Origin of the sequence: Vibrio albus, from assembly GCF_003144035.1 — a bacterium.
Taxonomy (GTDB): domain Bacteria; phylum Pseudomonadota; class Gammaproteobacteria; order Enterobacterales; family Vibrionaceae; genus Vibrio; species Vibrio albus.
In genome coordinates this window covers 115,344-173,014 of record NZ_QFWT01000002.1, presented here as the reverse complement: position 1 = coordinate 173,014, position 57,671 = coordinate 115,344, and the positions used below count along the sequence as shown (strand labels likewise).

Here is a 57,671-nt window from a genome sequence, read left to right as displayed (position 1 = left end):
GCCAGGCCCATAAACTGGAAAAAAAGAATATAAATGAAACGGCGGATAGCCAACAGCGGATCAACAAAAGCAGTGATCACGCTTTTGCGTTAAAGGCCGATATCGAGTCACTGCGGGCCGAAGTTGAGAGTCTGACCATTTATCGGGATCATCTGGAGAGCCTGGTACTCAGTCAGGAACAGGAAATGAAAAGTCTGGATGAACAGTTAGCCCAGATTGATACCACTAAGCGCAGTGTTGTCCCTCTGATGTACCGTATGATGGATGGGCTGAAAGCTATCATCACAGAAGACAAACCAATTCGCCTTAAGGCTCGTCAACAGCGTCTGGAGAGCCTGCAGGTGATGATGACTCAGGCCAATATCAGTGATGCAGAAAAATACCGCCGCATTCTGGAAGCTTATCAGATTGAGCTGGAGTACGGGACAAAACTCGGTAACTTCACCGGCCGTATTGTGGCCGATGGCGTCGCCCGTGAAGCGGAACAGCTGTACATAGGGCGAGTCGTTCTGGTCGCACGCAGCCTGGATCAGCAACAGTTCTGGTCCTGGGATACGGTGCAACATCATTGGATAGAATTGTCTCCAGAATTAGGCTCTGAAGTGAACCAAGCCTTTGCTATCGCAGGCAGACAAGCTTCGCCGGATATCCTCACCTTACCGGTTTCTTTGAAGGAGGGAGAGTAATGAACAAGCTAACCTCTCTCCTTTGTTTAACGCTGGTGGCAGTGATGTGCGCTTCATCAGTATCCGCAGCCGATAAGCTACTGGATAGCACCAAAGCAGCTTATAAAGAACAACGACAGAAAGACAGGCTGCGTGAAGCCGACTTTCATCAGACAGAAGTAAAATTGCAAGCACAGAAAAAAGCACTACAGAAACAAATTGCCGCTCTGCAGGCTGAATCGGATCGGCTAAGTGACACCTTTAGTCAGAATGAGGAACGTCTGGCTGAAAAGGAAAAAGCTCTGTATCTTGCCACTGGTAGTCTTGGTGAATTGTTTGGTGTGGTACGTCAGGTAGCTAAAGAGCTGCAGGTTGAAATGAAACAGTCGGTGGCATCTATCGGGCAGGAACAGCAGATAGCGTTGATTGACGATATCGTGGCGGCAAAAACCTTGCCGTCAGCGTTGCAGCTACACGGATTATGGACAGTATTGTCTGAGCAAATTAAAGACAGTGGGCATGCAGAAACCGTGACGGTGAATTATGTCGGGGGCGATGGCGTTCATACTGACGTTACCGCAAAGCGTCTTGGTAGTCTAGGGCTGCTGGGAGACAACGGGTATCTGAAGTGGGATGGTGTCACACAGACAGCTTCCGATTATCGGCGTCAGCCGGAACAGGCTCCGACCCGTTCGTCTGTGCTGACAGAAAACCTACAGCCATTTGCTATTGATGCATCCCGTGGAACGCTACTGGAACAGTTGGGGAATAAGCCGGGACTGTCTGAACGTTTTGCTCAGGGGGGCGCTGTGGGTAAGGTGATCGCCGGATTGTTACTGCTTGGCCTTCTGATTGGTGCGGTGCGGGGAGTATCACTGTTGCGGACTCAGGCTCTGATACGCGTTCAACTGAAAAAGCCACAGCAGCCGGGCAATAACCCGCTGGGCCGTGTGCTTAAGGTCTACCAGGAAGATAAAGCACTGAATGTGGAAGCGCTGGAACTGAGGCTGCTGGAATCGGTCGTGGATGAGCAGCAATTGCTGGAAAAAGGCCTGTCCCTGATTAAATTATTTGCAGCACTGGCCCCAATGCTGGGTCTTTTGGGTACCGTTACGGGGATGATTGAGACATTCCAGACTATCACTCAGTTTGGTAACGCAGACCCACGCGTGATGGCGGGTGGTATATCCATGGCTCTGGTCACGACGGTTCTTGGTCTGATTGCTGCAATGCCGCTATTGTTGCTGCACAATATCCTGAGCTCTCAGGCCAGCAATATCAGTGTTGTGATAGAGAAACAGGGTATTGGCCTTGTTGCAGAGCGAGCAGAACAACAGGCTAAGGCAGCGGCCTGATGGAGTGGCTTCGTCCAATCACTCAGGCACTGGATACCCATACTATTTTGGGTGTTGGTTTCCATGCCTTTAGTGAGTTTATGAGCCGGGGAGGTCCGGTGCTCTGGTGGCTGGCTCTGGCGGTGGCGCTGTTCTGGCTTATCGCATTTGAGCGACTGCTTTACCTTTATGTCAGCTTTCCCAGACGTCGGCAGACTTGGATCTGCATGTGGCAGAAAAGAGCAGATCGACACTCCTGGTTTGCCAGACAGCAACGCGCGGCGTGGCTTTCACAGGCTCATATTGAGCTTACTCAGCACCTGAATCTGCTGAAAGTGCTGGTCACGCTATTTCCCATGATTGGTTTGTTAGGAACAGTCACCGGGATGATCTCCGTATTTGACGTGCTGGAAGCTCAGGGCACATCGCAGCCAAGACTGATGGCAGGGGGGATCTCTATGGCCACATTACCCACAATGGCCGGAATGGTGGCGGCGCTGGCCGGCATGTTCACGTATTCAAGGCTAAGTAAAATGAGTGAATCCAGAGAGTTACACCTTGAACGGTTAATGAGAGCGAAATAGGAAGAACCGATGAGATTAGGACAACGCAGAAAGAGTCAGGACGAAGCTCAGGTTGATATGACCTCAATGCTTGATATCGTCTTTATCATGCTGATCTTCTTTATTGTTACCAGCTCTTTTGTCAGAGAATCAGGTGTTGAGGTAAACCGTCCGCAGGCTGCACATTCTGCCAGCCAGAAAGATGCGGGTATTTTTATCGCAGTAACTGCAGACAATGAGGTGTATATCGACAAACGCCTGGTGGATGTGGAAAGAGTACAGGCCACACTTGAGCACATGCTGCTGGAGCAGCCAAATGCCTCTCTGGTCATACAGGCCGATAAATACGCGTTTAACGGTACCGTGGTAGAGGTTATGGATGGGGCAAAAGGGGCTGGTATTCAGAAAATAGCCCTGGCTACCGCTGCGAAGTAGGGGTTAACAATGAAACGTTTGTTGTTGAGTTTTCCCCTGGCGGTGACCACGACGGCTGTTCTGTTTAGCCTGATGGTCTGGATGGTAGGCATTGATGCCGGGCGTTCCCCTGAGCAGGAATCCGTCGCCCGTTTTGATCTGCTGATGGCAGAAAGTGAATCTGAGGCTAAGCAGCGAACCAGAAGGCTGCCCGATCCTCCGGAGAAACCAAAGGTCGCTCCGGAAGAAAAACCGACAGCGGTTTCTCCCTCTTCTCAACCTCTGGAATCCGCTCTGCCTGATTTGCCTGAGCTAAAGATGGACTTTGCCGTGGAAGGGCTGGCAGTGTCTGCTCCGGATGCTCCTGCTGAAGTTAACCCCATGGCTGAACAGGTGACTGATATTGGACAGAATCAGCAGGTGATGCCGCTACACCGTATGGAGCCCAGATATCCGCGAAGGGCACTCAGCCGGAAAATTGAAGGATATGTGGTGTTGTCTTTCTCCATTGATAAAACCGGTGTACCGACGGACATTGAAATCGTAGAGAGTGAACCCCGGCGAATATTCGACCGGGAAGCCCGCCGGGCTTTGAAACGGTGGAAATACCAGCCACAGATGGTCAACGGATCCCCGGTTAAGAGAGCCGGGCAGAAGGTCAGATTAGAGTTCAGGATTCAACAATAATGCGCTATCTACTGTTACTTATGACGGCTCTGAGTTTGCCGCTTAACGCTGCGGAACTGTCGCGCTATGTGGCGCTGAAAGTCCATAAAGCGTTTCAGGTTCAGCAGGAAGAGAGTACGGCTGAAGCAATAGGTATACTGGAAGGTATAGAGCCTGAGCGTGCCTACGATCAGGCTTATCTACAGAAACTGCTGGGCGTTTTCTACTGGCAGCTTGAGCAGGGAAGTCAGGCTGAAAAGGCCCTAAGCCGGGCGGTTACCCTTAATGCTCTGGATAAGGAGCAGCATCTCGACACTCAGCGTATGCTGGCAGATATTCAGCTATATCAACAGAACTTTATTGCAGCTATCGACAACTATCACGCAGTGATAGAGCAGACAAAGGAACCGACGAAGCTGGCCGGATACTGGCTGAGGGTCGCTCAGGCTTATTATTTTCTGGAACACTGGCACGATGTACTGGCGTCCGTTTCCGCTTATAAGCAAAACGTTCGGACTCCGGCGATCAGTGCACTGAAGCTGCAACTGGCTGCCGAACTTAGCCTTGAGCAGTGGGAAAGAGCCGTTAAAACCACACAGCAGTTACGCCGCCGTGAGCCGGAGCAGAAAGAGTGGTGGAGACAGCTGTACAGTCTGTTGCTGCGTACCGATCACAACAGAGAGGCTTTGGCGGTAGTACAGCAGATGGAACGAGCCGGGTTTGTGTTAACTCAGACGGAAATAAAAACTCTGGCCGGTCTGTACGCGGATCAGAAACTACCCGCTCAGGCAGCAGAATACTATACCCGTTTGAAAGGGCTGGAAACGGATGCCGAGATGCTGGCAACGCAGGCAAGGTACTGGCAGCAGGCCCGAGAATGGGATAAGTCCTTACTGATCTGGAAAAAAGCAACAGAAGTGGATTCGCAATACCGCTGGCCCTATGCCCGTCTGTTACTGCAGCAAAATCAGTATCAGCAGGCGATAACCCAACTGAATCTGATCGATAACCCTTCTGAACAGGTATTACTGACTAAAGTTCAGGCTTATTACCGCCTTAATCGGTTAGAGCTGGCGAAGAAAGCCGCCAACAGGGCGTATCGGGTAGCGCAGAATAAGGCCGCCAGGGAATGGCTGGATTATCTGGATAGCTTGTAGGTAAGTAGAGATAAAAAAGCGGGTAATCGCAGGGGGGAATGACAACACTATCCTACCGGCTAAAATATAAAAATGAGCTTGTACTATCTGGTACACTGCGCCTTTAAAAGGCCGCCACTGCAGGAACATAGGTTAATGAGTCAGGAACAACCAAATAACCCATTACACGGTTTAACTTTAGAAAAAATCCTCGTCCGTTTGCAAGAGCACTATGGATGGGAAGGATTAGATGCAGAAATTCAAATCAACTGTTTCTACAACAATCCGTCAATCAAGTCGTCATTGAAGTTTTTGCGTCGTACTCAATGGGCAAGAGATAAGGTTGAGGCTCTGTATATTGACACCTTTTGTAAATAAAGAATCCAGTTGTGCGCTGAAAGTCGTATGACAACAAAAAAGCTGGCAATCGCCAGCTTTTTCATCTCGGTAAGAAAACGCTTATCTTATGCAGACAGGTTTTCTTCAACAAATGCCCAGTTAACCAGCGCCCAGAAACCGTTCAGGTAGTCAGGACGAACGTTACGGTAATCGATGTAGTAAGCGTGTTCCCACAGGTCAGCTGTTAGCAGAGGAGTCACACCTTCGTCTGTCAAAGGAGTGCCTGCATTTGAGGTGTTAACGATATCCAGAGAGCCGTCTGCTTTTTTCACCAGCCATGTCCATGAAGAACCAAAGTTGTTCACAGCCATGTCGTTGAATTTTTCTTTGAAGGCATCAAAAGAGCCGAAAGAAGCATTGATAGCGTCAGCAACTGCACCTGTTGGTTCGCCGCCACCGTTTGGAGACAGGCAGTTCCAGTAGAAAGTATGGTTCCATACCTGAGCAGCGTTGTTGAAGATGCCGCCGGTAGAGGTTTTGATGATCTCTTCCAGTGTTTTGCCTTCAAACTCAGTACCTGGAACAAGGCCATTCAGTTTTACAACGTATGTGTTGTGGTGTTTACCGTAGTGGTATTCCAGTGTTTCAGCTGAGATATGTGGTTCCAGTGCATCTTTTGCATAAGGTAGTGCCGGTAGTTCGAATGCCATTGCGTAATTCTCCGTTGATTATAAGGGGATAACCCCTTTGCTTCCGATTGTATTTGTATTAATTAAGTCGTTACGACTGACTTAGTTTTATTTTAGCAAGTTTTTACTTTATTAAAACCCCAGTAACAAAAAAATATTGAATTTGTCACCTATGGAGGTCAATGACAGAGTGTTGTCATTGTTGTTTGATTTATCAGTATCTGTCTGATATCACAAGTTTAAGACGATGAGGTAAGTAAGAGTGTAGTCGGGTTGGTTCAATCCCACATACAGAATAGGCTTTTTATTCGTGCATAAACCAGTAGAATGTGACGGGTAGAGTCAGTAACGATAAGATGAGACCATCTATGGAAACGATTGATAAGATTAAAAAGCAGATTGAGGAAAACTCTGTTCTGCTGTATATGAAAGGTTCACCGAAGCTGCCTAGCTGTGGCTTTTCCTCTCAGGCTGCTCAGGCTCTGATGGCCTGTGGTGAGAAATTTGCCTATGTCGATATCCTGCAGAATCCGGATATTCGTGCAGAGCTGCCAAAATATGCACACTGGCCGACGTTCCCTCAGTTGTGGGTGGACGGTGAGCTGGTCGGCGGATGCGATATCATTCTGGAAATGTTCCAGAAAGGTGAGCTTCAGCCTCTGATTAAGCAGGCCGCTGAAAAGTCGGCTGAGTAATCATACTTGCCTGAAAGAAAAGAGGTCGCCATTGGATTGGCGACCTCTTTTTCGTTTAGCTGTCCTGACTACAGTGTCATGGCTGCAATCCAGCCAAAGATAATCAACGGGATATTGTAGTGAAGGAAGGTCGGAACTACAGTTTCCCAGATATGCTCATGCTGACCATCCGCATTCAGGCCGGAAGTGGGGCCAAGGGTGGAATCTGAAGCCGGGGAACCCGCGTCACCCAAAGCCGCAGCGGTACCAACCAGCGCAACCGTTGCGAGAGGTGAGAAACCGAAAGCCGCACACAACGGAACGTAGATGGTGGCGATAATCGGGATAGTCGAGAAAGAAGAGCCAATACCCATAGTGACCAGCAGGCCAACAACCAGCATCAGCATTGCTGCCAGTCCTTTGTTGTCACCGATACTGCTGGATACGGACTCTACCAGTGTTTCAACGCCACCGGTCTGCTTCATTACCGCCGCAAAACCTGCCGCGGCAATCATAATAAATCCGATCATGGCCATCATGTGCACACCCTTAGTGAACACATCGTGGGTCTCTTTCCATTTGATCATGCCGCTTACGGTAAACACCATAAAGCCGGCCAGCCCGCCGATGATCATCGAACCGGTCAGTAGCTGAGCGCCCAGAGCAACCACAATACCCGCAATAGAGATAACCACGTTTTTCTTATCAACTTCAACGTTAGTATGAATGTGAGTCATTTCTGTTTCAGGGTATTCACGCGGCTTACGGTAGGTAAACAGTACGGCCAGCAGGAGGCCGGCGACCATACCCAGCCCCGGAAGCATCATCGCAGTTGGTACCTGGCTGGCAACAACATCAGTCAGACCGTTATCATGCAGGTTTTTCAACAGGATGTTATTCAGGAAGATACCACCAAAACCGATAGGCAGAACCATATATGGTGTGATCAGACCGAAGGTCAGTACGCATGCAACCAGGCGACGGTCTATTTTCAGTTTTGCAAAAACGCCTAACAGAGGTGGAATCAAAATTGGAATGAAGGCGATATGGACAGGAATAACGTTCTGTGACGACATGGTGACCAGAATAAGGGCACCAATGATCGCGAATTTCAGACCGGTTTTCGCACCCTCATGGCCTTGGCCGTGGATACGCTTAATCACAGCCTGAGCCATTAGATCAGTAAGGCCTGATTTTGAAATAGCCACGGCAAAGGTACCTAACATGGCATAGCTTAAAGCGATGGTGGCACCACCACCCAAGCCACTTTCAAAAGCGGCTACCGCATCGTTGAGGCCCATACCAGAGACCAGACCACCAATGATGGCACTGAAGGTCAGGGCAACGACAACGTTGACCCGCATCAGCGCCAGTATCAGCATAATGCATACAGAAATGACGACAGGATTCATAATTTTCCCAAAAGATAAGTTGTGTTTCGTTTATTTTTCTTCAGCCTGTTCAGAGGAGCAGACAGGCCAGCCGCCCAGTTCTTTCCACTTATTGACGATACCGCAGAACAGCTCAGCGGTTTTTTGTGTGTCATACAGCGCAGAATGGGCTTCTTTGTTGTCGAAATCCATCCCTGCCGTTCGACATGCTTTGGCCAGAACCGTCTGACCATAGGCCAGACCGCTAAGTGCTGCGGTGTCAAACGTTGCAAAAGGATGGAAAGGGACTCTTTTCAGGCGGCTACGTTCATTGGCCGCCATGACAAAGCTAAGATCAAAAGTTGCATTGTGAGCAACCATAATGGCTCGGCTGCAACCGGCTGTTTTTTGCTCTTTTCGGATCTGCTTGTAGATTTCTTTTAACGCTTCCTGCTCGGCTACCGCACCACGTAATGGGCTGTAAGGATCCCGTATACCGTTAAATTCCAGCGCTTCTTTTTCGATATTGGCACCTTCAAATGGTTCCACATGGAAATGCATGGTGGTTGCCGGATGCAGATTTCCCTGTTCATCCATCTTCAGTGTAATGGCACAAATTTCCAGAAGTGCATCGGTTTTTGCATTAAAACCTGCTGTTTCAACGTCAACTACTACCGGGAAATAACCACGGAACCGGCTTTTTAGCGCTAATAGTTCTTTATCTACAGTCATATTTAGTTCATCAAAGAGAATGAGCGCCGCATTATTGCAGATATTTCTCCGGAGCTAAATGGGCAATCAGAGTTATTTCGTACGTTTTTCGGTTCACTGATCATTTGCCGGAGATATTGGCGGACTTTTTGCTATATCATTACCAAATGAGCAGAATGATGACGGAATAAGTCCATTTATGGGCAAAAAAGCGGCAAGGATTCGCCGTTATCCTATTGAAGAATGAGTGCCGAGTAGTTATGAAGAAGCAGATTGCCACCAGTGTCTTTTTATCAGCCGCCCTGATATCACCTGTATCGCAGGCGGTTGATTTACGTTATGCGGCAACGCCAGAGCAGTCTTCATGGGAGATGAGGGTAGATACCCCACTGGAATGCCGCTTAGTGCATCCGATCCCAAACTATGGTCAGGCTGAATTCTCTTCTCACGCCAGTAAAAAGGTTAACCTGGACTTTGAGCTGAAAATGCTCAGGCCAATGGGGGCTACCCGGGATGTCACCCTTGTTTCGATGCCACCGCAATGGCGTCCGGGAGAAAGTGCTGAACGGATATCCAGAATGAAGTTTTTCCAGCAGTTTAATGGCTATATCGGCGGGCAGACTGCATGGGGGATTTTGTCTGAACTGGAAAAAGGCCGCTTCCCTACCTTTAGCTACGCGGACTGGCAGAGCCGGGATCAGAGTATTGAAGTGTCGCTTTCATCAGTGATGTTTCAACAGAACTATAACGCATTCAGTCGGTGTATCAATCAGTTGTTGCCGTACAGTTTTGAAGATATTTCTTTCACTATTTTGCATTATGACCGTAATAGTGAGCAACTAAATAAAGCCTCGCAAAAGCGTCTGGCTCAGATTGCGGAATACATCCGGTACAATAAAGATATCGATCTGGTTTTGATCAACACCTATACCGATCGCAGCGGAGCCAAAGGGGTAAACCAGAACCTTTCAGAGCGCCGGGCGGTTGTTCTGCGCGATTATTTTCAGTCTCTGGGGTTAGACAGCAGCCGGATCCAGATACAGGGCTATGGAGAGCGTCGGCCGGTTGCCGATAACAGCTCGCCTATTGGTAAAGACAAAAACCGCAGGGTAGTGATTTCTCTGGGTCGGACTCAGGTGTAATTTTATTGTACCTGAAACACAAAAAGCAGCCGTTTGAAGGCTGCTTTTTGTGTTTCAGGGCACGGAAAATTATAGAATAACGGTTTTGTTGCCGTGCACAAAAACATGGTCGTTCACGACTTTATTCAGTGCCTTACTCAGGACATTTTTCTCTACGTCACGGCCTGCCTGAGCCATATCTGAGGCGTTGAAATTATGATCCACCGGGATCACATCCTGCTTAATGATTGGCCCTTCATCCAGGTCGTTGGTCACGAAGTGCGCCGTTGCACCAATGATTTTAACCCCGCGATCATAAGCCTGTTGGTATGGTTTGGCACCGATAAATGCCGGCAGGAAGCTGTGGTGAATGTTCAGAATGCGATGGTGGTAGCTCTCAACAAATGCCGGAGTCAGTACACGCATATATTTCGCCAGCACCAGGTAGTCGGCTTCGTATTGGTCGATTTTTTCCCGCATCTTTTCTTCGTGTTCTTCCCGGGTCAGACCTTCATGAGAAACGTAGTGGTAAGGAATACCGAATTTTTCAGTCAGTCCCTGTAGTTTGTCGTAGTTACCGACCACAGCAGCAATTTCTATGTCCAGGCTGCCATCATACGCTTTGATAAGAATGTCACCCAGGCAGTGGGCTTCTTTGGTCACCAGTATTACAACTTTCTTTCGTGAAGAGCTCACTAGTCTGCGTTTTGCTTTCTCAGGAAGCGCTTGATCCAGGTCCTGAAGGAAGGTTTCATCATTAAAAATTCCTTCTAATTCAGTACGCATGAAGAAGTGTCCGCTGGTGTTATCCACAAACTCGTTATTATGGATAATATTCAGTTGGTGCTTGTAACAGATGTTGGTTATTTTTGCTATGAGACCCGGGGCATCACTACAGTGGGTCAGCAAGGTTTTCTTTTCCATTCGGTCTACTTCCGTGAGTAATTATTTTATCTTATAAAAATATTTTCTGCGGCTCAGTTAATAGTGAAAGGGTGAGCTAAGCCTCAATATGACCCCTATAATTAATCTATTATCGAGTTGAGTTCAACAGATAAGCTTCAACCAGATTATTACACCGATGAGGCTCGAGTTGAATAGATACACAAAAGTTGTGAGGAAAAGTGTATGGACCGAGATTTATTAGCACGCAAATTATACGTGGAAAGGGTAAGTGAATTGGTTGGTCAGGACGTTGATGAGGCAACACTGACCGAATTATGGGAAAGCAAGGCGACACCTGCAGAGGCTGCGAAAACAATTTTAGAGGATGATGATAAGGGGTTTGAAGGCCCTGCATGGTTATCCAGATATCTGAACAGGAAATAACGGTATCATTTTCTGTTAACAAACTTAAGGAGTTCCCGGCGCGGGCTTATCTTTGATAAGCCCGCGCCGTTTTGTGTTACTTGGACACCGGCAGTTAAGGTATAATCCCCCTCATCGTTTTTCGTTTAAGCTTTACCTCACTCTATGATCTCTAAAACTTTTTCTGCAGATGGTGCCTTAGGTCAGGCCATTCCGGGCTTTCAGCCCCGTCAGGCACAGCTGGACATGGCCGTTGCAGTGGAAAAAGCCATTCGTGAACAGTCACAACTGGTGGTCGAAGCTGGTACCGGAACGGGTAAAACTTTCGCTTATCTGGTTCCGGCACTGCTTAGTGGTAAAAAGATCATTATCAGTACCGGTTCAAAAAACCTCCAGGAACAGCTGTTTCACCGTGATCTTCCCTTGATGGTGGGGGCATTGGGCTTTTATGGGCAAGTCGCTCTGCTGAAAGGGCGTTCAAACTATCTGTGTCTTGATCGTTTAAGCCGACAGATGGTGGAGAGCCATACTAATGAAGCCGATCCCACTCTGTTGTCTCAGCTTATTAAGGTCAGAAGCTGGTCGTCGGAAACCAAAACCGGTGATCTCGGTGAGTGTGATGAAATCGCCGAAGACAGTCCGGTGATCCCAACCATTACCTCAACCAATGATAACTGCCTGGGTAAAGACTGCCCGAGTTATCAGGACTGTTTTGTACTTAAGGCCCGTAGAAAGGCCATGGATGCCGATGTCGTGGTGGTGAACCACCACCTGTTTCTGGCGGATTTGGCGATCAAAGAAACTGGGTTTGGTGAGCTGATCCCTGAGGCTGATGTGTTCATTTTTGATGAAGCGCATCAGTTGCCGGATATTGCCAGTCAGTACTTCGGCCAGTCTGTGTCCAGCAGACAGGTTCAGGAACTGGCGAAAGACATCGAGATCGGTTATCGCACCGAAGCCAGGGATATGCGTCAGTTGCAAAAAGTGGCGGACAGGCTGGTTCAGTCCGCGATGGATCTGCGTATCGAGCTGGGAGATTCGGGCTTTCGGGGCAACTGGCGGGAAGCTCTGAAATCAGAGTCGATTACCCGTGCCGTGGTCAGGGTTCAGGATGGACTGGAGCTGGCTATTGATGTACTTAAATTAGCGCTGGGCCGCAGTGAATTGCTGGATGCCGCCTTTGAGCGGGCGAATACCATCAAGTCGCGGATAGAGCGGGTATGTGATGTATCGATAACCGGCTATTCCTACTGGTTTGATACTACACCGCGTCACTTCAGTCTGCATATCACCCCCCTGTCTGTCGCAGAGAAATTCCGGGAGCAGGTTCAGCTTAAACAGGGAGCATGGGTATTCACTTCGGCCACACTGGCGGTCTCCGGCAACTTCAGTCACTTCACTCACCGGCTGGGACTGGAGCCTAAGGCGCAGTTTTCCCTGCCAAGCCCGTTTGATTATGCCAGTCAGGCTCGTCTCTGTGTTCCGCGCTACCTGCCGGAGCCCAATAGCCCCGGAATGGCTGAAAAACTAGTCAAAATATTGTCGCCTGTGATCGTACAGAATCAGGGGCGTTGCTTTTTCCTCTGTACGTCACATTCAATGATGAAAGAGTTGACGGAGCGTTTTCGTGACAGTCTGGATTTGCCGGTTCTGATGCAGGGGGAAACGAGCAAGCAGAAACTGCTGGCGGAGTTTATGGCGCTGGGGGATGCCCTGCTGGTGGCAACCGGTGCTTTCTGGGAGGGGATTGATGTTAGAGGTGATGCTTTAAGCTGTGTTATCATCGACAAATTACCCTTTACCGCCCCGGACGATCCCTTACTCAAAGCGAGGATTGAAGATTGTCGCTTGAATGGCGGCGACCCGTTTTCTCAGGTACAGCTGCCTGAAGCGGTCATTACTCTGAAACAGGGCGTTGGGCGACTTATCCGGGATGAAGAAGATAAAGGCGTTCTGATTATCTGTGATAACCGACTGGTGACTCGGGAATATGGCGGTATATTTTTGCAGAGTCTGCCTCCGATCCCCCGAACACGGGACTTGACCAAGGTGTCGGCCTTTTTACATCAGATAGCTGGTGAGGCTGTGGTATAAACCCATTAATTTCGTGAAACAATCCATTAATTTTGTTAAATAATCAATTGAGGCGTTAATGAGCGCAAAGATACTTGCTCTGGATACAGCAACCGAAAACTGTTCTGTCGCATTACTTTATGACGGAACCATCACGACCCGTAGTGAAATTTCTCCACGGGGCCATGCCAGTAAAGTTTTGCCTATGGTGGATGAGGTCCTGAAAGAAGCAGGACTAACGCTGGCGGAGCTGGACGCACTGGCGTTTGGACAGGGGCCGGGCAGTTTTACCGGTGTTCGGATTGGCACTGGTATTGCACAAGGTTTAGCATTCGGTGCCGATATTCCGATGATAGGTATTTCGACACTGGAAGCCATGGCGCAGGCCATGTACAGAATACACGGCGTATCCAATGCAGTATGTGCGATTGATGCCCGTATGAGTGAAGTGTACTGGGCTCGTTACCAGCGTCAGGAAAATGGCGTCTGGCTGGCTGTGGATGATGAATGTGTTATCCCGCCACAGGCACTGTGTGAAACCGTGCAGGATGATGAACATACCTGGAGTCAGGCTGGTACTGGCTGGGATGCTTATCAGGAAGAGCTGGCAGGTCTGGCACTGAAGCGGGAGAAGTCGGACGTGTTATTTCCTGAGGCTCAGGATATCGTCGTGCTGGCTGAGCAGGCTTATGCGGAAGGAAAAGCAGTGGCTCCAGAAGAGGCTGGTCCGGTTTATTTGCGAGACAAAGTCGCATGGAAGAAGCTGCCCGGGCGAGAATAAAGCAGGATAAAGCTGCAAAGTGAAAGACAACAGTAGTGATAAATAATTATGGTAGTGATTAACGGCATTACCCCGGCAACCGTTCAGCAAACCAAAAAGCCGAACAAAAAGCGCGGGGTACAGCAGGATAAGAGTAAAGAGGAGGTTGCCCAGCCGACTCAGCTTGCTCATGCTGTTGCTCACTCCATTCGTCATGCTGATGAAGCCGACATTGAACGGGCAAGAGTTCAGTATGATTTGCCGGAGGGGCATTCCCGTAAGGCAATGGAGGAATATATGACCATCTTTAATCAGGCCAGGAGAGACGAATTGTCACAATTAATTGGGGTAGACTTATTTATTTGATACCTGGCTGTTTTTTCCGGCCACTCGCTGCATATCACCCCATTTTCCTGTGTTTTTACCCACTTTTCCTTTGTGAACCCATTGCAAATTGATATAGTTGCCCGCCCTAGTAAGTCCTTATAATCAAAGAGTCAATTTCAGGAGTTGTAGAGTGGATAAACCATGGCTTGCTTCTTATCCAGGTGATGTTCCCGAAACTATTGAACCCGATGCTTATCCGTCTCTGGTCGAGATGTTTGAAGAATCTGTTCGCAACTATGCCGATCAACCGGCATTTGTGAACATGGGAGCAGTGATGACCTTCCGCAAGCTGGAGGAACGCAGCCGGGCTTTCGCCGCTTATCTGCAAAATGACCTTAAGCTGAAAAAAGGTGATCGGGTAGCCTTGATGATGCCAAATTTGCTGCAATATCCGATTGCGCTGTTCGGGGTCCTGAGGGCAGGGATGGTCGTGGTGAATGTTAACCCGCTGTATACCCCGAGAGAGCTGGAGCATCAACTGATTGATGCTGATGTCAGTGCCATCGTTATCGTCTCTAATTTTGCCAGTACTCTGGAGAAAATTGTTGCGAATACCCCGGTTAAGCATGTAGTGCTGACCAGTCTGGGGCAGATGTTACCGCATCCCAAAGGCACTATTGTCGACTTCGCGGTAAAGTACATTAAACGTCTGGTACCTAAGTATCACCTGCCAGGGGCCATTTCGTTCCGTAAAGCTTTGCGTAAAGGTCGCCGCTTGCAATATGTAAAGCCATTTATTTCGGGCAAGGATATTGCCTTTCTTCAGTATACCGGGGGAACCACTGGTGTCGCGAAAGGCGCTGTGCTGACTCATCGTAATATGCTTGCCAACGTGATGCAGTCTAAAGGGGTATACGGACCGGTACTTAAAGCCGGACGTGAACTGATTGTCACCGCTTTGCCGATGTATCATATCTTTGCTTTGACGGTAAATTGTCTGCTTTTCATTGAAATGGGTGGTAAGAACCTGCTGATTACCAACCCGAGAGATATACCAGGATTTGTCAGAGAGCTGCGTCAGTATCCGTTCTCGGTATTTATCGGGGTCAATACGCTGTTTAATGCGCTGTTGAACAATAAAGATTTTCACGAGTTGGATTTTACGGGTTTTAACCTGACGATTGGTGGCGGTATGGCCGTGCATCAAGGCGTTGCGGAACGCTGGAAAAAAGTGACCGGAATTCCGATTTTAGAAGGCTATGGCCTGACCGAGTGCTCACCGTTGGTTGCCGTCAACCCGCATAACCTGCCTGAATATAACGGCTCAGTGGGGTTACCCGTGTGTTCAACTGAGGTGCGCATAGTCGATGAATCCGGACAGGTGCTGCCTTATGATCAGACCGGAGAGCTTCAGGTACGAGGACCGCAGGTGATGCAGGGCTACTGGCTGCGGGAGGCTGCGACTCGGGAGGTGCTGGATTCGGAAGGATGGCTGTCTACTGGTGATATTGTCCGCTTTGATCAGCAAGGATTTATCTATCTGGTGGATCGTAAAAAAGACATGATTCTTGTCTCAGGGTTTAATGTGTATCCGAATGAGATTGAAGATGTGGTCACTCTTCATGAAAAAGTGCTGGAGGCGGCAGCAATTGGCGAGCCACACGAGGTAACGGGAGAAGTGGTCAAGTTATTTGTCGTGGCCCGGGATCCCAGCCTGACTCGCCATGAGATAATTACTCACTGTCGCGAGTACCTGACAGGGTATAAGATTCCGAAAATCATTGAATTCAGGGATGAGCTACCCAAGAGTAATGTCGGAAAAATCATCCGCCGTGCGCTTCGTGAGGAATCGGAAGCGAAAAGAGGAAGAAAATCCTGATATACTCAAGCTTCAGTTCAGGGTAGCCAGACAATACTGTCGGCATTTTGTTTTCACCCACCGTTAGTTGAGAATACAGTGAAGTACCAGATAATTGATAACGTTTCCGATTTAGAAGAGGTTTGTCGTTTTGCCCGTGAGGCAGAGGCGGTCATGCTTGATACTGAGTTTGTACGCATACGAACCTACTATCCACAGTTGGGACTTATCCAGCTCTTTGACGGGGAGCGCTTGTCTTTAATTGATCCCACCGTTATTGATGATATGAGCGCCTTCGAATCGCTGCTGAATGATGGTGCGGTACTTAAAGTGCTGCATGCCTGCGGTGAAGATTTAGAAGTCTTCCGAAACGCCTTTGGCTGTGCTCCTTTTCCGATGGTTGACACGCAACTGATGGCCGCGTTTTTAGGCCATGGACTGTCCACAGGGTTTGCCGCTCTGGTGCAGGAATATCTGGATATTGAGCTGGACAAGAGTGAATCGCGCGCGGATTGGCTGGCCCGTCCTTTGTCTGATAAGCAGCTGGATTATGCGGCGGCAGATGTATTTTATCTGGCTCCTCTGTTTGAGCTTCTGGAGCAGAAGGTGTCTGAGGCCGGATGGTGGGATGCCGCCTTACAGGAGTCGGAGCTTCTCGTTGATAAACGAGGAGTGAAAACGGATCCGGACAATGCCTACCTGGACATTAAAGGTGCATGGCAGCTCCAGCCGGAACAGCTTGCTATCCTTAAGCCTCTCGCGACCTGGAGAATGAAAGAAGCATTGCGTCGGGATCTGGCACTAAACTTTGTATTTAAAGAGCAGGACCTCTGGGCGGTTGCCCGCTACGGAATGACCAGCCAGAAGCAGATGGAAAAAGAAGGCTTTGATATCAGAGCCATCCGACGTCATGGAGAGCGCATTATCGCTATTGTGAAAAAGGCACAAAAGCAGCCGAAAGACGAATGGCCGGCGAAAATCGATCGCCTGATGGACTACCCGGGCTATAAGCAGCAGTTTAAGGCGCTCAAAGACCAGGTGAAAAAGGCTTCACAGGCAAGCGGTTTAGCCACCGAGTTTCTCGCATCGAAAAAGCAGCTTAACCAGTTTTTAAGCTGGGTGTGGAAGAAAGATCGTGATGCTGAAAGGCTACCGGATGTGATGCAGGGCTGGCGCAAAGAGTTGCTGGGTGACAAGCTGAATGCGTTAATGAAATAAGCCGGTTGTACCAGACGGGAGCTAAGTGGATATATAAACTTAGATTCTTGCAGCATCAGATACAAAAAGAGCCGCAATCGCGGCTCTTTTCCGATCAACAGTCTATTAACTGACTTAGAAAGTCTGGCTGTATTGCAGGCCCATCAGAATAGCATTGGCATGGGTGGTAGCATTCAATGTACTTTTTACAGAACCGTCAGGCGTAAAGTACTGAGTTTCAGAAACCTCAACGTCTTTACCCAGTAGGTAAGTAAAGCCAAAATCGATATTGGATTTCGCAGTCAGGTTATAAGTAAAGCCAGCCGAGAACCAGTTACGGTTTGAGTCAGGTACAGAAATCGAAGTTATTTCGTCCTGTGCACTGGTGTCATACATATACCCGGCACGTAGTGTCCAGTCATTGTTCAGATAGTAGGTACCACCAATAGAGTAGTGCATACCATTTTGCCAGTTATACTTTTTTATATCTCCGGCATCTTTGGCTGTAAGCGTGTCAAAAGTATTCCAGCCAATCCACTCTACGCTGTAGTGCAATGCAAACTTGCTGTTTTCGATCCGATGATAACCAGACAATTCCCAGATATCAGGTAATGGCAGCATCAGAGTGTCATCTGTATAGGTAACGCCACCTTTATACACGTCACCATCAGCCTCTAATTCCGGGCTATTGTGGTACGCCAGGCCAAAGCGGTTATTTTCGTCCATCTCATAGACACTACCCAGATTAAAGCCCACAGCCCAGCCATCTGCATCGATATCCAGTAATTTAGTACCGCTAGCCGTCGCTCTCTTCATCTTACCCTGACCATAGATAATATCCAGGCCGGCTCCAATGCTCCATTGATCACCAATACGGTAAGAGCCAGCTAGCCCAAGGTTCATGCTTTTTATATCAGTACTACTGCCGAATTCGCTGGCAACATAGCTATCGCTAAATTCTGTTTTGGTACCAAAATTCGTATAAGCATTCACACCTACCGCGAATTTATCATTCACAGGGACTATTAAGTGTAGGTTTGGCGCATAAGAGGTACTGCCTGCATTATCGTAGTTGGCAGAATGTGTTGAGCCTGCTGCGCTGGTATACTCGGCATCCTTCACTTCAATCATGGTCTTAATAGAGACAACACCCAGAGACAGGGCCATTTCATCAAACAGAGCCATGGCTGCGGCGTTTTTTGCCATCACGGATGCGTTATCGGCGATAACGGCATCACCAGCAAACGCGCGGCCAAGGCCGGTTGCTGACTGAGAGTTTAGCTGAAAGCCCGCAGCCAGTGCTTGCTGGGAAGCCAGTGCCACCATTGCTGCCAGTGCTGACTTCTTGAACAGACACGATTTCTTCATTGATTTGTTCCTCTTTGAGAACCTGTTGTCTCTTTATTTAGGATATACATGATATTTGAGCTATTACTCAATTGGACGAGAATGGTAGTTCTTATCACTTGTGATGGAAATCCGACCAGCTTGGTGTTTTGAGGGAAAATCTTCAAAAGTGTGGAGATAGTACGGGAAATGGTGTTTAAAATGATAAAATTAGAGTTTTTGCTCTAATGTGGTTTTAGCCGGAGTTTATGTATCTGAGCAACAGCCCTTAACCAGCCCGGCTAAGAGCTGCTGTTACGGTTTAGCTGGCTGGTCGCAGTATTGCGGAAAGCTGGCTGGATAACGTTTCCAGATCTTCGCCCGCTTCTCCCACCAGAATAAGACTACTGTCTTTAATCGGCACTACAATACCCGACAAGCCACTTTGATTAAAGTTTATCTGCTCCTCTGAATAGATATTTGTGATAAACAGAGTAACTTTCCCCTTATTTCCCTGGAAGACCATATGCAGCGCATTGGATTCACCAAAACCACAGTGATTCAGGTAATACACATGGTAAGGAAAGTTCTCAGTAAAGGTGTAGGTAAATGGCTGTAACTTAGCATTTATCTGCTGCGAGTTAACCTGTTCATCCAGTGGGTTGATAAAAGGCATTTCATCGACAACATGCTTAACGGCGGTATCTGCCAGGTTTGCATAAGCGGGGGACACCAGTAGCGGAGACCAGTTTATCTGTCCCACCAGTATACCAGCGGCAAATGCAACAGAAGCGGCCATTGCCAGTAAAGACCGGCTAAAGCGTTTTTTCTCTGGCCGGACTGTTTGATTGAATAGAATGCGTTCCGCTAGCCCATCCGGTACATCAATATTTAATGCCTTCTCAATTTCAGCATCGAGCTGAAGTATTTCTTCGGCATATTTATGATTGGCAACGCTACTATTCAGCGCTTTGTTTATCTCTTGGTCGCGCAGTTTAGGCTCAGACAAAATGCGACGACGGAATTTTAAATCATCCATTTTGCAGACCTCTCTTCTCACTGTTTTCCATTACTTCTTTAAGTTGGTTTCTGGCCCTGAATAAACGTGTCATGACTGTGTTCTTATTCAGATCCAGAATATCACTGATTTCATCGCCACTGAATCCGCCGATGACCTGAAGAACCAGAGGTTCCCTGTACTCAGTATCCAGTTTCATTATTTGCTGTTGCAGCCATTCCCGTTCATGATAAGTGTCGTCTGAACTATGTGCATCAGCAGCATGATCGTCTATATCTACCAGCTCCAGCTGCTTTCGCTCAAAGCGCCGGGCATTTTCCCTTCTCAGGATGGTTATCAGCCAGGATTTGACCGCTTTATCATCATGCAGACTATCCAGTGCTTTCCATGCCCTTAGACACGTTTCCTGTACCAGATCTTCTGCAACACTTTTATCTTTGCATAACCAGTATGCATAACGATAAAGGTCTTTATGATAAGCGCGTACCAGGGCTTCATATTTTCTTTGTCTGTCCATATCCAAGCTGACCGGACTATTGGACAGTTTCTTTCCTTTTTTTGGTGAAAAAAGGCGAATTAAAGGCACTCTAACCTCCGATGGGTGATTTTGTACGCTTCATATGAGAGCAAACTAAAGATAAATTGATCTACTTCAAAATATTATACTGTTATATAGTTATAGTACACATTGTCATCTAGTTAGCCCTTGTGGCTAATTTTGTTGAGCAAGATGACACTTCCTTTTGAAGGCTGACTTTACTTTCTCCTAATCAGGAAACTGATTATTTTCAATTGGCGTAAGTTAATTGTTTTATTAAATTTCCAACCACACAGTTACTTGTGTGGTTTTTTTTTGCCTATAGTTGTCTGTATGTACTTTCAAATTCGGAAGTGGATATGACAACAAGGCAGGAAGTAAAGACCCGTCATGGGGAACGTATCGCCATCGTCAGTGGGTTAAGGACGCCATTTGCAAGGCAGGGAACCGAATTTAAACAGGTTCCGGCTGTTGACCTGGGAAAGGTGGTGGTCAATGAGCTGTTAATCAAGCAAGAGCTGAATCCAAGTCTGGTAGAGCAGGTCGTGTTTGGTCAGGTTATTCAGATGCCGTCTGCTCCCAATATTGCCCGGGAAATTGTTCTGGGAACCGGTATGCCGGTGACCACCGATGCCTACAGTGTTACCCGGGCCTGTGCCACCAGCTTTCAGGCTGTGGCCTGTATTACTGAAAGTATTATGGCCGGGAATATCGATGTCGGTATTGCCGGTGGTGCCGATTCAACATCGGTCCTTCCTATTGGGGTGTCCCGCAAGCTGGCCTCAGTTCTTTTAGCGTTTAATAAGGCGAAAACGGCCAGCCAGCGCTTTCGTCTTCTTCATTCTCTTTCCCTGAAAGATTTAGCGCCTGTACCTCCACCTATTGCTGAGTACTCAACTGGGCTGTCCATGGGGCAGACCGGGGAACAGATGGCTAAATCGTATGCTATATCCAGAGAAGATCAGGATATGTTTGCTCACCGTTCTCATACACTGGCGGCAAAGGCATGGCATGATGGCAGCATTCAGGATGAGGTGATGACGGCATTTCCTGAACCCTACACCCAATGGATTGAGCAGGACAACAATATTCGTCATGATTCAGAATTGGAAAACTACGCTCGTTTGAGACCTGTTTTTGATCGGAAATTTGGCAGTGTAACGGCTGGCAACAGTACCCCTTTAACCGATGGTGCCGCCGCTATTCTGCTGATGCGCGAAGGCCGGGCCAAAGAGTTAGGCCTTGATGTGCTTGGTTATATACGTGGTTATGCGTTTACATCCAATCAGGTGCAGGAGGATATGCTGCTGGGTCCTTCGTATGCAACACCGGTTGTGCTGGACAGAGCGGGTCTTACACTGTCTGATCTTGATTTGATTGATATGCACGAGGCTTTCGCTTCTCAGGTTCTGGTTAATATCCGCCAGTTTGACAGCGATAGTTTCGCCCGTGAACAGCTGGGGCGGAGCCGGGCTCTGGGTGAGATAGATATGGATAAGTTTAATGTGCAGGGGGGCTCCCTGGCTTATGGGCATCCGTTTGCCGCGACGGGGGCAAGAATGATCACTCAGACGTTAAGAGAGCTTAAACGTCGGGGAGGCGGGCTGGCGCTGACAACGGCCTGTGCGGCCGGTGGTATTGGGGTAGCCATGGTACTGGAGGGTGAGTCATGACGGATAAATCACTGACACAGCAGAAGCCACTGACACTGAGTATTGATAACGATCATATTGCCTGGCTCACTATTGATGTTCCCGACGAGAGCATGAATGTACTCAAGATGGAAAGTATTCATCAGTTGGGGGAGATTCTGACCGAACTGGAGAACCGGCAGGATGAGATAAAAGGCCTGATTATTCATTCCGGAAAACCGGACAGTTTTATTGCCGGTGCCGATGTCCGCATGATAGATCGCTGCCGGACAAAATCGGAGGCTAAAGCCCTGGTGGATGCCGGGCATGAGGTATTTAACCGGCTGAGCTGGTTACCGGTCACTACAGCGGTGGCTATTCACGGTGTTTGTCTGGGCGGCGGGCTGGAACTGTCTCTGGCGTGTGACTATCGGATCTGTACCGATGCAGACACAACCCGGTTGGGGCTGCCCGAAGTTCAACTGGGCATTCTTCCCGGAGCAGGAGGGACGCAGCGTTTGCCCAGGCTGATTGGTTTGATTCCGGCTTTGGATATTATTTTGACCGGAAAACAGGTCAGGGCCCGTAAGGCAAAAAAATTGGGGCTGGTAGATGACGCCGTTCCGCTTAGCATCTTAATGGACACTGCGAAGCTCTATGCCCAAAAAAGCAAACCTAAGCGCCGGTTAACCATAAAAGAGTTTGCGCTGTCCCGTACGAGCGTGATGCGCAGACTGATTATCTCTCAGGCCGAGAAAAAGGCCCAACAGAAGGCCAGGCATAACTATCCGGCCATTGGTCACATTCTGGATGTCATTAATTACGGGCTGGCGAACGGGCTGAAAAGAGGGCTGGATTATGAAATCCACCATTTTGCCGAGCTGGCGGTCACACCGGAATCACAGGCACTGCGTTCTATTTTCTTCGCAACAACCGAAATGAAGAAAGAGACCGGTTCGGATGCGCTGCCAATTCCCGTGAATGGGGTTGGTGTGCTCGGTGGCGGTTTGATGGGGGCTGGCATAGCCTACGTCAGTGGTATTAAAGCCGGTGCGGCAGTCCGGATAAAAGATGTCTCTAATGATGGTATTCTGCATGCATTGCGATATAGCCATCAGTTACTGGAAAAGCAGTGTAAACGCCGTATTCTTACCCCGGCTCAAAGGCAGAAAAAAATGATGCAACTGTCCGGGGGAACCGATTTTACCGGTTTTCATCATGCCGACGTGGTGGTGGAGGCCGTGTTTGAAGATCTGGCGCTCAAACAGCAAATGGTCGCGGACATTGAAATGCACGCGAATGAAAAGACGATTTTTGCTACCAATACCTCTTCACTGCCTATCCACCAGATTGCCGAAAAAGCAGCAAGACCGGAGAATATTGTCGGGCTGCATTATTTCAGTCCGGTAGAGAAAATGCCACTGGCCGAGATTATTCCTCACGCGGGAACATCCGATCAAACCATTGCCACCGTGGTTGATTTCTCCCGTAAACAGGGGAAAACCCCCATTGTTGTCCGAGACAGTGCGGGGTTTTACGTGAACCGTATTCTGGTGCCATATATCTATGAAGCAATAAGAATCTTGCTGGATGGTGAGCCGATGGAGGTGATTGATAACGCACTGATGAATGCCGGATTTCCCGTAGGGCCGGTATCTCTTCTGGATGAGGTCGGGATGGATGTCGGGGCGAAGATTATGCCGGTACTGGTGGCTGAGCACGGTGAGCGTTTTAAAGGTCCGGATATTGTCAATACTATGCTGAAGAATGATCGTAAAGGCCGGAAAAACGGACGTGGATTTTATTCCTATAAAGGGAAGAAGAAAACACCGGATAAGTCAGTCTATCGTCTTCTTAATGTGACTCCGGAAGCGAGCATGAAGGAGCAGGATATCTCTCTGAGGTGTCTGTTCCCTATGCTGAATGAGGCTGTACGCTGTCTGGATGAGGGCGTTATCCGTAATGCCCGGGATGGAGATATCGGTGCGATTTTCGGTATTGGTTTTCCGCCTTTTACCGGCGGGCCATTCCGGTATATGGAGCAATATGGTTTGGTTAGGCTGGTGGAAAAAATGAATGAATTTGCCAATCTGTATGGTGACCGTTTTGCTCCTTGTGACGGGCTGGTTTCCCGCGCACAAGAGGAACGCGGGTTTTATTAGGGGGCGTATCTGGTTCAACGTTGCTCAGTAATGCGCCATAACTATTTCTAGTGGCGCAATGTTCTCTAGTGGCGCAGTGTTGCCCTGAAATATTTCAGCGGTGGTTAGGGCGTGTTACTCATTCAGGTCAGTCCCGCAACATAACGTCAAGCTGATCCACCAACTCTGCCCAATCGGCATCTTGCTCGATAGCCTGTTTCAAAAAATCTGATTGTGAAGCGGTCCAAAAGCTCGCTTCATGTATCGGAGCAGAATCTCGTTTATTTCGATGGTTTTTCACGAAGTCTTTAATTTCTTCCGGCGAATTTCCCAGACCAAGCTGTTCAAATAGTTCCGCCATTCTGTGTTGACACATTTCCATCATCTGCCTCCTAAATTGCGTCCACTTACCAAAAGTATATACGCTGTTCAGAAAAGTATTGGAACTAATCCTGATACTACAGGTTCCCTTACCCCAATTGAGTTAATGTTCGATTTTGATTGCGGGGTGTCCCCGTTATAAGCCAGCAGGAAGGTAGGGCGGTAACCCCCGCTGATCTTGGGCTGTTCCTTACCGGTGTTTCGTATTCGTTACGCTCCTTCCGCTGCGTTTCTGATCGCCCCCATAACAGTCTCTGCAATGGCAATGGTAGGCACTTCAATATTGCTCGCTTCGATATAGTTGCCATTCTGCGTTAACGTTAATGTAATGCCGTCTGAGTTGTAAACGACATCCATATTGCTTGTTTCTTTTTGTTTGCCTGCTAGTTCCTTGTAGAGCCGCCCTAACTCTTGCCCCTGGAACGCCAGTGCCGATTCCACAGCTACCGGGATGATGGTTGGAGATGTGATCAGGTTGATGTTATCTGCTTTTGAAAGCACTGCTTTTAACCCGTCGTATAACTCTGAGTTAGTTTCCATTTCTGCTATTGAATCAACATCCTGAGAATCACTTAACGGAGTCGGTTGTATTAGTAGCGCCGGGAAGTAGGCCGTTCGAAGCGTCATCTCAAGATCAGGATGCTCTGCAAAGTCCTGGCCGGAGAGCAGTACACTCATGTCTGGGTTACGCCCCAAGTGCTGTTTAATCAAGGTTTCAAACAATCGTATTCTTAACTCAGTGTCGGTAGCGGTGGCTAATGGGAGAGCAAAGGGTGAGATCATCAGGCTTTGGATGTTATTAAGAACACCTAGCTTATGCGGCAATGTCGCTAAGTCTGTCAATAAGGAGGTGAGATCTAAATTTGAATATGTCCCTTGATAGGAAACGGGTAGATAGAGCAGGTTGAAAGAATACTGTAACTCCGTTCCATGTTTATCTTGAGCTTCCAGCTTTGCCACGGTGCCTAGTTCTGTCAGCGTTTCCCAGCAGAGCTGTTCCGTAATGACATTCATATCATCCGCTATTACTGGGATTCGGGATGCTACCTGGTTGATACGTGCTTGTATCTGCTCTGTGAGTGCCGGTTGGTTGTTATCGAGCGATAGTACCAGTGCATCATTGATTTCTAACTCCAGCGCCTCACAGTCATTCAGGAACTCATTCACACTATGCGGTAGGTTATCGAAAATTCCGTTTGCCTCTGTCATTCCCGACCTCGTTTCGTTTGTTGTTTAGTCATTCTAATGAGTTTTCGGTCTTCGGAGTGTCGTCTAACACTGCTTTATCTACAAAAGATAGCAGGCAAGTTCTTTGATTGAGTCTCTGTACATCACAGACACGCGATAACGTAATTAGCCTTCTGTAACTAAGGAGGTAACCCCGGCTGACTTTGGGTAGTCCCTGGTTCGGACTTAGCACAGCTATAGTTAAGTTGTCAGAATGGACAGAAGTTGCATAAAAGGTAAAAACCGACAAAACTTTGTGTGGGATCACTTCGTGGCTCCATAAATAAAAGTGGTGTCGAAACAGGTAGAGATATGTCAGTTCATCATCATTAGAGGAAAGTAAATGACTTCCACAAAGCATAAAGTGACCATACTAACTATGATCCCTGTGGTCATACTGTTCTTTGTCCATTCAGTGGCATTCGCACAAACCAAGCAAGAACAGGTTCATCATTTGTCTCATCAGGTAATGCCTTTCGGTATGTCTAAAACTATTCACGTGTTCAAGATGACAGATTCAGGCGGCGTTCAGAAGGTTTTGGCGAGGAACCCAAAAGAAACCGACCAGATCTTACTCATTCGGCAACACTTAGGTCATGAAGCGGAAATGTTTAAACACGGAAATTATTCAGACCCAACAAAATTACATGGCGTTAACATGCCTGGAATTGCGGAACTTAGTGCTGACCCTTCAAAAGTTAAAGTGTCATACTCAGAACTTCCTGAAGGAGCACAGATCATCTTTGAAACGAAAGAGTTAAGTATGGTTACCGCAATACATAGGTGGTTCGGTGCTCAGCTTTCAGAGCATGGCGCTGATGCAAAAGCGGAGTGATGAATTCAGGCATATAGACAGACTTAAAGAGGTAGTAAGCTTCGCTACGGTATGCATTCCCACTGACACAGTGAGAATGCATGCTCGCCGGTCTTATTAGCCTAAATCCACATCTTTCGGCCAGAGCTGGAACTCGTCTACCGAGCCAATTTCATGGCCAACTCTTAATGGCGTGTCATCTTCATGGGCATTGCCTTTAGAGTGTAAGATCAGACGGTTAGCGGTTCTTGGCTTCAATATGCTAACCACAAAACGAATCATATCGGCTCTGGACAAGGCTTTAAGTTCTTGCAGGACTTCTTCGCGCATGCTGAATTCGTAATCTTTATTACCGATAGCGACCCAAAGCCGCTGTGCCCGGCTGCGAAGGTTAGTATCAGGGGCTGAGAGTTGGTGCCACAGCCCTTTTTTACTGCTGTGCCACTGGTATTCATTCAGTTCCAGCAGCACCATATAAAAGGCATTCAGAAATTCATCAATGGCCGACAGAAGATCGGCCGGGCCCGCTTTGGGCGACTGAACATACAGTACCAGCCCGGGGTGCCGGTTTAGCGGCATATTGCCGGTACCGACCATATAACCCAACTGTTGTTTGGTCCGGATTTCATGGAAGAAAGTGGCAGACATCAGATGGTTTGCCAGCGTGTACAGAGCGGTATCACGAGGCGAAATATTCTGAGACTGATAATAAAGTACAATAGCAGAGTCATCCTGACTGCAGAATATTTCATGCTGGAAGGTGCCGCTTTCTCCCAACATGATCAACGGGCGCAGTGATTCCTCATACTGCTGGTTTTTTACCCTCACAGCATCTTTCAGCGTTTGTCCTACTTCATGGGCTTGCTCGCGTGTCCAGTCCCCATAGACAAACATCTCAACATGTAATTCAGCCAGCAAAGACTCCACGAAAAGGGACAACTCATCCAGTTCAATGGTTTCCAGTGCTTCCAGCAATGTCGGGTAAGGGGGGTTGTTAGGCTGTAAAATCCCGGTCATGGTATTAAACAGTTGCGAAATAGGACGGTCTTTTGCCGAATTTCGCCAATTTCTCAACATCTGCTGTTTGATGATATCAAACCGCTGTTCGCCGAATTCTCTAGCGGCAAAACGCTTCAGAATCATTTTAAGCAGCTCGGCCTGCTTCTGGCTGAACCCTGAAATACTTAAGGTTATGCCCCCCTGATGGGCATAGATGTTGTACCCCATACCGGCGATTTCTGCCGGGTAGGTGCGTTTTGCCAGTGAATCTAAAAACATTTCCACGCAAAGGCGCATTTTTACGATATTTCTCGGGGTGGAGACGGCATGAGGGCTGTCAATAGCGACATAAACCACGCCTTTTGGAATATGAAACTCTTTCTCCTGCAGATGCCATAGACGGAATCCGGGCAGCTCTTCAAGGAGCTCTGGTTTATCTGATTTTCCTTCCAGAGGCTGCGGATCCAGGTCGTAGCAGATAAACGGGTTTTTTTCCGGAAGTGCCAGTTCAGGCTCGTGATCAAGTTCGGTCCACAAGAGGTGCTGCTGCGGTGTAATAGGGGTGACTGAATATGGTGTGTGGTACCACTTGGCTTTACGGTCATAGGTTAGACCTTTTGCAACCAGAGTGATGCGGCTGTTTTCTGGTATAAAGCGGTCAATAATGGAACGAAGCAAAGGCTCATCGTAGCCAGACATTTTATAATCGCCGTAGATCACATCTTCTTCAGAATAATGCTGCAGATTGATCACCATGTGGCTGACCAGATCCAGTGCGCGGCCTTTTTCCTGAAAACGAAATGCAGATTCCAGAACCGCTTTCTTTTCCTTATAGCGCCATTCGTTCATTCCGTGCTGGCGGATAAGCGCAATATACTGAAATACCGTACGAATGATTTTATCGCTCACCTCCAAACCATCCTCGGTAAGGCCGACGCTAACGGTAAATTCCCGGAAATTGCTGCCGTTAATTCCTCCACCAGCGGCAAGCGAAGTAATCCAGCCTCTCTGCTTCAGGTAGAGCATCAGGCTGCCTTCGCCTTCATAGCCCAGCAAATGAGCAAAATAAGACAGGGGCTTGATGCTATAGAACTGTTCCATATCGGGTAAATCGAATGCCAGGATCAGTTTGCGGGAGTCTTTGACCGGTTCTACCTGAATGAGGATGCCGGATTCGTCTAAAGTACACAGCGGCACCGTAATCGATTTCCCCTTCAGGTTCTGGTTGACGATCTGACCAAACTTCTCTTTGACCAGAGCTTCCTGAGTATCCAAATCCTGAGCATCAAGCAGAGTAAGCGTCATTAAATCCGAGGAATAATTCTGTCGGTAAAACTCCAGAACCTCATCACGAATAGACTGATCGTTTCTGTCTTCTAATGTCTTCAGGTTACCGACGGAAAATTTAGAAAACGGATGCTCCTGATTGATGACTTCTTTGTGCACCTGATACAGGCGTCGCATATCATCCTGTAATTTTAGACGGTATTCCGAATCGACAGCCTGGCGTTCTTTGTCCAATGCCTCTTCGTTAAACAGGGGGGCAACAAAGAACTGGCTGAAGCGATCCAGCCCATCTTCAAAGTGTTTTGGGGAGATGTCAAAGAAGAAACAGGTGTGCTCTGTACCGGTCCAGGCGTTATTGTGGCCACCATGTTGACTGACAAAACTTTGAAATTCGCCAATTTTAGGGTATTTTTCCGTGCCAAGAAAAAGCATGTGCTCAAGATAGTGCGCCAGACCTTCGCGGTTTTCCGGATCGTCAAAGTGTCCGACATTGACGGCCAGAGCGGCTGCGGATTTTTGCGCAGAAGGATCCTGAATTAAGAGCACACGTAACCCATTGTTTAATTTGACATAGCGATATAGGTTTGTGTCATTTGGACTTAGGTGCACAGAGATTCTCCAGGTCAGAGCGTATAAAAAGTATGATGCTGCTAACATCATTTGGTGTAAATCTTGCGTAAAACAGACTTAGGCATTTGAATGATAGAGATGACCAATCTATCAGAAGAGCCTTTAAAAACAGGCAGATTGCTTATAACTGCGACTGCCCATGGTAACAAAAAAGCTAATTGATGTACTTAATTATATGAGAATTAGCGACATAGATTTAGCCTGTTTGGTATAAGTATAGTAGCGTTTACTTACTTTAGAGTTTCAGGTTGTACAACAAAGAGATAAGTAACGAAGGATTCAGAATGAAAGTATTCATTATGCGCCACGGTGAAGCCGGACACTTTGCTTCAAGCGATGCGGAGCGAGAACTGACACCACGAGGACGTTCAGAGTCTATGGCCGTGGCTCATGCTTGTGTCGAACAGGGATTCAGCGAGTTTGATGCCGTATTGGTCAGCCCTTATGTGAGGGCGCAGCAAACCTGGGAAGCGATTTCAGAAGAGTTTAGTGTCATAGATGGTGGCCTGGAAACGTGTGATGATATTACTCCGTACGGAACAGCAGAAGATGTATTTGAGTATGTCATTGCGCTCATTGATTCCCGACAGCTTGAATCGGTTCTTCTGGTATCTCACCTTCCTCTGGTGGGGTATCTTACCTCTCAGTTTGTTGCCGATATGATGCCACCGATGTTTCCGACGTCCGGACTGGCCTGCGTAGAGTTCGAACCGGAAACTCGTCAGGGTGAACTGATCTGGCACATGCACCCATAGGGTGCGTAAAGAGGGGCAGGGATGACGGGTATTCTTTTCTCACGTTTACCCATTAACCTTTACCCGCTGATCTTTATTTTTCAGGTACCGACAGCAATACCAATATGGCTCCATTTCCGCCGAACTCCAGTGGAGCCTGATGGTATGCCATTACCGCAGGATGCTGTGCCAGCCAAATCGGAACCTTTTGTTTCAGGATATGCTTGCCGATACCGTGCATAACGCAGGCACAGTGAACCCCTTCTTTGATACAGTAAGCTATCATGGCACCGAGCTCGGCTTTGGCTTCCTGTTGAGTCATCCCATGCATATCCAGAAACACATCCGGCACATAAACGCCGCGGCGTAGCCGTTTTACTTCATATTTAGAGACATCGCTTCTGGCATAACGCACCGGCCCGTCTTCTTCCAGGTGAGGAACAAACTCATCCGAAAAGAAAAATTCATTGTCCTTGGCTTCACGGAATGTGCGTCTGATATCTTTTTGTCTGCTCTCTCTGTTTGGCTTCTGGATTATGGTATCCTGTGGCAACTTTTTTACGCCCTTTACCGCATCCCGAAACAGAGAAAAGTCGTCATCAGTATGATTGTCTTTATCGTTCATTGATATTAATAAAAAGTGGATTTCGGTTAATCGGTGTATTGTAGCGCTTTTTGGAGGCAAATTTGGATAAGATTTTTGTAGATGAAGTGGTAGCAGAGCTGAGAACCCTTCAGGATATGGTTCGCTGGACAGTCAGTCGTTTTAATGCTGCCGGTCTGTTTTATGGTCATGGAACAGATAACGCGTGGGATGAAGCGATACAGTTAATCCTGCCAAGCCTTTATTTGCCTATTGATGTACCGCCCCATGTGCTGAATTCCCGGCTGATAGCCAGCGAGCGTCAGCGTATCGCTGAGCGGGTCGTAAAACGTATTAATGATCGTATCCCGACGGCCTATCTGACCAATAAAGCCTGGTTCTGCGGGCTGGAATTTTACGTTGATGAAAGGGTGTTGGTGCCACGTTCTCCAATTGGTGAGCTAATCGAAGCTCAGTTCCAGCCCTGGCTGACTCAGGAACCTCAGCGCATCATGGACTTGTGTACCGGCAGTGGCTGTATCGCGATAGCCTGTGCTCATGCTTTCCCGGAAGCGGAAGTGGATGCGGTGGATATCTCGGAAGAGGCACTGGAAGTCGCAGAACAGAATATCCAGGATCACGGTATGGAACAGCAGGTATTCCCTATCCGTTCCAACCTGTTTATGGATCTTCCCAAAGATCAGTATGACCTGATTGTCTCAAACCCTCCTTATGTGGATGAAGAAGACATGGGTAGCTTGCCGGATGAATTTACTCATGAGCCAGAGCTTGGTTTGGCTGCCGGTTCCGATGGCCTGAAACTGGTGCGCCGGATTCTGGCAAATGCCCCGGATTACCTGACTGACAACGGTATTCTTATTTGTGAAGTGGGTAATTCGATGGTGCATATGATGGATCAGTATCCACAGATACCATTCACATGGATCGAATTTGAAAACGGTGGCCACGGCGTGTTTATGCTGACGAAAGAGCAGCTGTTGGAACACGCGGATGAATTCTCCTTGTATAAGGATTAAGTCCCGGGAAATTCCCCCTTCTTAGGGCTTTACAAGTGTTCGTTATAAAGAGACTATGAGCGCACGAAAAATTACAGAAAAATGACTCTTAGAATAGAGTGACACTGAGGACAAAATGGCAGGAAATAGTATAGGTCAACACTTTCGGGTGACAACGTTTGGTGAAAGTCACGGTCTCGCACTGGGCTGCATCGTAGACGGTTGTCCTCCGGGTCTTGAAATTACTGAAGCTGATTTGCAAAAGGATTTGGATCGTCGTCGCCCGGGAACGTCCCGTTATACCACGGCGCGCCGGGAACCGGATGAAGTCAAAATTCTTTCTGGTGTATTTGAAGGTAAGACGACGGGTACGTCTATTGGTCTGTTGATTGAGAACACGGATCAGCGCTCCAAAGATTACTCGGAGATTAAAGATAAGTTCCGTCCGGGTCACGCGGATTACACTTACCATCAGAAGTATGGTAACCGCGATTATCGCGGAGGTGGACGTTCATCGGCACGTGAAACGGCTATGCGTGTTGCCGCTGGTGGTATCGCTAAGCAATACCTGAAACAAGAATTTGGTGTCGAAATTCGTGCCTATCTGTCTCAGATGGGGGATATCTCTATCGGTAAGGTGGACTGGGCTGAGATTGAAAATAATGCCTTTTTCTGTCCGGACGTGGATAAGGTAGAGGCATTTGATCAGCTTATCCGCGATCTGAAAAAAGAAGGCGATTCTATCGGTGCGAAGTTGCAAGTGGTTGCGACCAATGTGCCGGTTGGCCTTGGCGAACCTGTGTTTGACCGTCTGGATGCCGATATTGCACATGCACTGATGGGAATTAACGCAGTAAAAGGTGTGGAAATCGGTGACGGTTTTGATGTCGTAAGCCAGAAAGGCAGCCGGCATCGTGATCCGCTGACCCCGCAAGGGTTTACCAGTAACCATGCCGGTGGCATCTTGGGCGGTATCTCTTCCGGACAGGATATTGTGGCGAATATTGCTCTTAAGCCAACGTCCAGTATCACGGTTCCGGGAGAAACGATTACTAAGACCGGCGAGCCAACACAGCTGATCACAAAAGGGCGTCATGACCCATGTGTGGGTATCCGCGCAGTACCGATTGCAGAAGCAATGCTGGCGATTGTGTTGATGGACCATCTGCTGCGTCACCGTGGTCAGAATCAGGGTGTTCATACAGAAACCCCGGTTATTTAGTGAACAAAACCGCTTAATAAAAATAGTTTAATCAGAGAACAGTATGATTGTAGAGTTTGAAGAACAGCTTCTGGAAAAAATTGATAGCAGGGTAGAGAAGGCATCGGATGATGAACTTTTCGCCGGTGGATACCTTCGCGGACATATCTCGTTGTCTGCTGCCGCGTGTGAAGCAGAAGGCATTGATGATATAAACGAGCTGAAAAAGCGTATTGATCAGAGCCTGGATGAAACCCGGAATGAGCTTTCTCCGGCCGATCAGCAGGTGGTATCTGATCTCTGGAAGGATTTACAACAAAATCTGTAACCGTTCTGTTTAGCTGAGACGAATAAAAAGGTCGCTGGGTGATAATCACTAGCGACCTTTTTTAGTTAACTAGAAGGACTTATAGCTGTCTTTCTTTTCTTATTTTTTGTCAGAGTCTGACTCTTTGTCTGAGTCGTCATCAGACTTTTCTTCTTCTGTCTCCTCTTCTTTATCAGAGAAGATATCAGCGACCGCTTCTCGCTCCAGAGAACCTTTCAGGTTACCGTCTTCATCGACAACCGGAAGAGAGTAGTCTGACGCGATACTTTCTGTCAGTACTTCTTCAATCGCGGAGTCCGGAGAAATAACTGGCACGTCTTCATACAGATGGTCACCAATCTCTTGTGAGCTGTTTCCATTGACCGCTTCTTCGAGGCTATCCTGAGTAATGACACCCTGATACCCTTCATCCGTAATATGGTAACCGTAGTCATGTGCTGATTTTTTCATTTGTGCCAGAGCATCATTGATGGTTTCCGCCGTAATACGCATCGCCGGTGGCTGCATTACCGTTTCAACGTTCAGAGCCCGTGCCCGGTTTACGTCTTTAACAAAGGCTTCCACGTAGTCATCTGCCGGGTTAAGCAGAATATCATCAGGTGTGCCCTGCTGAACCAGAACACCGTCTTTCAGAATGGCAATCCGGTCACCCAGACGCAGTGCTTCGTCCAGATCGTGGGTGATAAAGATGATCGTCTTGTGCAGTTTCTCTTGCAGTTCTGCCAGTTGATCCTGCATTTCACTGCGGATAAGCGGATCAAGTGCCGAAAATGCTTCATCCATCAGCAGGATTTCGGCGTCAGTACAGAGTGCGCGAGCCAGCCCCACACGCTGCTGCTGACCACCGGAAAGTTGGGAAGGGTACTGATCTTCGTAACCTTTCAGCCCAACAGTGTCCAGCCATTCAGTTGCTTTTTCCAGGCGCGTGTTTTTGTCGACATTCTGAATTTCCAGCCCGTAAGCGACATTATCAATAACCTTTCGGTGTGGCAGTAACCCAAAGCGCTGAAAGACCATCGACATTTTATGGCGGCGGAATTCCTGCAGCTCTTTCGGGCTTAGCTTCATAACGTCAGTGCCCTCAACCAGTATCTGTCCCTCTGTCGGGTCGATAAGGCGGTTGAAGTGGCGGATCAACGTAGATTTGCCTGAGCCGGACAGGCCCATAATGACGAAAATCTCACCTCTGTTAATGTGCAGATTGATGTCTTTCAGGCCGACGGTATGCCCGGTTTGATCCAGGATTTCATTTTTGCTCAAACCTTCTTTAACTTTAGGCATCACTTTTTCCGGAGTATTGCCAAAGACTTTATACAGCCCTGAAACTTCAATAAGTGGCTTAGTCATGTTTCTGGTCTCCTAAGTGTGCCTGGATCCGTTTTCCGTAGGCCTGTGAGGCACGGTCGATAATAATAGCCAGCGCAACAATAGCCAGGCCATTAAGCAGACCCAGAGTGAAATACTGATTGCTGATCGCCTTCAGAACAGGTTGACCAAGCCCTTTAACACCGATCATCGAGGCGATAACCACCATAGACAGCGCCATCATAATGGTTTGGTTGATACCGGCCATAATGGTTGGGGTGGCTAAAGGCAGCTGAACTCCGACCAGGCGTTGCCACTTGCTGGCACCAAATGCCGTAGCCGCTTCCATCACCTCTTTGTCCACCAGACGGATCCCAAGGTTGGTCAGGCGGATGACGGGAGGGATAGCATAGATCACTACAGCAATCAGACCGGGTATTTTACCGATGCCCAGCAGCATAACGACGGGTATCAGGTAAACAAAAGCGGGCATGGTTTGCATGATATCCAGCAGTGGGGTAATGATTGCCTGAGTTCTGTTCGAGCGAGCCATGGCTATGCCTATCGGTATTCCGACAACGATCGCGATAAAGGTACAGACTGTGATGATACTGAGAGTCCGCATGGTATCTTCCCACATGCCAAAGTAGCCGATCACCAGTAGAGAAACCACGCACGCAGCGGCCATTTTTACAGAGCGGCTGGCGACATAAACAAGGCCGGTCAGGATAATGAGAATGATCCACCAAGGGGTATCCAGTAACAGCTTTTCAAACCAGATAAGAAAGGACTGGAGAGGATCGAAAAACGATTCAATCACGTTGCCATATTCTCGGGAAAAGCTTTTATAGGCACCGTCCAGAGTTTTGCGAATCATTCGTAAACCAGAACGATCCATTTCGGGAAAGCTGCTTAACCAACTATCAGCCATTTTTAATTCCTCGGGTAAGAAAGAGTAACCCGTAGCGGGCTACTCTTTTTAAAGATATTGATGAGAGAAGGGGGAGAAACGAGGCCTTACAGCTCTGCTTCTACTTTTTCTGCTACCGATGCCGGTACCCATGCTTTCCATACTTCAGGATAGGTTTCCAGGAAGTAGAACATCGCATCTTCGGAGTTCGCCTGTTCGTCTTCCATCCACGCCAGAAGCTGGTTCATATCGGCATTGGTGAAACCACGCTTATTCAGATAGCCCAGCATATCTGAGCCTTTGTTGGCAAACTCTTTGGTTACCACGGTATATACTGGGGATGGTGGATAGGCGTTTACTTTTGGGTCAGGGCAGCCGTCAACGCTGGTACAGCGTAAGTATTCTTCTTTGTCTGCTTTAACACCGAAATCTACTTTAACCATGTTGTACTTGCCAAGAATCGCCGTTGGGGCCCAGTAGTACCCGAACCAGCCTTCACCTCGTTCATAGGCTTTTGCCAGAGAACCGGAAAGTCCTGCTGCTGAACCAGGATCAACAAGCTTAAAACCTGCCTCATCCAGTTTCAGAGCATTGAATAGGTTACCGGCAGAAATTTGACAGCCCCAGCCGGCAGGACAGTTATAGAATCCACCTGCTTCAGGATCTTCTGGGTGTTCAAACAGTTCCGGATGTTGTTTCACACCCTCGATGGTTTTTAGCTCAGGGTATTTATCAACCAGATAAGCCGGAAGCCAGAAGCCTTCTTCACCCCCATCAACCAGAGAATGACCGACATAGTCAATACGTCCTTCATCGACGCCTTTTTTCACTGCTTCCTGGACAGCGTTTGTCCAAAGCTCTGGCGCAATATCCGGTTGACCTTTTTCGATCATCGATGTGGCCGTTGCCATGGTGTCGCCCGGAACAAGCTCAGCATCACAACCATACCCTGCTTCAAGAATGAAACGGTCAATATTGGCGATAAGGCTGGCAGAGTTCCAGTTCATATCGGCGATAGTGACAGTTCCACATTCACTGGCCTGAGCACCAAAGCCCGCAACCATCAAAAGTGAAGCTAATTTAAGTTTCATAAAGGTCCTTCCTTTAGGTTCTTTTTGTGTTATCACGCACAATAGATTAACTAATTATTTTTTAGAGTACAAATAATTAGAACTGTTAGTAATATTTCCTGTGATTAAAAAGAAGATAAGAACGGGGGGCTGAGATAGGGGTATTAATATGATTATCAATGATAATTTCATTATTAATCTATTGAATATTATATGTTTTTATGTAATTCCATGATCTGGAGATATGAATTGGCTCTATTGGATTGTATCAAAAGGTGAATCGTTGGTTGAAACACTGGGTAGTCAGTAAGAAAATTTTGTTTTTAGGTCTAATGAATTGGCTTGTTGGGCTGACATTGAACTTTCCAGGAGGAAATATCGACGAAGATGAACTATTTTAGTCAGGCATAAAATATCCCTTCCCTTGAAAAGGAAAGGGAGCTGAAAGTTAACTAGCAAGATAAAGTGAGTAAACTAGTGTTTTCCGGGATCTGCGATATTCCCCAGTTCAAGAACAGGCGCTACATCATACGATTCCGCATTCATCATGCTGGCGATTCTTTGCACAGAAGACAGTAACAGGCTTTGCTCCCACTCTTCCAGGTTCTGGAATTTGTTAATGAAGTTTTCTTGTAGCGGTAAAGGCGCTGTACGAAGCAAGTCTGCTCCCTGCTCTGTTAGATGAGCATGGACTTTACGCTTGTCTGTTTGGCTTCTGACCCTTTCAACGTGTCCGTTGCGCTCCAGTCTGTCCAGAATAGTGGTTGCAGTGGCAGGACTCATATTGGTGTGCTTAGAAAGCTCTTTAATTGTCACTTGTCCAAGCTCTCGAATTGAGCGCATCAAAAGCAGTTGCGGTCCCGTCAACCCTGACTCTTTACTTAGTTTTTTAGAGTGTAAATCAATAGCCCTTATTATCTGTCTGAGTGATATTAAGACTTCTTCATGTTTTTCCAATTAATGACTCCGTTTATTGGTTGAGGGGATTGAATACAAATTGACGTGACGGTAACTGACTTTTCTTTCATTTAAAAGAGGGAAATCCACAAAATTTAGATAATTTATCTGCAGAGGTGGAGTTATGCGTTCGAACTGGTTGGTTTCGCGAGATATATTGGGTTGAAATTATTTGATGACAAAGTAGCTGTGATTTGTTGTTTGCTTCTTTGTTGACTAGAATATATTCGCTTGCAAATGTTTTTACTGTGTTTTTGAGTGAAGTTTGAGCTTCGGGTTGAGCTTTTGATTGCGGCTGGTAGTATAAAAAAACGAGCACTTTATAAAAATGCCACGAGTACAAATGACTTGTGCAATTAAATAAAGTGAATTGTATTTGTGGTAAAGAACCATGAGAGGAAAAATGACTAAAGGTGTCGATAAATACAGTATAGACAGTACGGACTATACTGTCGGACAAGATAATATTCAGAAGTGGGGCTTTGATGTTCACAACCCGGTGTTTGGGATCAGTGCAGGGTTAATTCTGCTTTTCCTTGTTGCTACTCTGGTGAGTGATGCTGATTCAGCAAAGTCTGTTCTGGACGGAATTAAGTGGCAGATTATAGGTTCATTTGACTGGCTGTTTATCTGGTCAGGTAATATTTTTGTTCTTTTCTGCCTGATATTAGTGGTCTCGCCATTTGGTAAGATTCGCCTGGGGGGGGAAAGTGCAGTTGCTGATCATTCCTATGTATCTTGGCTGGCAATGCTATTTGCCGCTGGTATGGGAATCGGATTAATGTTCTGGAGCGTGGCAGAGCCCGTTGCCTATTATACTGGCTGGTATGAAACGCCTCTTGGTGTGGAAGCGAATACGCCCGAAGCTGCTAAGCTGGCTCTGGGGGCGACCATGTTCCATTGGGGGCTTCATCCATGGGCTATTTATGGCGTTGTAGCTCTGTCTCTGGCCTTCTTCGCTTACAATAAAGGATTACCACTATCTATCCGTTCCATTTTTTATCCTTTACTTGGTGACCGTGCCTGGGGATGGGCGGGGCATGTTGTTGATATTTTGGCGGTAGTTGCTACTCTGTTCGGCCTGGCCACATCACTTGGTCTTGGTGCTCAACAGGCGGCCAGTGGTATCCATCATGTATTTGGTATTGATGCGGGTATCGGTTTACAGATTATCGTTATTATTGGTGTGACGGCTCTGGCAACGTTATCGGTAGTACGTGGTATCGAAGGTGGTGTAAAACTGCTGAGTAACATCAACATGATTGTGGCTTTCTTGCTGCTTATTCTGGTTGCTCTGATCTGTTATGCCGTTGCTCTGGGGTCTATTCCTACAACGCTAATGGCGTATATTGAAAATATCATTCCTCTGAGTAACCCGCATGGCCGTACTGACGAAGCCTGGTTCCAGGGCTGGACGGTATTCTACTGGGCGTGGTGGATTTCATGGTCACCATTTGTAGGTATGTTCATCGCTCGTGTCTCTAAAGGCCGTACTGTACGTGAATTCATTACGGCGGTACTACTGGTACCAACAGCGGTAACTATCATCTGGATGTCTGTGTTCGGTGGTGTTGCTCTGGATCAGGTCATTAATGGTGTTGGTGAGCTTGGCCTGAACGGCCTGACTGATGTGCCGCTGGCGATGTTCCAGGCATTTGATGTCTTACCGTTTGGAACCGTGCTATCCATTGTTGCTGTTATTCTGGTTCTGGTGTTCTTTATTACATCATCGGACTCCGGTTCTCTGGTTATCGATAGTATCACCGCGGGTGGTAAAATTGATGCACCGGTACCTCAGCGAGTATTCTGGGCAGTAATGGAAGGCTCTATCGCAGCAGCTCTGCTCTGGATTGGTGGTACTGAAGCCATTCAGGCCTTGCAGGCCGGGGCGATTTCAACGGCTCTGCCGTTCACCGTGATCCTGCTGCTGATGTGTGTCAGCCTGATTAAGGGTATGAGTACAGAACGCTTTACCCGGTAATTTCTGATAGTAGCAGAATAGAAAAACCCCACTCAATTGAGTGGGGTTTTTATTTGTATACCAGTTATATGGTATGAATCCGTTTACTTCTCTTCGTCTGGCAGCTTTACATTTAGCTCCAGCACGGACAGGTCGTCATCGGTTTGCTCCAGAGCAACATTCACCATTGACGGATCAACTTCTACATATTTGGCCAGAACCTGAAGAATGTCTTCTTTCAGTTGAGGAAGATACGAAGGCGAGCTGGAAGACTGGCTTCGTCTTTCTGCAACAATGATCTGCAGGCGCTCTTTTGCCATTGAGGCCGATGCTTTTTTCTGAGGACGGAAAAATTCAAGTAATGACACATTATCCTCCGAATAGTCGTTTAAACAGGCCTTTTTTCTCTTCTGTCAGGAAGCGAAAATCAGCTTCTTCTCCTAAAAGACGCTCTACGGTATCGTCATAGGCTTGTCCGGCGTCAGAGTTATCATCAAAAATCACCGGGACACCTTTGTTTGAAGCATTCAGTACCGCCTGACTTTCAGGAATGACGCCCAGTAGTTTGATATGCAGAATTTCTTCAACGTCTTCCACACTTAGCATCTCACCCAGGTTTACCCGGCCAGGGTTATACCTTGTCAGCAGAAGGTGCTGTTTTACCGGTTCCAGGCCCAGTTCTGCCCGGCGTGATTTTGAGTCCAGAATGCCCAGTATGCGATCCGAATCCCTTACAGAGGACACTTCCGGGTTAGTGGTTACAATCGCTTCGTCCGCGAAGTACAGAGCCATCAGTGCGCCCAGCTCAATACCCGCCGGAGAGTCACAGATAACGAACTCAAATCCCATTTCGTCAAGCTCTTCCAGTACGCGCTGTACACCGTCTTTGGTCAGTGCGTCCTTATCCCGGGTTTGAGAAGCTGGAAGGATAAACAAGTTATCAGTACGTTTATCCTTAATTAAGGCCTGATTCAGTGTCGCCTCACCATTGATGACATTGACAAAGTCATATACAACGCGGCGTTCACAGCCCATGATAAGATCGAGGTTACGCAGTCCGATATCAAAGTCGATAACTGCGGTTTTTTTACCTTTTAGTGCAAGTCCTGAAGCAATAGCGGCACTGGATGTTGTCTTACCAACACCGCCTTTTCCTGACGTGACCACAATAATGCGTGCCATCTTTTTTATCCTTCTTATATGTTTAAAGCCTGGAAAGAAAGGACATCGTTTTGCTCTTCATCAGACGCCAAAGAGAGCATTACTTTCTTCTGCCAGAATTCATCTTTAATTTGATCACTGAGCCAGTAATTTCCCGCAATAGACACCAGCTCAGCCTGTAAATCATTGCAAATAATTTTTGCCGCTTTTTGTCCGCTCGCTCCCGCTATTGCCCGGCCTCTCAGGGTACCATGGATATGAATGCTGCCATCGGCAATCACCTCGGCTCCGGCACTGATGTGGTTAAGTATCACCAGATCGCCATTCTTGGCGTAAATTTGTTGCCCGGAGCGAACGGGAGTATGAATCACTTTAACCGGCTCCATGTCTGCGGGAGCCTGAGAGGGTGATTTGGCCGCTGACATAATGGCAAGCCCGGCTTCTTTTGCAAGGTTTTGTGTGCGTTTATCTTTACTGCCTGTGACGCCTACCGGAATCATCCCGATATTAAGGATACCTTGTTTCAGCTTTGTGAAATCAATGTCTCCCTCAACTTTTGTAATATTCAGTACGACAGGTGCTGACGTAAAAAAAGAAGGAGCCTTGGCCACTTTCTCATCAAGGTAGGCTAAGGTTTCTGATATATCGTTATTAAACAGGTGCAGCACAGATAAGGTAAAACTGCTACCTTTTAGATCTGGTGATTGACTCATGGTGGCCGTATCCCGATAGTCCAAACAGAGCAAATGGAATCCGTTACTCTGTAAAATGAATCGCTATAAAAAACGCTGGCGATCATGTTATCTCTCAGGATCTGACACAGCAAGTCATCTTATTGCAAAAAATAGGCTTTTAGGTATAAATGTCACTAAAGTGTCTAAAACTGAAACTTTTTTGTTTAAAAAATAACCGAAGGCTATAGCTGGCAAGGTCTAATATGTTGTGTTCTATTTATAAAAGTACCGTTAAAGATGGGGCGTACCTGTATGTTCCGAATCGGGATAACTTCACTGAGGTTCCGGAGGAACTGTTGAAAATGTTTGGGAAGCCGGTTTTTGTCATGATGATTAAACTCGACGGGCGTAAACTGGCTCAAGTTGATGTCAATAATGTACAGGCATCCATTCAGGAACAAGGTTTTTTTCTACAGCTACCGCCGCCGCCAGAAAATGTTCTGGAGCAGTTTAAAGATATGCAGGCGGCAAGGGATGATTAAAACCCCAAATATGATCCGGTAAACAAACAACTATAATTAAGTAGGCCGGATGTCTTAAGGAGAAAGTATTGAAAGCATTAATTACGTTGCTGTTGGGGGCGGGGATCTCTGTGAATGCACTGGCTGCGAAGCCCGAGTTCACGGATTATATCACCACCTTAAAACAGGAAGCTCGTCAGTTAGGCATCTCTGAGCAGACGTTGGAGAAAGCATTTGCCAACGTGAGTTACAAGCCGAGGGCTGTGAAAGCAGACCGAAATCAGCCAGAGAAAAAGCTAACTCTGGACGAATATCTGGTGAAAGCCTTGCCAGAGTGGAGAGTGAAACAGGCTAAAAACCTTTACACCAAGCATTACCGCGAGCTACAGCGTGTTGGTAAATTGTATGGTGTTCAGCCGAGATTTATTGTGGCTTTATGGGGGATTGAGAGCAGCTTTGGTAAGCTTACCGGGGGATATAACATTATCGATGCACTATCCACCTTGGCCTATGATGGACGTCGGGAAGCGTTTTTCCGCCAGGAAACCATGGCGGCGCTGACTATTCTGGAACAGGGGCATATTCAGGTCGAAGAGATGAAAGGATCCTGGGCCGGAGCCATGGGACAGTGTCAGTTTATGCCTAGTTCGTTCTTGAGCTTTGCCCAGGATGGGAATGGTGATGGCCGAAAAGATATCTGGGATACAGAGTCAGATGTTTTTGCATCGGCAGCTAATTACCTGAAGCAGTCGGGTTGGGATGATAATTATACCTGGGGCAGGGAAGTTCAGGTTCCGGATTCTATTTCGGATGCGATGGTTGGTCGACAGCAAGACAAAGCGAAGAAGCTTCAGGAGTGGAATCGCCTTGGTGTGCGTAAAACGAATGGTCGTCCGTTGCCAAAGCTGGACAAAGATATTGATGCGTGGCTGATTATGCCCGACGACAGAAATGGACGAGCTTATCTCATCTATAACAATTATCAGGTGCTGATGAAGTGGAATCGTTCTTATTACTTTGGTCTGGCTGTCAGCAGGTTGGCTGATCGGATCAAAGAAGACTAAGAAAAGAAAAAGCCACCGGTAAACTTATCACCAGTGGCTTTTGTTGATTTGCTTTATAAGTTATCTGCTTTTAGAGCAGGGATTAACTCATTTTGTCATATTGCTCGCAGGCAATCATGGTGTTCTCAATTAATGTGGCTACCGTCATAGGACCCACGCCTCCAGGAACTGGAGTGATAAAGCTGGCTTTCTCTTTTGCTACATCAAACTCTACGTCCCCAACCAGTTTACCGGTTTCCAGACGGTTGATGCCGACATCGATCACGACTGCATCTTCTTTAACCCAGTTACCCGGAATAAAGTTAGGTTTACCAACGGCGACAATCAGTACATCAGCCTGACGGACAAAAGCTTCAAGGTCATGAGTAAATCGGTGACAGGTTGTTGTCGTACAGCCGGCCAGTAGCAGTTCCATCGTCATAGGACGGCCCACAATATTAGAGGCTCCGACAACAACCGCATGTTTACCACGCAACTCTATATTATAACGCTCCATTAAGGTCATGATGCCTTTCGGTGTACATGAGCGAAGCTTTGGTATGCGCTGGCAAAGACGGCCAACATTATAGGGGTGGAAACCATCGACGTCTTTTTCCGGGTGAATTCTCTCCAGCACTTTTGTGCTGTCAATACCGGCTGGCAGAGGAAGCTGAACGAGAATGCCATCGATTCCCTTGTCATCATTCAATTGATCAACCAGGTCGAGCAGATCCTGTTCAGTTGCTGTTGCAGGAAGGTCATAAGATTTAGATACAAAACCGACTTCGTCACAGGCTTTACGTTTACTACCGACATAGACTTGAGATGCTGGGTCTTCACCCACCAGAATAACGGCTAACCCCGGAGCTCTCAGCCCCGCATCCGTACGGGATTTTACCCGTGCAGCAACTTCCGAACGAACAGTCTGTGAGATTAATTTTCCATCAATGTTTTGTGCAGTCATAGTATCCCTGAATGCCTGAGTAGCGAAGAGTGCGGGCATTGTCGCAAAAATCAGGGGGAATATCTATTGGCAAACGTTTGCATTGATTCTGAAATAGGCATTTATTTTAGCTGTGCTTTCTTTTTGTTCATTCAAATGGCGATGTTAGAGAAAGTCGTTGACCTGCCAGGCTTAACTCGTATAATTCAAACCCATCAGCGCGCCCTTAGCTCAGCTGGATAGAGCACCTGCCTTCTAAGCAGGTGGTCACAGGTTCGAATCCTGTAGGGCGTGCCATTATTTTTAAGGCCTTAGCATCGATGATGCTAAGGCCTTTTTCGTTTTATTTATAGTCAGTTTATTGATAGTTAGTTTATTTATAGATAAGCAGGCTGGCAGGTTAAGGGTAGTTGATCTCACCCTAACCTGAAACTCTTAAAATTGACGCGGAGCAAATCCGGTCATAACCTCAAGGCGAAGGGCTTTACCCAGTTTAGTCATCGGGTGAACCACGACCAATCCTCTAACTGATTTTTTCAGTTTTCCTAAATCTGCCTGTTCAGCTTTGGTTATTTCACGATTGAACGGCATGTCTGACAACTTCTTACGTTCTTTATTCAGCTCGTATTCTTGTTTCCCTTTAAGAGAGTTAACCTGTTTGGTCAGACTCTCAACTTCATCCGTAAACTTGCTGATCATCTCATTATCGCCACGAGATTTTGCTACTGCCAGTTTGTGTTTACATTTGTCTAATCGGTTGTTGAGTTGTTGGGACTGGGTTTTGTTACTCATGGATAATGACTCTCACTTATTTGCTAGGCGCGAAGTGTACCACAAATTTATGAACCATATAGGGTGATTCCTTTTTGTTGTATGTAGACAAAAATACGTGGTGAATACTCTGATTATTTCCTTAAATAAACTTTCGTAGCAATCAGTGTAATGAATAAGAGGCATGCATTATCTTTTGATTCTAAACGGAAAGTTAACCTGTAGTTGCTAATGTTGACCAGTCTCACTATCAAGACGATTTGTCTTTTCTTGTTGACCTATAAATGACTTAACCGTTGTACTCGACGGTTGTCGATAGGAAGCAAGTCAGACTTAACAAACCATATGCATCAAGGAATTTAATGATGGAAAAGTCAACTAATCACCGAGATAGCAGAAGACGCAGTATATACAAACCCTCTCTATTGGCTATCTCTCTCGGGTTGCTGATAAATTCAACCGCGTATGCCCTACCAATAACACATACCATTACCCACTCAGATGTTGACTGGACATCTGCCGGGGTTGCAGGGGTAGGTACCGTTGGTGTCGGCGACATTACGGTTTCCGGAGTTAGCGGGACTGTAGAGAAGGCTTACTTATACTGGCAGGGTATTTCTTCTACTGGCTACAATAATCCGGACGTGACGATTAATGGCAACCCGGTTACCGGGGTCAATATCGGGGACTCGTCAACTAACTGTTGGGGCGCTGGGTCCAGTTCAGCCTATAGGGCCGATGTAACGGATTTCGTTACTGGGGATGGCCTTTATGTTATCGAAGGGCTGGCTTCCGAAGTCGGGTATGACGCTAATGGGGCATCCATTATTGTTATTTTTGATGATGGCAACAGCGCGAACAATCGTGATGTCGTTATTTTTGAAGGGAATGACTCTAATCAACCGCAGGGATACCCAGGGGAAGACTTGGGGTGGCACGCGTCATTATCGCCAATCCAGTACGGTGGTGGAGATGCATTTGCTGAGATGCATCTAGGAGATGGCCAGTCTGCTTCAGATGGCTCTCTCGACTTTGTTACGGACAATGGTGCTTTAACGGTAAATGATACCGCAGCCTTATATGACGGTAACTCATTACCATCAATGGGACACAGCCGCTCAGGAGGCGGAGGGCTTTGGGATATCCATAATTTGAATATCACGGGTGCGTTTGGAGCCATTAGTGATACGGTAACTTTGGATATTGATGGTTTATACCCCTCCTCAGACTGTCTTGCTTTAGTCACTTTTGTGTTGGATCTTGAACCGGGCAGCGCTCCGCCTCCGGAGGGCAGTGAATGGCTCATGAAAGATATCATCAGTGGTCCGGATTTGGATGCCGATGAGAATATCGACCTGGCGGTAGAGGTCGGTCAGCTCTTTTCCAAAGAGTATGAATTTACCATCAGCTACTCAAATCCTGGTGGCCCGGCCGTGTTAATTGAAGATGCGGTTCCGGCTGAATGGGATGCGTCATTCTCTACTGATGGAGATGTCGTTCTAGATGATGATGGCAGAGCGGTTCTGGCATCGGCCAATAAAAAGCAAAATGGCAAGAGTGCAACGCTTCTCGACTGGATGCCTGATGAAACTCAGGATGAGTCTTCCGTAACCATTACTGCTCTGACCCGCCAGCATAAAAGCCGGAATAACAGGAAATATGCCCCAACGTCCTGTGGTGCTCTGATGCTTAATGACGGCGCAGCGGCGTTCGAGTTAGATCCTGCAACCGGTATGCCGATGACCGATGAGTTTGGAGAGAAATTGCCTCCAATTATGGAATCTAACCAGCTTTGTCTTGTTGCGGTGAAAGATCTGAATGGTGAGGGTATTGTCCGTGACGGTAGTGGTGATGAAGATGGCGATGGCCTGTCAGATATCGAAGAAGCCTGTGGTATCGTTCAGACCGATCCGTGTCTGTCGGATACTGATGGAGATGGCTTGTCAGATTCAGAAGAGTTAGCTATCGGTACCGATCCTCTCAATGCGGATACTGACGGAGATGGCGTGTCAGATGGTGATGATGTTGCCCCATTAGATCCATGTTCTCCAGATCCTCTTGCAGAGGCATGTGTGGCAGTACAACCAACCGTGTTGTCAGTGACAAGTGAGCTTGCTCCTGTTGCCGTGAGTAATGGACAAGGTGCTGTTGAATAGAAATCACACTGGAAATATGGATTAATATACTCAAAAGGAGAGCTTTATGTCGAAGCTCTCCTTTTTTATTATGCATATAGTGTTTATAGGCCGATGATTGTACTGTGACAAATCAAAAACAGTCACTTTCAAGCTTATCTAATAAATCCAGCCCCTGTTGATCATTATGGGCTTCGAGAAAATCCCGGATATAGTAGACATTGCTGTGCAGGAGATACTGCGCATCTGGGATATGGCCCTGGTTTGCCCTCATCTGTTCTGCTTTTTGCTTGAACTGTTCCCAGAAAGCATTAGCACCACCTTTATCAATATGAGAGATAATTCTGTCTAACATCTCCTCATTCTGTTCTTTATCGCGGTCCTGATACTCGTTTTTTTCAAATAAACTGGACGTCCGGTAATCTACACTGCCCATAACGCTGTCCTTGCTATTGTTGATGAATAGAAACAGTGTATGGGCTGCCGGGGACGATGTCTGTCAGGTACCTGACAGTTGGTGAATATTATAGGTTGGCTATCTGCTCAAGGTTGCGGGGTGAGTAAATCAGCAGCTTGCCCCGTCCTTCTCTTTTTATAATGTCTTCTTTTTGTAAGTCAGATATCAGGCTGGATAGTGTCTGGCGAGAGGTTCCGATAACCTGAGCCAACTGTTCTGTCGTCAACGGTAACGTCACCAAGATATTGTGCTTATTTTTCTGATCTTCCGGTATCTGCCCCAGTAAAAAGCCGGCAAATCTTGCTTTTACATCACGAAAAGCCAGGTTTTCTATCGTATCGATACAGCCGGATAAGGTGGTAGATAATACCCGGGTCATGGCACCCATCATTTGAGGGTGTTGATGCAAACGCTGTGAAAATGTCTGTAAATCACAACTTTTAATATCAGACTCTTCCATCGCTTCGACAAAAGCGCGGGTATGAGTACAGTAGATATCCCCGGGATTTAGCAGCGCTAAGGTAAAGATTTTCTCCCCATAAGAAAGAAACACCTTTAGCCGCCCGCTTGTCAGATAGAATACCCGGTTATTGTCGTCCTGAGGGTAACTCAGCATTTCACCGCTTTTTAAACGTCGGGAGCGAAACCCATCCACAAGGCTGTCTATATGGTTATCTGGTTTTGTACCATGATTTGAGCACTTCATAACGATTACCTATTACGGCTGTCTGTTCCCTGCATCATGCACAAAATGACAAAGCGACAAGGAAAATAGGATAAACGCATAGAACAGCAAAATATAAGCCTGATGTAACCCATTGATTTATAATGTGGGATAAAGTCGAAGTGTCAGTTTTATAACAAATCAGACAAACAACTTTTTCGCTCAATGTGCGTCATTTATGTCAGTAAGCGATGCACATAGGCGTATCGGCGATTGGATCCTGAATAACCGTTGCATTCAGAGAAAAAACATGACGGAGTAACTCTTCATTGAATACGGCTTTAGGTTCCCCCTGAGCAACCAGCTTACCTTCTTTCAGTACCACAAGATGATCACAGTAACGGCAAGCCTGATTCAGGTCGTGCAGGACGACGATAACCGTTTTGCCTTTGTTATTCATCTCCCGCATCAGTTTCATCAACTCAATCTGGTGGGAGAGGTCCAGATAGGTGGTAGGCTCGTCCAGCATAACGATACTCGTGTCCTGTGCCAGCACCATAGCTATCCAGGCTCGCTGTCTCTGTCCGCCAGAAAGGGAGTCAACAGACTGATTTGCCAGGTCATTGACGCCTGTTTCCTGCATCGCCTGCATGACTATCTGGCTGTCTTCCTGACTGAGTTTTCCCCAGTGTGAGAGGTAGGGAGAACGCCCGTACTCAACCAGACGTCGCACTGAAACACCTTCAGGGGCAACGAGTACCTGGGGCAGTAGTGACAGTTCTTTGGCCAGTTCTTTATCTCTGAACCTACCTAAAGGCTTGTTATCCAGCAGCACTTCTCCTGAGGTGACTTTGTTTATGCGTGCTAAGGCTTTGAGCAGCGTTGATTTGCCACAGCCATTAGGACCGATAAGGGCTGTGATCTTACCTTTCGGCAGGGTCAGAGTCAGATCGTCGATGATAGTATTATCACCGTATGACACAGAGATATTTTTTGCAGAAATCATTACCAGCCCTTATAGCGTTGCAGTAAAAAAATAAAATAAGGTGCGCCAATCAGAGACGTCAGTACCCCGGCCGGCAATTCAAGAGGAGGGTGAATGCTTCTGGCAAGGGTGTCAGAAATGAGCACCATCAGGCCGCCCAGAAGCGCGGCACCCGGCACCAGTAGTTTATGATGATGTCCGAACAACATCCTGGCTAAGTGAGGGGCCAGAAGCCCAACAAAGCTGATGGTGCCGCATACAGAAACGCTGATACTGGCGAGAATGACAGAGCTAATCAGTGCCAGAAGCTGAACCCTGGAAGGGGTAATACCAAGAGAAGTCGCACTGTCCTCGTCAATACCCATAATATCCAGCCGCCAGGCAAGTCGGAAGGCGAACGGCAGCATGATGGCAAGCGTTACCCAGATGTAGGGGACTTGTTCCCAGTTGCGCCCCCATAAGCTGCCTGTTAACCACACCATAGCGGTATTAATCTCTATCGGGCTGACGATCATAAGAAAATCTATCCCGCTAGAGAGAAACGCACTGATAGATATGCCGATAAGGGCGAGCTTTGCCGGTGTGGGGCGGGTATTATAAGCAATAAGCAGAATCACAGCGGCTGCACCCAACCCCCCGGCTAAGGCACATAATGGCAGCATATATAGTGGGGCTTCAGGATACAGAACCAGTAATGCGGTTGCAGCCAGCCCTGCTCCTGCGCTGATGCCCATCAAATCCGGAGAAGCCAGCGGGTTTCGAATCACCCCCTGAACTAAAGCCCCTGACAGGCCAAGCCCGGCACCCACGCCGACAGCCAGCACTATTCTCGGAAGCCGGTATTGGTTAACAATGAATTCTGATTCCCCGCCATGCAGCAGAGTGGTAATGATCTCATGGACAGGCAGGGATGATGCACCGATAAATAAGCCAGAGCCACTTATCGCAACAACAGCAAAGCTCAGGAACAGGAGTTTCAGATGGTTCATGCTGACTGACTCCGAATTGCGAGAAATATAAAACAAGGCGTTCCAATTAAGGCAGTAATGATGCCGACAGGGGTCTCTGCGGGAAAGGCTATTGCCCGGGACAGAGCGTCCGCCCAGCAAATAAGGCTGGCCCCCAAAAGGGCACTGACCGGCAGCAGAATATAATAATTGCTGCTAACGATTCTTCTGGCTATGTGAGGCACAAGCAGACCCACAAAGCCGATCGGCCCGGCGACAGCCACACTTGAGGCGGTCAGTAAAACTATTGCCAGGCAAGTGACAAGCCGGGTTTGCCAGATATTAACCCCTAAGCTCACAGCAACATCATTACCCAGAGCCAGCAAGTTAAGATTTCGGGCGACATATAGTGCCAATAACAGGCCTGTCAGACTAGTCGGCCAGAGATGATGCCACTGCTGCCAGTCAATACTGGACAGAGAACCCGCCAGCCAGTTCATCACGCTATAAGCTTTGTCGTCGGCAAGAATCACAGCAGCTCGGGTGACCCCGGCCAGTAACGCATTGACTGCGATGCCGGCCAGTACCAGTTTCAGAGGATTTGGCCGGGGAGAGAAAAATCCACCCAGCAGCATAACGATACCACCGCTAAGAACACCGCCTGCAGCTGCCGTCACAATGCCCGGTAAATCGTCGAGTACTGACACGCCGATACCGGATAGAGCCATCAGGCAGGCTGCACCTGAGTTGATGCCCAGAACAGACGGCGAGGCCAGGGCGTTACGAGTTATCCCCTGCATTAACACCCCGGAAACGGCGATATTGGCCCCGATGAGCATTCCGGCCAGAACTCGTGGAGCTCGTATTGTGGAAAGTATCTGTTGTTCGATGCTGTTTTCGTTAAATGCAAACAGGTACCCGGACAGGTGTTCAGCGCTTAGGGGAAATCCTGACCAGGCAGTCATGGAGTAGTAATAGCCGGTAAGCAGCAGCAAAGGAAGAGCAAAACAGATTAGTCTGGTGTTGAAGCGAGTATGCATATGAAGTCGTTAATATTACTGCTGGATATTTAACAGTAGATTCTAAAGTAAAATTATTTCTTGTAATGATAACGCGAATAATTATCATGTCCACCCGCAACAAGAAAATAATATGCAGTTATTACTGCAAATAATGGACTTATAATTACCACATACGAGTTAATTTATGAAATTTGCTGCAAACCCCATCACTCAGAGTCTTATTGTATTTCTGGGTCTGAATTCTTATGCGCTTGCTCAGGACAATAACCAGGATGCTGCTTCCGTTGAAGACGAGACTCTGGTTATTGTTGGTCAACAAAACTCATACTTAAATCCGGCGGTTAGCACAGCAACAAAAACGGATATTGATCCGCAGGATGTTCCACTGACCGTCAATACGGTTAACCAGCAATTTTTACAGGACATTCGAGCCGAGACTCTGGATGATGCCTATGGCTACACGACGGGACTGTCTCGTTCTGGTGTGAATGCCGACAGTTTTACCTTACGGGGAATGCCCGCTGATCTAAACAGCATTCAGGTTAATGGCCTGCCGGGGCTTGCTTCCCGTTTTGGCTCTCCGACAACGGCCAACGTAGAGCGCGTTGAGATCCTAAAGGGACCCGCTTCTATCATGTATGGTCAGATCCAGCCCGGCGGTTTGATCAATATCGTCACCAAAAAGCCGCAAGAGGAAGCCTCGGTCAGCTACGATATTTCAGCTCAGTCTTTTGCGACGGATGTCAGTGAATTTGGCGAAGATAATGGCGTTACCGGAACGATTGATGCGACAGGCCCGCTTAATGCGAGTAAAACCTGGCTGTACCGTGTGATTGTCAGCAGTGAAGACACGGATTCATACCGGGATGATGGGGACAGTCAGAACCACTATCTCTTCCCGACTCTGACCTATCGTCCTTCTGAATTAACCGAACTGACGTTTGGCCTTGAGCTTCAGTCTGAAAAACGGGTGGCGGATAACGGGCTGGCGGCACTGAATAACGACATTGATCAGGTTGCTCCCATGGATACCCACTATCAGTCTGCTGATGATACAGATGAAGATGAAGGCACGGTGGCTTTTGTTACCTTTAATACTGCGCTGAACAGTAACTTCGATTTTACGGTGGACTGGCGCAGTGTCTGGCACGAAGATGAGCGTGAACTGCATGAGTCACGTAGTGTGAACAGTACCGCTCAGGAAGTTAACGTCCGCGATCGTGACCAGCTCAACAAACGTGAGTACCACTTTATTGATGTGCGAACTACAGGCAGCGTCTGGACAAATGATATTGAACATCAGGTGTTGCTTGGTGCCAACGTGGGCCTGGAGAAACGGGATTTCTTACGCGAGACTTATGCCACTGACGGCGTTGATTTTTATAGCCCAGAGGCTCTGACGACACGTGATGAAAGTGCTTATAAAAAGAACCATCGCATTACCGAATACACCAACTATGGGCTGTATGCACAGGATACCATTTATCTGACCAGCAACTGGACGGTGATGGGCGGGCTTCGTTATACCCGTCAGGATGTGGATTTCGACTTTGTTAGTAAAAATACGACAGATACTCAGTCCAGTGATGCATGGGTTTCCCAGGTGGGGGTGGTGTACAAGATCACCGATGGCACCTCTCTTTACGCCAGCTATGGTGAGAGCTTTAATCCTAACAGTGTTGAAAAGAAAGATGCGAATGATGACCCGTTTGATCCAGAAGAAGGGCGTCAGTACGAAGTGGGGACCAAGACGACTATCTTTAACGACAAAACCAGTCTGACCCTTGCTTATTTCGATATCAATAAATCGAATATTGTGCAGAAAAACAGCGACGGCGATTACGAACTGCTGGGGGAAGTGCAAAGTAACGGGGTTGAAGCTGAACTGTTAGCCATGCCGGTGGATAACTGGCAGATTAAGTTTGGCTATGCGTATGTCGATTCCCGAATTACCGATAATCCGGATGAAAATATTGAAGGTAATCGTACACCGCTGACGGCTTATCATGATGCTTACTTCTGGACCAAATATAACTTTCCGTATCAGATTGCGGGTGGCGTAGTAGGGACTACTCTGGGGGCAAACTATGAGAGTGCCCGCTATACCGATGACGATAAAACCTCTCGTGTGGAATTACCAGAATACGTGACGGTCGATATCGGTGTGCACTATGACGTTAAAGATTACCGGGTATCGCTGAATGTAGAGAACCTGTTGGATGAATGGTACTACGTGGGTGGTTCGGGTAGCAGCCGTTTGTATACCGGCGATCCGCGTAACGTCACTCTGAGCTTCTCCGGTAAATTCTGATGAAGCGGTTTCTGAAGTATATCTGCTGCTTCGCCCTGTTATTTGCGCTGGGAAGTGTCCCGGCGCAAGCTGAGCGCGTCATAAAGCATGAACTGGGTACGCTGACACTGACTGGCACACCAAGCCGGATCGTAGTGCTGGAGTACTCTTTTGTCGATGCGCTGGCTGCCATCGGTGTCTCTCCGTTTGGGGTGGCCGATGATCAGGATCCTGAGCGGCTTCTCCCTCAGGTGCGTTCTTTAATAAAGCCATGGACATCGGTGGGAATGCGCTCTCAGCCAAATCTGGAGGTGATTGCCCGGCTCAAGCCGGATCTGATTATCGCTGACGCATACCGCCATAAAGTGAGCTATCGGGAACTGTCAAAAATTGCCCCGACTCTGTTGTTAAAAAGTAGGGGAGAGAGTTATCAGGAAAGTCTCCAGTCAGCATCAGTTATCGGCCGCGCGCTGAACAAAGAGAAGGAAATGAATGCACGTATTGCCCGGCACAAGGCATTCATGCAAGGGTATCGCCACAAGTTTGACGGAAAAGATATCACGGTTCAGTTTGCGAATGTAAATGACAGAGGCATGTGGTTTCACGGCCCGCGGTCTTATACCGGCAGTCTGCTGGAATTTTTGGGTTTACATTCCGCTGTTCCTGAGCTGAAGTCCAGCCACCTGATGGAAGTGAATCTTGAGGTGCTGCTGAAAACCAATCCGGACTGGTTATTCTACGGCAGAACAAAGCCGGTAACCGTGCTGGAAAGTTGGCAGAACAGCCCGTTATTTAACTTGCTGAAAATCAGCCAGCCTGATCAGGCTGTGACTGTTTCGCATAAGCTCTGGTCTCTTAACCGGGGAATGCTGGCGGCAGAGGGGATTGCCCGGGAACTGGATACCTACCTCAACAGAAATATCAAAAGCTGATAGAAAAACAGCCCGGCAATAGGGCTGTTTCTCTGATTGCGATGCTATCAGGAGATGAAAACCGGCTTATAACTTAAAGTTGCCCACCAGTTTATCCAGTTCCGATGACAAGTGTCTGAGGCTGGCACTGGACTGGTTTAGTTGCTCGGCAATGTCTGTGGTCTCGGTAGTGATCTGGTTTATTTCTTCTACATTGCGGTTGATATCTTCTACCACACTGGATTGCTCTTCAGTCGCGGTTGCAACCTGAATATTCTGATCACTAATTTGACCGATATGGCTGTTAATCTGTTCCAGTGAGTGACTGGCGTTTTCGGCATACTCTACGACCAGGTTACTCTGAGTCCGGCCTTTTTCCATCGCATCTACCGCTCGTTTGGATTCGGTCTGGAGCTTATCGATAATCTGCTGAATTTCTTCTGTCGAATCAGCAGAGCGGCTGGCCAGTGTCCGTACTTCATCTGCAACAACGGCAAAACCACGCCCCTGTTCACCAGCACGGGCCGCCTCAATAGCTGCATTTAATGCTAATAAGTTCGTTTGATCAGAAATATTGCGAATCGTATCCAGAGTCGCGCTAATATCATCCACCTGTTTTGCCAGAGATACGATGACGTCCGTTGCTTCTTCAAGCTCAACAGACAGTTCATCTATCTGGTCACGTGCTTGTCCAACCACTTGTTTACCGTCACTGGAACGGTGCGTTGCTTCATTGGCGACTTCTGCTGCTTGTGAAGCATTGGATGCTATCTGAGTTACCGTTGCGCCAAGTTCATGGATTGCGGTGGCAACCTGAACCGTTCGGTCACGCTGTGTCGTACAGTTGCTTTGGGTGTGGTGAGCCCGGTCTGACACATTATGAGCCATGAGGGCAAGTTCTCGCGAGTTTTCTGCAACTTGATTAATGGCGCGATGAATTTTCTCCATAAAGAGATTAAAGCTATCTCCGATTTCCGTTAGCTCATCCTTCCCTCCAAGGTTGATACGGGTACTGAGAGATAGCTCTCCGGCTGCACGGGTTATGGTATCGCGCAAAAAACTTACCCGGCGACGCAGGTTGAACACAATAAGAGAAGAGATCACGAAGGAAATGATCAGCCCAATGCCGATTATCACCATCTGTGTGTTTCTGCCATCCGTATAGCTATCCGCGCTGGTTTGATTTTGTCGTTCAGCTTGTTCCAGTAATATTTCGAGTATAGCGTTGGCTTCTTTACGCATGACACCATAGCTTTTAGCGTATTTATCACGATAGATCTGTTGAGCGGTGGCAAGATCGTGGCTGTTGAGAGCCTCCAGCATTGGCGTCAGCTCGTTACTGACAACGGATTCAAACTTATCAAACAGTTTCTGTACTCTGGTTTTCAGTTCCGGGTTTACTTGTGAGTCAACGGCAAAGGTCATGGCTTCCCGCATCTCTGGGATGTCTTCGGTTCGTGTTTCCATTACGCGGGTTTTAATGCCTTTTTCATCACGCAGAGCCGTTTCCTGTAAGAGCATCATATCAATACCTACCCGCATACGTGGAATGCGAGAGGCTGCTTCGGCCATCGCCCGCATCGGAGCGGCTGTATTCAGGTACAGCTCTTCAGTTTGTAAGGCGATACGAGACATGGCATTAAGACTGGAAAGCCCCACAAAAATCAAAGCAATACATGGAATGGCAACAGTAATAACTAGACGGTTTTTCAGGGTAAGGCTATTGATAAGCATGCTGCTATCCTTTTTAACAACGTTATACAGTCATCAGACGGCAGAGAAAGGGCTTTTATTAAGTAGGGTTTAACCGCAATGACCGGACTAATATGTAAGAAATTATTGTGACATGGCGTGTATAGCAAACGAAGGCGGGATTGGCGGTTTATTTTGTATATGGGAATTATGTCGTAATTCCTTATAAATTATATGTTTTTTAACGGTGTATAATACCGTTTATGTCCATCCCATGGTTTTCCATATGTGGTAAAAACAGACATTGTCAGGTGGTTTAGGTATATCAGTAGAGGCAGGACAATACATACGGTACCCGCCTCACAGGTAGGAGATTACCATTTATCACTTACCCAGCCCCCGGCATGTGGATCATAATGGTGACCGGCAAAGCGGTGTTTGAGATTCATGTCTTTATCGTTGTCTTTATTTTTATTGGTTTTCTTTTCCATTAATTGTTGAATAAACCGTACCATCGGGTCGCTACATGTTCGGCGTTCGCATGTTTTTACACTTTCCTTAATTAACTGCAAACGATAAGTCTTACTGTTTCTTCTCATGTGGCATACCTCTGTGGTGGTTGAATAATGATTAACCATAGAAGTGGATCCTGAACCCGTCAAATAAGATTATAATACTATTAATGTGAGTATTTCTGGTGTTTTATTCTTATTTCTGGTGTCGTTGAATAACAACAAAAACAGTAACCTATTATTATATCGGATATTATTAAGGACAATTTTTTGAGAGGGTTTCTATATCTGTCAGCAATGATGGTCAGATATATTATGTCTCGTGAATAAGAAAAGTGAAAAAAATTTTATTTTCTTCGGGATTGTTATTTTTCTGTCTTAAAAGTACCGGAACCGATCCATGTCGGTCCCGGCATAGATATCCGTTATCCTCCAGCCCAAAGTAAAATAGCCAGTAACTGAGGAAGCAGAATTCGCAGACACATAACCAGTGGATAGACGGTCGCATAGGATAGCGCAGAGGCCCCGCATGTGCTGTGTAATCCATTGGCAAATGCCAGAGCTGGTGGATCAGTCATCGAGCCGGCGAGCATTCCGCACAGAGTGAGGTAATTCAGGCCACCAACAACCCGGGCAATGATACCCACGGTAAGCAGTGGAATTAATGTAATAAAGACACCGTATCCCATCCAGCTAAGCCCATCGCCATTAACCAGAGTGTCGACGAAACCACCACCTGATTTCAGGCCTACTACCGCCAGGAACAGCACTATCCCTATCTCCCTTAACGCTAGGTTGGCGCTGGGAGGCATAAACCAGTACAAACGACCAATACTGCCAATTCTGGATAAAATCAGCGCGACAATCAGAGGGCCACCAGCTAATCCCAGCTTGATCGCAGCAGGCAGTCCGGGCAGGTAGAACGGGACGGAACCAAGCAGAACGCCGAGTCCGATGCCGAGGAAGACTGGCAGCATCTGAACCTGATTCAGCTTTTGTTTTGCATTGCCAACTGAGCCGCTGACGGCTTCTATGGCCTCAATCCGTCCGACCAGGTTCAGAATATCACCGAACTGCAGGCTGGTTTCGCTACTGGGAACCAGCTCAACACCTGAGCGGTTAAGGCGGGAAACCACCACATCGTATTTTTCTTTTAGTCCCAGATCGCCGAGTTTTTTACCAAGCACGGCTTCGTTTGTCACCACCAGGCGCTGCGACTTCATGTCCGTTCCCTTGGTGGATAAGCTGGCATTGACTTCTTCCCCGATAACCAGCTGCGCTTTTTTCAGGGCCTTCTGATCACCAACTAAATGCAGGTAGTCATTTAAGTCGACTCTGGTATCGGCTTTGGGAACAATGAGCTCATCACCACGCTTGAGGCGAGAGCAAATAATATTACCTTCGGTCAGGTCAGGAATATCTGAGAGCGTAAGACCTATCAGGTTCGGGTTTTTCAGCACGACATTTTTGGTCAGCAGCCCTTCTTTTTTCTGGCCGCTGCTGATTTCAAATTGATCCGCCTCTTTGTCGACATTGACTTTAAAGAACAGCCTGAGTAACCACATAGTGAGCAGAATGCCGCAGATACCAAAAGGGTAGGCGACGGCATAGCCCATACCGGTGAGCCCAAGCATGTCTCCTCCGAGCCCAAGCTCTCCTAAAATTTGCTGCCCGGCTCCCAA

The 57,671-nt window shown here is 47.5% G+C and carries 56 protein-coding genes and 1 tRNA gene (2 of these 57 cut by a window edge); 29 read left to right on the top strand and 28 right to left on the bottom strand.

The window, feature by feature from the left end; translation table 11 throughout:
* From DI392_RS04415 to DI392_RS04385, 7 genes are all read left to right on the top strand, one after another.
* A protein-coding gene (locus DI392_RS04415) for a DUF3450 domain-containing protein (protein WP_245883947.1) crosses the window boundary here: on the top strand, positions 1-686 show its 3' portion. The gene continues 109 nt to the left of window position 1, outside the view; 686 of the gene's 795 nt are visible here — the last part of the coding sequence; its start codon lies beyond the left edge, outside the window; it ends in the stop codon at positions 684-686.
* Positions 686-2,020 (top strand): MotA/TolQ/ExbB proton channel family protein, encoded by a 1,335-nt coding sequence (locus DI392_RS04410; RefSeq protein WP_109318698.1) that lies wholly within the window; start codon positions 686-688, stop codon positions 2,018-2,020. Before DI392_RS04415 ends, DI392_RS04410 begins: the two co-directional genes overlap by 1 nt.
* An 80-nt stretch (positions 2,021-2,100) precedes the next feature.
* Positions 2,101-2,583 (top strand): MotA/TolQ/ExbB proton channel family protein, encoded by a 483-nt coding sequence (locus DI392_RS04405; protein ID WP_245883959.1) that lies wholly within the window; start codon positions 2,101-2,103, stop codon positions 2,581-2,583.
* A 9-nt stretch (positions 2,584-2,592) separates the two neighbouring features.
* Positions 2,593-2,997 (top strand): ExbD/TolR family protein, encoded by a 405-nt coding sequence (locus DI392_RS04400; RefSeq protein WP_109318696.1) that lies wholly within the window; start codon positions 2,593-2,595, stop codon positions 2,995-2,997.
* A gap of 9 nt (positions 2,998-3,006) precedes the next feature.
* Complete coding sequence (locus DI392_RS04395) at positions 3,007-3,663, top strand: energy transducer TonB (RefSeq protein WP_109318695.1); 657 nt, start codon at positions 3,007-3,009, stop codon at positions 3,661-3,663.
* Entirely contained in the window at positions 3,663-4,799 is a 1,137-nt protein-coding gene (locus tag DI392_RS04390; RefSeq protein ID WP_109318694.1) for a tetratricopeptide repeat protein, read from the top strand. The genes DI392_RS04395 and DI392_RS04390 overlap by 1 nt, the downstream gene beginning before the upstream one ends.
* 135 nt (positions 4,800-4,934) lie before the next feature.
* The gene (locus DI392_RS04385) at positions 4,935-5,156 is read left to right on the top strand and encodes a VF530 family protein (protein ID WP_005472135.1); all 222 of its coding nucleotides are present in this window, start codon (positions 4,935-4,937) and stop codon (positions 5,154-5,156) included.
* Positions 5,157-5,242: 86 nt separating this feature from the next.
* Here DI392_RS04385 and sodB read toward each other — a convergent pair whose 3' ends face one another.
* Complete coding sequence (sodB, locus tag DI392_RS04380; RefSeq protein ID WP_109318693.1) at positions 5,243-5,827, bottom strand: superoxide dismutase [Fe]; 585 nt, start codon at positions 5,825-5,827, stop codon at positions 5,243-5,245.
* Between the two features lie 347 nt (positions 5,828-6,174).
* Between sodB and DI392_RS04375 the strand changes: the two genes are divergently transcribed.
* Positions 6,175-6,501 (top strand): Grx4 family monothiol glutaredoxin, encoded by a 327-nt coding sequence (locus tag DI392_RS04375; RefSeq protein WP_109318692.1) that lies wholly within the window; start codon positions 6,175-6,177, stop codon positions 6,499-6,501.
* A 68-nt stretch (positions 6,502-6,569) separates the two neighbouring features.
* Here the strand turns inward: DI392_RS04375 and DI392_RS04370 are convergent, their stop codons facing one another.
* Both DI392_RS04370 and rnt read right to left on the bottom strand, forming a co-directional pair.
* On the bottom strand, positions 6,570-7,892 hold the full coding sequence (locus DI392_RS04370; RefSeq protein WP_109318691.1) for a Na+/H+ antiporter family protein: 1,323 nt from the start codon (positions 7,890-7,892) through the stop codon (positions 6,570-6,572).
* A 30-nt stretch (positions 7,893-7,922) separates the two neighbouring features.
* A complete protein-coding gene (gene rnt, locus DI392_RS04365; protein WP_109318690.1) occupies positions 7,923-8,582 on the bottom strand; it encodes a ribonuclease T in 660 nt (219 codons plus the stop codon).
* Positions 8,583-8,821: 239 nt separating this feature from the next.
* On the opposite strand from rnt, the gene motY reads away from it, so the two are divergent.
* Positions 8,822-9,703, top strand: coding sequence for a flagellar protein MotY (motY, locus tag DI392_RS04360; protein ID WP_109318689.1), 882 nt, complete (start codon positions 8,822-8,824; stop codon positions 9,701-9,703).
* Between the two features lie 69 nt (positions 9,704-9,772).
* Here the strand turns inward: motY and purU are convergent, their stop codons facing one another.
* Positions 9,773-10,606: a formyltetrahydrofolate deformylase gene (gene purU, locus DI392_RS04355; RefSeq protein ID WP_109318688.1), complete on the bottom strand. Its 834-nt coding sequence runs from the start codon at positions 10,604-10,606 to the stop codon at positions 9,773-9,775.
* Positions 10,607-10,810: 204 nt separating this feature from the next.
* Between purU and DI392_RS04350 the strand changes: the two genes are divergently transcribed.
* The 6 genes from DI392_RS04350 (at position 10,811) to rnd (ending at position 17,226) form a co-directional block, all read left to right on the top strand.
* Positions 10,811-11,011, top strand: a complete 201-nt coding sequence (locus DI392_RS04350) for a hypothetical protein (RefSeq protein WP_109318687.1) — start codon at positions 10,811-10,813, stop codon at positions 11,009-11,011.
* A gap of 144 nt (positions 11,012-11,155) precedes the next feature.
* Positions 11,156-13,084 (top strand): DNA repair helicase YoaA, encoded by a 1,929-nt coding sequence (gene yoaA, locus DI392_RS04345; RefSeq protein ID WP_109318686.1) that lies wholly within the window; start codon positions 11,156-11,158, stop codon positions 13,082-13,084.
* A gap of 58 nt (positions 13,085-13,142) precedes the next feature.
* Positions 13,143-13,844, top strand: a complete 702-nt coding sequence (gene tsaB, locus DI392_RS04340; protein ID WP_109318685.1) for a tRNA (adenosine(37)-N6)-threonylcarbamoyltransferase complex dimerization subunit type 1 TsaB — start codon at positions 13,143-13,145, stop codon at positions 13,842-13,844.
* 48 nt (positions 13,845-13,892) lie between these two features.
* The gene (locus DI392_RS04335; RefSeq protein ID WP_109318684.1) at positions 13,893-14,189 is read left to right on the top strand and encodes a chromosome partitioning protein ParA; all 297 of its coding nucleotides are present in this window, start codon (positions 13,893-13,895) and stop codon (positions 14,187-14,189) included.
* Positions 14,190-14,340: 151 nt separating this feature from the next.
* Positions 14,341-16,029 carry a long-chain-fatty-acid--CoA ligase FadD gene (gene fadD / locus DI392_RS04330; protein WP_109318683.1) on the top strand — a complete coding sequence of 563 codons (1,689 nt, stop codon included), beginning with the start codon at positions 14,341-14,343 and terminating at the stop codon, positions 16,027-16,029.
* A 78-nt stretch (positions 16,030-16,107) separates the two neighbouring features.
* Positions 16,108-17,226 carry a ribonuclease D gene (gene rnd / locus DI392_RS04325; RefSeq protein WP_109318682.1) on the top strand — a complete coding sequence of 373 codons (1,119 nt, stop codon included), beginning with the start codon at positions 16,108-16,110 and terminating at the stop codon, positions 17,224-17,226.
* A 114-nt stretch (positions 17,227-17,340) separates the two neighbouring features.
* On the opposite strand, the gene DI392_RS04320 is transcribed toward rnd, so the two are convergent.
* The 3 genes from DI392_RS04320 to DI392_RS04310 form a co-directional block, all read right to left on the bottom strand.
* A complete protein-coding gene (locus tag DI392_RS04320) occupies positions 17,341-18,573 on the bottom strand; it encodes an outer membrane protein transport protein (protein ID WP_109318681.1) in 1,233 nt (410 codons plus the stop codon).
* 280 nt (positions 18,574-18,853) lie between these two features.
* A complete protein-coding gene (locus DI392_RS04315; protein ID WP_109318680.1) occupies positions 18,854-19,570 on the bottom strand; it encodes a DUF3379 family protein in 717 nt (238 codons plus the stop codon).
* Entirely contained in the window at positions 19,563-20,066 is a 504-nt protein-coding gene (locus DI392_RS04310; protein ID WP_245883958.1) for a sigma-70 family RNA polymerase sigma factor, read from the bottom strand. Before DI392_RS04310 ends, DI392_RS04315 begins: the two co-directional genes overlap by 8 nt.
* Before the next feature lie 380 nt (positions 20,067-20,446).
* On the opposite strand from DI392_RS04310, the gene fadI reads away from it, so the two are divergent.
* Together fadI and fadJ are read left to right on the top strand one after the other, a co-directional pair.
* Entirely contained in the window at positions 20,447-21,760 is a 1,314-nt protein-coding gene (fadI, locus tag DI392_RS04305; RefSeq protein ID WP_109318678.1) for an acetyl-CoA C-acyltransferase FadI, read from the top strand.
* An 11-nt stretch (positions 21,761-21,771) separates the two neighbouring features.
* Entirely contained in the window at positions 21,772-23,880 is a 2,109-nt protein-coding gene (gene fadJ, locus DI392_RS04300) for a fatty acid oxidation complex subunit alpha FadJ (RefSeq protein ID WP_109319020.1), read from the top strand.
* A 127-nt stretch (positions 23,881-24,007) separates the two neighbouring features.
* Here the strand turns inward: fadJ and DI392_RS04295 are convergent, their stop codons facing one another.
* Both DI392_RS04295 and DI392_RS04290 read right to left on the bottom strand, forming a co-directional pair.
* Positions 24,008-24,241 carry a DUF2789 domain-containing protein gene (locus DI392_RS04295; protein ID WP_109318677.1) on the bottom strand — a complete coding sequence of 78 codons (234 nt, stop codon included), beginning with the start codon at positions 24,239-24,241 and terminating at the stop codon, positions 24,008-24,010.
* A 209-nt stretch (positions 24,242-24,450) separates the two neighbouring features.
* Positions 24,451-25,449 carry a hypothetical protein gene (locus DI392_RS04290; protein WP_109318676.1) on the bottom strand — a complete coding sequence of 333 codons (999 nt, stop codon included), beginning with the start codon at positions 25,447-25,449 and terminating at the stop codon, positions 24,451-24,453.
* Between the two features lie 361 nt (positions 25,450-25,810).
* Here DI392_RS04290 and DI392_RS04285 point away from each other — a divergent pair, with 361 nt between their 5' ends.
* The gene (locus DI392_RS04285) at positions 25,811-26,302 is read left to right on the top strand and encodes a hypothetical protein (RefSeq protein ID WP_109318675.1); all 492 of its coding nucleotides are present in this window, start codon (positions 25,811-25,813) and stop codon (positions 26,300-26,302) included.
* 96 nt (positions 26,303-26,398) lie between these two features.
* On the opposite strand, the gene DI392_RS04280 is transcribed toward DI392_RS04285, so the two are convergent.
* Complete coding sequence (locus tag DI392_RS04280) at positions 26,399-29,176, bottom strand: insulinase family protein (RefSeq protein WP_109319019.1); 2,778 nt, start codon at positions 29,174-29,176, stop codon at positions 26,399-26,401.
* A 305-nt stretch (positions 29,177-29,481) separates the two neighbouring features.
* Here DI392_RS04280 and sixA point away from each other — a divergent pair, with 305 nt between their 5' ends.
* Positions 29,482-29,952 carry a phosphohistidine phosphatase SixA gene (gene sixA / locus DI392_RS04275; RefSeq protein WP_109318674.1) on the top strand — a complete coding sequence of 157 codons (471 nt, stop codon included), beginning with the start codon at positions 29,482-29,484 and terminating at the stop codon, positions 29,950-29,952.
* Between the two features lie 73 nt (positions 29,953-30,025).
* Here the strand turns inward: sixA and smrB are convergent, their stop codons facing one another.
* The gene (smrB, locus tag DI392_RS04270) at positions 30,026-30,556 is read right to left on the bottom strand and encodes an endonuclease SmrB (protein ID WP_109318673.1); all 531 of its coding nucleotides are present in this window, start codon (positions 30,554-30,556) and stop codon (positions 30,026-30,028) included.
* 62 nt (positions 30,557-30,618) lie between these two features.
* On the opposite strand from smrB, the gene prmB reads away from it, so the two are divergent.
* The 3 genes from prmB (at position 30,619) to DI392_RS04255 (ending at position 33,059) form a co-directional block, all read left to right on the top strand.
* Positions 30,619-31,551 carry a 50S ribosomal protein L3 N(5)-glutamine methyltransferase gene (gene prmB / locus DI392_RS04265; protein WP_109318672.1) on the top strand — a complete coding sequence of 311 codons (933 nt, stop codon included), beginning with the start codon at positions 30,619-30,621 and terminating at the stop codon, positions 31,549-31,551.
* A gap of 115 nt (positions 31,552-31,666) precedes the next feature.
* Entirely contained in the window at positions 31,667-32,752 is a 1,086-nt protein-coding gene (gene aroC, locus DI392_RS04260; RefSeq protein WP_109318671.1) for a chorismate synthase, read from the top strand.
* A gap of 43 nt (positions 32,753-32,795) precedes the next feature.
* Complete coding sequence (locus DI392_RS04255; RefSeq protein WP_109318670.1) at positions 32,796-33,059, top strand: YfcL family protein; 264 nt, start codon at positions 32,796-32,798, stop codon at positions 33,057-33,059.
* Positions 33,060-33,158: 99 nt separating this feature from the next.
* On the opposite strand, the gene DI392_RS04250 is transcribed toward DI392_RS04255, so the two are convergent.
* From DI392_RS04250 to DI392_RS04235, 4 genes are all read right to left on the bottom strand, one after another.
* A complete protein-coding gene (locus tag DI392_RS04250) occupies positions 33,159-34,406 on the bottom strand; it encodes a quaternary amine ABC transporter ATP-binding protein (protein ID WP_109318669.1) in 1,248 nt (415 codons plus the stop codon).
* On the bottom strand, positions 34,399-35,295 hold the full coding sequence (locus tag DI392_RS04245) for an ABC transporter permease (protein ID WP_109318668.1): 897 nt from the start codon (positions 35,293-35,295) through the stop codon (positions 34,399-34,401). Before DI392_RS04245 ends, DI392_RS04250 begins: the two co-directional genes overlap by 8 nt.
* An 86-nt stretch (positions 35,296-35,381) precedes the next feature.
* On the bottom strand, positions 35,382-36,365 hold the full coding sequence (locus DI392_RS04240) for an ABC transporter substrate-binding protein (RefSeq protein ID WP_109318667.1): 984 nt from the start codon (positions 36,363-36,365) through the stop codon (positions 35,382-35,384).
* 453 nt (positions 36,366-36,818) lie between these two features.
* Positions 36,819-37,301, bottom strand: coding sequence for a MarR family winged helix-turn-helix transcriptional regulator (locus DI392_RS04235; RefSeq protein WP_109318666.1), 483 nt, complete (start codon positions 37,299-37,301; stop codon positions 36,819-36,821).
* A gap of 403 nt (positions 37,302-37,704) precedes the next feature.
* On the opposite strand from DI392_RS04235, the gene DI392_RS04230 reads away from it, so the two are divergent.
* Positions 37,705-39,282 carry a BCCT family transporter gene (locus DI392_RS04230; RefSeq protein ID WP_109318665.1) on the top strand — a complete coding sequence of 526 codons (1,578 nt, stop codon included), beginning with the start codon at positions 37,705-37,707 and terminating at the stop codon, positions 39,280-39,282.
* Positions 39,283-39,365: 83 nt separating this feature from the next.
* Here DI392_RS04230 and minE read toward each other — a convergent pair whose 3' ends face one another.
* From minE to minC, 3 genes are read right to left on the bottom strand one after another with little or no spacing between them, the layout of a single operon-like run.
* Positions 39,366-39,629: a cell division topological specificity factor MinE gene (minE, locus tag DI392_RS04225; protein ID WP_109318664.1), complete on the bottom strand. Its 264-nt coding sequence runs from the start codon at positions 39,627-39,629 to the stop codon at positions 39,366-39,368.
* A 1-nt stretch (position 39,630) separates the two neighbouring features.
* A complete protein-coding gene (minD, locus tag DI392_RS04220) occupies positions 39,631-40,443 on the bottom strand; it encodes a septum site-determining protein MinD (protein WP_109318663.1) in 813 nt (270 codons plus the stop codon).
* A 14-nt stretch (positions 40,444-40,457) separates the two neighbouring features.
* Positions 40,458-41,135: a septum site-determining protein MinC gene (gene minC, locus DI392_RS04215; protein ID WP_109318662.1), complete on the bottom strand. Its 678-nt coding sequence runs from the start codon at positions 41,133-41,135 to the stop codon at positions 40,458-40,460.
* A gap of 224 nt (positions 41,136-41,359) precedes the next feature.
* Between minC and DI392_RS04210 the strand changes: the two genes are divergently transcribed.
* A complete protein-coding gene (locus DI392_RS04210; protein WP_109318661.1) occupies positions 41,360-41,638 on the top strand; it encodes a YcgL domain-containing protein in 279 nt (92 codons plus the stop codon).
* Positions 41,639-41,742: 104 nt separating this feature from the next.
* Complete coding sequence (locus tag DI392_RS04205; RefSeq protein ID WP_425445681.1) at positions 41,743-42,681, top strand: lytic murein transglycosylase; 939 nt, start codon at positions 41,743-41,745, stop codon at positions 42,679-42,681.
* 82 nt (positions 42,682-42,763) lie between these two features.
* On the opposite strand, the gene folD is transcribed toward DI392_RS04205, so the two are convergent.
* A complete protein-coding gene (gene folD, locus DI392_RS04200; RefSeq protein WP_109318659.1) occupies positions 42,764-43,624 on the bottom strand; it encodes a bifunctional methylenetetrahydrofolate dehydrogenase/methenyltetrahydrofolate cyclohydrolase FolD in 861 nt (286 codons plus the stop codon).
* Between the two features lie 199 nt (positions 43,625-43,823).
* Here folD and DI392_RS04195 point away from each other — a divergent pair.
* Positions 43,824-43,900, top strand: a tRNA-Arg gene (locus DI392_RS04195).
* Positions 43,901-44,038: 138 nt separating this feature from the next.
* Here DI392_RS04195 and DI392_RS04190 read toward each other — a convergent pair.
* A complete protein-coding gene (locus DI392_RS04190; RefSeq protein WP_109318658.1) occupies positions 44,039-44,395 on the bottom strand; it encodes a YibL family ribosome-associated protein in 357 nt (118 codons plus the stop codon).
* Positions 44,396-44,739: 344 nt separating this feature from the next.
* On the opposite strand from DI392_RS04190, the gene DI392_RS19560 reads away from it, so the two are divergent.
* On the top strand, positions 44,740-46,530 hold the full coding sequence (locus DI392_RS19560) for a thrombospondin type 3 repeat-containing protein (protein ID WP_181388357.1): 1,791 nt from the start codon (positions 44,740-44,742) through the stop codon (positions 46,528-46,530).
* A gap of 112 nt (positions 46,531-46,642) precedes the next feature.
* Here DI392_RS19560 and cowN read toward each other — a convergent pair whose 3' ends face one another.
* The 5 genes from cowN to DI392_RS04160 form a co-directional block, all read right to left on the bottom strand.
* On the bottom strand, positions 46,643-46,945 hold the full coding sequence (gene cowN, locus DI392_RS04180; protein ID WP_109318657.1) for a N(2)-fixation sustaining protein CowN: 303 nt from the start codon (positions 46,943-46,945) through the stop codon (positions 46,643-46,645).
* 88 nt (positions 46,946-47,033) lie between these two features.
* Positions 47,034-47,672, bottom strand: a complete 639-nt coding sequence (locus DI392_RS04175) for a Crp/Fnr family transcriptional regulator (RefSeq protein ID WP_109318656.1) — start codon at positions 47,670-47,672, stop codon at positions 47,034-47,036.
* A gap of 199 nt (positions 47,673-47,871) precedes the next feature.
* Positions 47,872-48,636 (bottom strand): Fe(3+) dicitrate ABC transporter ATP-binding protein FecE, encoded by a 765-nt coding sequence (fecE, locus tag DI392_RS04170; RefSeq protein ID WP_109318655.1) that lies wholly within the window; start codon positions 48,634-48,636, stop codon positions 47,872-47,874.
* Entirely contained in the window at positions 48,636-49,604 is a 969-nt protein-coding gene (locus tag DI392_RS04165) for a FecCD family ABC transporter permease (protein WP_109318654.1), read from the bottom strand. Before DI392_RS04165 ends, fecE begins: the two co-directional genes overlap by 1 nt.
* Positions 49,601-50,602, bottom strand: coding sequence for a FecCD family ABC transporter permease (locus tag DI392_RS04160; RefSeq protein ID WP_109318653.1), 1,002 nt, complete (start codon positions 50,600-50,602; stop codon positions 49,601-49,603). The genes DI392_RS04165 and DI392_RS04160 overlap by 4 nt, the downstream gene beginning before the upstream one ends.
* A gap of 166 nt (positions 50,603-50,768) precedes the next feature.
* Between DI392_RS04160 and DI392_RS04155 the strand changes: the two genes are divergently transcribed.
* Together DI392_RS04155 and DI392_RS04150 are read left to right on the top strand one after the other, a co-directional pair.
* Entirely contained in the window at positions 50,769-52,895 is a 2,127-nt protein-coding gene (locus DI392_RS04155; protein WP_109318652.1) for a TonB-dependent siderophore receptor, read from the top strand.
* Positions 52,895-53,806: a Fe(3+) dicitrate ABC transporter substrate-binding protein gene (locus tag DI392_RS04150; protein WP_109318651.1), complete on the top strand. Its 912-nt coding sequence runs from the start codon at positions 52,895-52,897 to the stop codon at positions 53,804-53,806. The genes DI392_RS04155 and DI392_RS04150 overlap by 1 nt, the downstream gene beginning before the upstream one ends.
* A 66-nt stretch (positions 53,807-53,872) precedes the next feature.
* Here DI392_RS04150 and DI392_RS04145 read toward each other — a convergent pair whose 3' ends face one another.
* From DI392_RS04145 to DI392_RS04135, 3 genes are all read right to left on the bottom strand, one after another.
* Positions 53,873-55,519, bottom strand: a complete 1,647-nt coding sequence (locus tag DI392_RS04145) for a methyl-accepting chemotaxis protein (protein WP_109318650.1) — start codon at positions 55,517-55,519, stop codon at positions 53,873-53,875.
* Positions 55,520-55,851: 332 nt separating this feature from the next.
* The gene (locus DI392_RS04140; protein WP_109318649.1) at positions 55,852-56,076 is read right to left on the bottom strand and encodes a hypothetical protein; all 225 of its coding nucleotides are present in this window, start codon (positions 56,074-56,076) and stop codon (positions 55,852-55,854) included.
* 338 nt (positions 56,077-56,414) lie between these two features.
* Positions 56,415-57,671 carry the 3' portion of a putative transporter gene (locus DI392_RS04135; protein ID WP_109318648.1) on the bottom strand. The gene runs 405 nt beyond the window's last position, so the window shows 1,257 of its 1,662 coding nt (coding positions 406-1,662); the start codon falls outside the window, past its right edge; the stop codon is at positions 56,415-56,417.

Excerpts from the sequence above, each read along its gene's own strand:
- DI392_RS04165 (WP_109318654.1), bottom strand. The coding sequence starts at position 49,604 with ATGAACCATCTGAAACTCCTGTTCCTGAGCTTTGCTGTTGTTGCGATA.
- DI392_RS04395 (WP_109318695.1), top strand. The coding sequence starts at position 3,007 with ATGAAACGTTTGTTGTTGAGTTTTCCCCTGGCGGTGACCACGACGGCT.
- motY (WP_109318689.1), top strand. The coding sequence starts at position 8,822 with ATGAAGAAGCAGATTGCCACCAGTGTCTTTTTATCAGCCGCCCTGATA.
- smrB (WP_109318673.1), bottom strand. The coding sequence starts at position 30,556 with ATGAACGATAAAGACAATCATACTGATGACGACTTTTCTCTGTTTCGG.
- DI392_RS04370 (WP_109318691.1), bottom strand. The coding sequence starts at position 7,892 with ATGAATCCTGTCGTCATTTCTGTATGCATTATGCTGATACTGGCGCTG.
- DI392_RS04390 (WP_109318694.1), top strand. The coding sequence starts at position 3,663 with ATGCGCTATCTACTGTTACTTATGACGGCTCTGAGTTTGCCGCTTAAC.
- DI392_RS04375 (WP_109318692.1), top strand. The coding sequence starts at position 6,175 with ATGGAAACGATTGATAAGATTAAAAAGCAGATTGAGGAAAACTCTGTT.
- sodB (WP_109318693.1), bottom strand. The coding sequence starts at position 5,827 with ATGGCATTCGAACTACCGGCACTACCTTATGCAAAAGATGCACTGGAA.
- DI392_RS04210 (WP_109318661.1), top strand. The coding sequence starts at position 41,360 with ATGTTGTGTTCTATTTATAAAAGTACCGTTAAAGATGGGGCGTACCTG.
- DI392_RS04245 (WP_109318668.1), bottom strand. The coding sequence starts at position 35,295 with ATGGCTGATAGTTGGTTAAGCAGCTTTCCCGAAATGGATCGTTCTGGT.
- DI392_RS04150 (WP_109318651.1), top strand. The coding sequence starts at position 52,895 with ATGAAGCGGTTTCTGAAGTATATCTGCTGCTTCGCCCTGTTATTTGCG.
- DI392_RS04145 (WP_109318650.1), bottom strand. The coding sequence starts at position 55,519 with ATGCTTATCAATAGCCTTACCCTGAAAAACCGTCTAGTTATTACTGTT.
- purU (WP_109318688.1), bottom strand. The coding sequence starts at position 10,606 with ATGGAAAAGAAAACCTTGCTGACCCACTGTAGTGATGCCCCGGGTCTC.
- DI392_RS04140 (WP_109318649.1), bottom strand. The coding sequence starts at position 56,076 with ATGAGAAGAAACAGTAAGACTTATCGTTTGCAGTTAATTAAGGAAAGT.
- minC (WP_109318662.1), bottom strand. The coding sequence starts at position 41,135 with ATGAGTCAATCACCAGATCTAAAAGGTAGCAGTTTTACCTTATCTGTG.
- DI392_RS04315 (WP_109318680.1), bottom strand. The coding sequence starts at position 19,570 with ATGGATGATTTAAAATTCCGTCGTCGCATTTTGTCTGAGCCTAAACTG.
- DI392_RS04285 (WP_109318675.1), top strand. The coding sequence starts at position 25,811 with ATGACTTCCACAAAGCATAAAGTGACCATACTAACTATGATCCCTGTG.
- DI392_RS04250 (WP_109318669.1), bottom strand. The coding sequence starts at position 34,406 with ATGACTAAGCCACTTATTGAAGTTTCAGGGCTGTATAAAGTCTTTGGC.
- sixA (WP_109318674.1), top strand. The coding sequence starts at position 29,482 with ATGAAAGTATTCATTATGCGCCACGGTGAAGCCGGACACTTTGCTTCA.
- DI392_RS04255 (WP_109318670.1), top strand. The coding sequence starts at position 32,796 with ATGATTGTAGAGTTTGAAGAACAGCTTCTGGAAAAAATTGATAGCAGG.
- cowN (WP_109318657.1), bottom strand. The coding sequence starts at position 46,945 with ATGGGCAGTGTAGATTACCGGACGTCCAGTTTATTTGAAAAAAACGAG.
- DI392_RS04350 (WP_109318687.1), top strand. The coding sequence starts at position 10,811 with ATGGACCGAGATTTATTAGCACGCAAATTATACGTGGAAAGGGTAAGT.
- fadI (WP_109318678.1), top strand. The coding sequence starts at position 20,447 with ATGACAACAAGGCAGGAAGTAAAGACCCGTCATGGGGAACGTATCGCC.
- DI392_RS04410 (WP_109318698.1), top strand. The coding sequence starts at position 686 with ATGAACAAGCTAACCTCTCTCCTTTGTTTAACGCTGGTGGCAGTGATG.
- DI392_RS04160 (WP_109318653.1), bottom strand. The coding sequence starts at position 50,602 with ATGCATACTCGCTTCAACACCAGACTAATCTGTTTTGCTCTTCCTTTG.
- minD (WP_109318663.1), bottom strand. The coding sequence starts at position 40,443 with ATGGCACGCATTATTGTGGTCACGTCAGGAAAAGGCGGTGTTGGTAAG.
- DI392_RS04155 (WP_109318652.1), top strand. The coding sequence starts at position 50,769 with ATGAAATTTGCTGCAAACCCCATCACTCAGAGTCTTATTGTATTTCTG.
- folD (WP_109318659.1), bottom strand. The coding sequence starts at position 43,624 with ATGACTGCACAAAACATTGATGGAAAATTAATCTCACAGACTGTTCGT.
- DI392_RS04405 (WP_245883959.1), top strand. The coding sequence starts at position 2,101 with ATGAGCCGGGGAGGTCCGGTGCTCTGGTGGCTGGCTCTGGCGGTGGCG.
- tsaB (WP_109318685.1), top strand. The coding sequence starts at position 13,143 with ATGAGCGCAAAGATACTTGCTCTGGATACAGCAACCGAAAACTGTTCT.
- DI392_RS04400 (WP_109318696.1), top strand. The coding sequence starts at position 2,593 with ATGAGATTAGGACAACGCAGAAAGAGTCAGGACGAAGCTCAGGTTGAT.
- DI392_RS04290 (WP_109318676.1), bottom strand. The coding sequence starts at position 25,449 with ATGACAGAGGCAAACGGAATTTTCGATAACCTACCGCATAGTGTGAAT.
- DI392_RS04310 (WP_245883958.1), bottom strand. The coding sequence starts at position 20,066 with ATGGACAGACAAAGAAAATATGAAGCCCTGGTACGCGCTTATCATAAA.
- fecE (WP_109318655.1), bottom strand. The coding sequence starts at position 48,636 with ATGATTTCTGCAAAAAATATCTCTGTGTCATACGGTGATAATACTATC.
- DI392_RS19560 (WP_181388357.1), top strand. The coding sequence starts at position 44,740 with ATGGAAAAGTCAACTAATCACCGAGATAGCAGAAGACGCAGTATATAC.
- DI392_RS04320 (WP_109318681.1), bottom strand. The coding sequence starts at position 18,573 with ATGAAGAAATCGTGTCTGTTCAAGAAGTCAGCACTGGCAGCAATGGTG.
- DI392_RS04175 (WP_109318656.1), bottom strand. The coding sequence starts at position 47,672 with ATGAAGTGCTCAAATCATGGTACAAAACCAGATAACCATATAGACAGC.
- DI392_RS04295 (WP_109318677.1), bottom strand. The coding sequence starts at position 24,241 with ATGGAAATGTGTCAACACAGAATGGCGGAACTATTTGAACAGCTTGGT.
- yoaA (WP_109318686.1), top strand. The coding sequence starts at position 11,156 with ATGATCTCTAAAACTTTTTCTGCAGATGGTGCCTTAGGTCAGGCCATT.
- DI392_RS04385 (WP_005472135.1), top strand. The coding sequence starts at position 4,935 with ATGAGTCAGGAACAACCAAATAACCCATTACACGGTTTAACTTTAGAA.
- DI392_RS04240 (WP_109318667.1), bottom strand. The coding sequence starts at position 36,365 with ATGAAACTTAAATTAGCTTCACTTTTGATGGTTGCGGGCTTTGGTGCT.
- rnt (WP_109318690.1), bottom strand. The coding sequence starts at position 8,582 with ATGACTGTAGATAAAGAACTATTAGCGCTAAAAAGCCGGTTCCGTGGT.
- DI392_RS04230 (WP_109318665.1), top strand. The coding sequence starts at position 37,705 with ATGACTAAAGGTGTCGATAAATACAGTATAGACAGTACGGACTATACT.
- DI392_RS04190 (WP_109318658.1), bottom strand. The coding sequence starts at position 44,395 with ATGAGTAACAAAACCCAGTCCCAACAACTCAACAACCGATTAGACAAA.
- DI392_RS04335 (WP_109318684.1), top strand. The coding sequence starts at position 13,893 with ATGGTAGTGATTAACGGCATTACCCCGGCAACCGTTCAGCAAACCAAA.
- aroC (WP_109318671.1), top strand. The coding sequence starts at position 31,667 with ATGGCAGGAAATAGTATAGGTCAACACTTTCGGGTGACAACGTTTGGT.